The organism is Terrisporobacter mayombei (genome assembly GCF_020748465.1).
GTDB lineage: Bacteria > Bacillota > Clostridia > Peptostreptococcales > Peptostreptococcaceae > Terrisporobacter > Terrisporobacter mayombei.
Genome location: NZ_JAHZMP010000011.1, coordinates 1 through 46,619 on the forward strand (window position 1 = coordinate 1; position 46,619 = coordinate 46,619).

The following is a 46,619-nucleotide window of genomic DNA, read 5'->3' on the forward strand; positions in this document are numbered from 1 at the left end:
TTAAGGTATAATTAAGAAAAATACAATCCTGTCAATAACATAAACGAAGAATATCGTTGAAATTTCAATATGTTTAGATAATATGAATTTAGTTACTACACTGTAATTTTACTGACATTTTTAAGTTTTACTGACAAATTACTGACAAATTACAGTAATACTTTTTCTATATTTTCAACTGCTTTTCTATCCATTTCATTTAATACATGCGAGTACGTGTTCATTGTAATTTTTACATCACTATGACCCAATCTTCCACTTACCGTTTTCATATCTGTACCACCTAAAAGTAAAAGTGTAGCGTGAATGTGACGTAAAGCATGTGGTCTAACGTATCTTAAATGTATTATTTTCATAAAGTCTTTATATGTTTTAGCAAATACAGAAGCTCTCCAATAAGTGTTGCGAGAATTTAAACATATAATATTTTTCTCATTGATTAATTTTCCTTGAAGCTTTAATAAATTTTGTCTTTTTCTTTCTAATTTAATTAACTCAATGACATGATTTGATGATGCAATACTCCTAATACTACTGGTAGTTTTAGGCTTTTTAAATATAAACTCTTTATTATCATTAATTAATATTTTATTTACATTGATAATATTATTTTCATAGTCAATATCATCAAATGTAAGGCCTGCAATTTCTCCTATTCTCATACCGCAATAACAAAATAAATGGATAGGTATTTCTAGTGACTTGTTACCAGTAACTCGTTCTAAAAGATATTTAACTTCATCTAAACTGTATATATCTGTAGTTACATCTTTATCCTTTTTTGGATACACGATAAAATCCGATATTTTTTCATTTATCTCTTTTAATCTGTATGCTTCATTTAGAACAGCTATTGATATATTTCTTGCAAGTGTAATTGTTTTCAACTTTCTATCCTTACTGTATAATTCATTTATGAAGTCTTGAAACATTGAAATTGTAATATCTGATAGTTTTGTATCTTTAAAAAAAGGTGTTATGTGATTTTTTATCATATAGTTAGTTGTTTTTGTAGTGTTAGGACTTTGATAACTTTTTTTATCTTCATAATATTTGTAGCATCTATCAACAAAAGTTATATCGCTAGGTACAGAATATTTATTATTATTAATATCATTTTTTATTTTTACAAGAAGCTTATCTGCGTCTTTTTTAGATGTAAATGATCCGTGGTTCTTCTGTTTTTTCTTACCTGTAATATCATCTATATAATCAACATACACACAATACTTATTATTTCTTGTTCTAACGTAAGCACTTTTAATATTATTCATTAACATCTTCCTTTCATTATTTGTTATTTTGTCAGTACAAATAAGTTATACATAGATAATACAGGTGAGAAATTAAAGTTGTTGATAAACCCATAAATTAGGTATGAAGCAAATTGTATAATTATCCAACTCAACTGAAATTCCATACTTATCTCTATAGCAATCTATTGCCTCATTTAAAAATGATTCTGTTACTCCCAAAAATTCAGCCGTTTCACATCTATTAGTACATTTTGCTTCAAATGCTTTAATAATACCAGTGAGCCCAACTAGCTTATTATAACTATATAACCTAGCCTGGTATTCTTGTTTGGCATTTCTTATATCATTTAAATCGATTATATTTCCATAACTAGTATGATGATGTCCTAATTCTTCCGCTAAAATGCAGTATTTTTCATCATTAGTATTTAATCTATTTTTATTTAATGCTATTTTATTGCTTACATAAAGACCATCAGAATTTGATTTTAGTTTAACTTCCTTAACTGTTATTCCCTCAGAATATGCTTCATCAAGTAAAGATTCATATCTATTCATATAATATCCCCCTGATTCAAATATTTACCAGTTCTTCATATCTTCTATGTCTTCATTTATTTTACTTAATTCATCAGTATTATCTATGTAATCATTATGTGCAGCTATGGTATCAACAGCATTATTTTGATATTTGGGAACAAATGTAAGTTCTTTTACTCTTTTAAGAGCCTCTCTTTTACCTAGGTCATTTAGTGAATCAAAATCATTTAATAATATTGTATGAGAATTATTTTTATTTTTTTCTTTTGAATTTGATTTATCATTCCAACCTAATAACTCAGTAGTATCTAGATTTAAAGCTTGGGCAAATTCTTTCATTTTTTCAATATCTAAAGATTTAATTTGACCATCCTCATATCTTTTCACAGTGCTTTCGTGTAATCCAACTTTTTTACCAAGTTCAGATCTTGTCATTTTTAAATTTTTTCTGGCATTGAATATTTTCAAACCTATATCTTTATTTATGTTTTCATTCATTTATTTAACCTCCAACATAATTATTCATACTATGATAATATAGTATTCTTGTATATTATGCAAGAAAATATAAAAGAATATACAAAAAACTTGCATAAAATTATTGACAGACAAAACTTGCGTGTGATACATTTAAATCAACAATAACTTGCACAATATGCAAGAAGGGAAGTAGGGGGATTATGAAAATTAATAAATTAAAAGGCAAACTAAGGGAAAAAAATGTTACATACAAAAAATGTGCAGATTTTTTAGGACTTAGCAACACAACTGTAAATGATAAAATCAATGGAAAAACAAGATTTTATGTAGACGAAATAGAAAGATTATCATATATGCTAGAATTAACAGTTGATGAAAAAATTGATATTTTTTTAAATTAGAACTTGCATAGTGTGCAAGTGGAGAAGGGGGACAAAAATGGCAAATGAAGTTCAAAAAATAATAGTTCGAAGTATAGATCAAGAAAGTTTGCTCGAAGCAATGGTAGACAGAGTAGATATCGTTGAAATTATTGAAAAATTTAGATATCATGAAGATTTTGCACCTCGCGAATACTTGACGATTGAAGAATTTCAGAAATATCTAAAATGCTGTCGTAATTATGCACTCGAACTTGCTAAATTCGGATTTGAAAGTAAAAACTTTCATGTCAACAAAGTCGGTCGTAAATGGTTAATCGACCGATTATCTTATGAACGTTGGATTAGTAGAGGGGGGCATAAGTAAATGAAACTAATAATAACACCTGAGCAACTTGAAACATTGACAAAAGAAAATCCAAACATGACTGTTTTAGAGTACATAATGGAGGTGATGTCCAATGAATAATATAACACTTTATCCTCATCAACAAGATGTGCTAAAAGCTACAAATAGCAAGAATAGGGTTGCTTATTATTTAGACTGATATGGGATTAGGAAAAACTTTTATAGGTTCTGAAAAATTAAAAGAACTCGATACCAAAATTAACTTAGTCATCTGCCAAAAGTCCAAGTTAGTTGATTGGTACGAGCACTTTAAAACCTTTTATAACGGTTATAACATAATTATATACAATAAACCGGTTCCTATACTAGATAAAAAATCAATAATCATTATAAATTATGATTTGATTTGGAGACGTCCAGAACTAGCACTATTAGAAGATTTTACATTAATGTTGGATGAGTCAAGTTGTATTAAAAATACTACAGCTAATAGGACTAAATTCATACTTAAGTTGAAAGCTAAAAATGTAATTTTGTTATCTGGAACACCTGTTGGTGGAAAATATGAAGAACTATACAGTCAATGTAAACTTCTAGGTTGGAAGATATCTAAAAAAGCATTTTGGAATACATACATAGATTTTGTAACAATAGATTTAAATGGTTTTCCAATGAAAAAAGTAACTGGATATAAAAACATAGACAGGCTTAAATCTAAATTAAGAGACCATGGAGCAATATTTATGAAAACTGAGGAAGTATTGGAGTTACCAGATCAAAGTTCTATAAATATAAATGTTACAAATACAACAGATTATAAAAAGTTTAAGAAACACAGATTGATAACGGTTGAAAATAAGGAATTGGTTGGAGATACAAGTCTAAGCAAGATGTTGTACTTAAGACAACTTGCAAGTCAGTATAACAAACATAAATTATCAGCGCTTAAGGACCTACTAGAATCTACTAATGACCGAGTTATTATTTTCTACAACTTTAAAGATGAGTATGAGAAAATACGTAATCTATGTGAGAAGTTAGAACGACCTGTAAGTGCAGTAAACGGTAGTATAAGAGACTTAGAAGCTTATGAAAGTGATAATAGTAGTATTACACTTGTACAGTACCAAAGTGGTGCTATGGGCCTTAATTTACAAAAGAGTAACAAAATTGTTTATTTCAGTTTGCCTTTGAGTAGTGAGTTGTTTGAACAAAGTAAAAAAAGGATTCACCGTTTAAACCAGACTCGTCCATGTTTTTACTACTATATGTTAACTGAAAAATCAATAGAACATGATGTTTTAGAAGTTTTAAACACTAGACGAGATTTTACAGATAAGTTATTTGAAGAAATAGAGGGGAGTGGATTAATATGAGTATGATTCAAAAATCAGCACTAGACAGGAGAATATGTGATTATTATGTAGGTGCTACAAATACACAAACATTTAGAGAATTTATTCTCGAAGGTGATGAGTGTTTTGGAAGGCCTACTGATAAATTACTAGATGATATGACAGATGGAGAAATTACAGAATTAATAAATCATTATGATTATTTGTGGGAGAAATAATGGAGGATTAAAATGAAAATTTGTAAGCATTTTGAAAAATCCAATGCTGGTAAATGTAAAAATTATCAAGGGGATAAGAATGAAAGTTGTGCTTGTAACTGCTCTAAGATAAAAGCTAAAGGCACTAAACCGGTTAATAATTTAGAGGTAATAGTAGAGGGGGAGTAGATAAATAGATGTACAAATGTTGTAGATGGTGCAATAACTTTTCAGATGGCAAATGCTTTTCAAAATCAGTGTTAAGTAATACAGAAATAGAAATTACTAAACTCGATGAGGAAGGTTTAATATACGAAGCTTTAAGAGAAGCGTATACAGTTGATAGTTGTTTAAAATTAGAGAGTGTTTATGAATATGCAAAGGAATTAAAAATATCACAAATAAAAGCTAAAAAATTAATTGAGTATATCATTGAACAAATCAAAGATAATGAAATACTTTGGAGTTTAAATGATTCAATATGTAATACTTTAGAAAATGACATTGTACCAAGTGCTGTAATTGTAAGCAATGAACATGAATTTGTCTGCAGTGAGTTTAAATAGGTGGGAGAGAAAATGATTAAAAGGCACTCATGGACAATACAAGAGTTACTATATCTTAAAAATATGTGGGAAAATAGTGATTTATCAGCTAGTAAAATTGCTAGTAATCTTGGATTAACTGAAAGCCAAATTAAAAATATGGCTTGTGAGAAAAAATATAGAAGAAGTAAATGTTATAAAAACGTCAACAATGTGCCTGGTAAAAAATATTGTGCAAAGTGTCAGCAGTATTTATCTTTAGATAATTTTTATAATGACAAAACTAAAATATTTGGGAAGTCACAATATTGTAGAAAATGCCATCGCAAATTATATGAGGGGAGAAAAGTTAAATAAATGAATTTTAAAGAGTATACAAGGAATGAGTTCTTAGAAGAACACTTAGAAGATTGTCCAGAAGATGTAAATTTACCAATGTTACCAATATGTGAAAATGGTGATGATGAAGAACAATGTAAAAAATGCTGGGAAAATGCAATTAAAGGTATAGAGTTTAAAAATCCAGTTGAAGTATTTGCTCAAAATAATATTCAACTGTTGGACGAACTTAGAATAGCAGAAGAGCAATATAAGATGCTAAAAGAAGGAAGAGATAGTCTAAAGGAGCAGATACTTAAACAAATGGAGATTTATGGAGTAAATAAATTTGAAGATGATAAATTTAGTGTTTCATATGTTAAAGGTTCAACAGGATCTACCTTTGATAGTGCTAAATTTAAAAAGAATTACCCAGATATTTTTAAAGAATACAGTAAACCAAGTGTAAGAGCAGCAAGTATTAGATTTAAGGTGAAGTAAATGGCAGGTCCAGAGAAACAGTTTGAAAATGAAGTTAAGAAGTATTTAGATAATTTACCTAGATGTTGGTACATAAAAATTTGGGGAGGGGGATTTATGAAAGCTGGTATTCCAGATATATTAGGAGTAATTAATGGTAAATTTATAGCTCTAGAGTTAAAAGGTCCTAAAGGAGTACCTAGTGAGTTACAAAAGAGAAATATAAAACTCATTAATCAGTGTGGTGGCTGGGGAGTTATATTATATACAAAAGATTTTAAAGAATTTAAAGAGGGGGTTAAAAAATTATATGTGGATTAGAAGTCAAGATAAGAAAAGGTTAATAAATACATCGAATTTGTATGTGTTTGGTACATGTTTAAAATCAAGTGATGTAGATTTTGCTTTAGGTAATTATAAATCAGAGGAAAGAGCACTCGAGGTATTAGATATTATACAAAGTAGAATTATCAAAGGTGCAACATTTGATTATATAAATAATTCCAAAAGAACAACAAAAGAATTTGTTTTTCAAATGCCAGAGGAATAGGAGCGTGATTTAAATTCAAGCATCATACAGTCGTATAAGTTGTTTTAATCACTGTAAGCAACAGTATAAATACAGATACTTGGATAAATTAAAACTTATACCTAATGCAGAACCTAACAATGCTCTAATAATTGGGAATACACTTCATCTAGCACTAGAGACTAATTTAGATGACGCAAGGAAGTTTTATTATGCTCAATACAACATTATAAATGACAAACATATAGAAGAGTTTATGAAAATTGAAATAGTAGTACCAAAAGTAAAACAAATACTTGAACAATTAAGTATATATTCACATGAATTTTTAATAAGTACTAGTAGATTCAAAGGAATAGTAGATTTAATTGTAAAAAATGACGATGGTACAGTTGATGTATTTGACTTTAAATATAGTAACAATGTTAAAAACTATTTAGAATCAGCACAACTTCATATTTATAAATACTTCTTAGAGCAGTTAGGATTTAGAGTTAGAAAGTTAGGATTTATCTTTGTACCAAAATGGCAAGGTAGAATTAAAAATACAGAAGATATATATCATTTCAGAAAAAGATTAGTTGAGGAAGTAAATAAACTACAAATACAAATAGCAGAAGTAAAATATGATCCCGATAAGGTGATTGATTTTATGAACGACATAGTAAATGTGGTTGAATGTAACAAGTTTGAAAAAAATACAACTAAATTATGTGATTGGTGTGATTACCAAAATTATTGTTTATTGGAGGATGATTTAATGATATTACCAAGTAATACAAGAAGAGAAAGAAAAATAGATGAAAATCCAGACATGTGGATATATGCTGACAGTTATGTTGGAAAATCTACTTTTGTAGATAACTTAGGTGATTTGTTATTTTTAAATACCGATGGAAATACAGATAATACAACATCACCAGTATTAAGAATAGCCGATATAGTTACCACAGAAGGTAGAATAACTAAAAGGAAACTAGCATGGGAAGTATTCTTAGAAGTTATAGCTGAATTAGAGAAAAAAAATAATGACTTTAAAAGAGTGTGTATAGATTTAGTAGAGGATTTATATGAGCATTGTAGAGTTTATACGTACAATAAATTAGATATTCAACATGAGCAAGATGCAGGATTTGGAAAAGGTTGGGATATGGTTAAAATGGAGTTCTTAAAAAATATTAAAAGACTTAAGAACTTGGGTTACCAAATAATTTATATAAGTAAAGAAACTAGCACTGAAATAACTTTAAAAAATGGAAGTAAGTATAGTACTTACAAACCTAATATACAAGAAAAAGTTGCAAATGTATTAGCAGGAACAGTTGATTTAACGGTTAGAGCTTATGTTGAGAAGGATAAAAGATATATTCAGTTAGCTAAAGATGAAAATACATTTGGTGGAGGTAGATTTAATTTCTTAGTAAATAGATGTGAACTTAATATGGAAGAGTTTAAAAAGGCTTTAGTGGATGCTCAAAAGCAAGTAAATAAGGACAAGCCTAAAGAAGAACCTAAAAGAAGTAGAAAAGCTAAGGAAGAACCTAAGAAAGAAAATCAAGATACTGTAACGGATGAATCATCAGAAGAACCAACTCAAAAGGAAGTTACTAAAGAAGAACAACCCCAACAACAAGAAGAAGATCCTAAAGAAGTAACAGAAGATGCACCTAAAGAAGAGGACAAGCCTAAAACTAGACGTAGAAGAAAAAAGAAAACTGAAGAATCAGCCGAAGAAATAAATGAGGATGAAATACCATTTTAATGATATACCTAATATTAATTTGGATATTAATCTTTGGAATTAAAATTAAGTTTGGATATGACAGCTCTACTGAAGAGTTATTTATAAATATAAGAAGTGAAATTAATTATGAAATATAGGAGTTTATAATTGTGATTGAGATAAATAATTTAAATGAATTAATTGAAGCTATAGGAAAATATAGTGTACCACAACATGTAATGATTGATGTAGACAATAGAATTAAAGATTGGTTAATATCCGGTGGAAATGAAAGTGATAATTATATACTTAATCAATGTAAGTATGTTGAAAGAATAATAAATAAAAATCAAGGAGGAATACAATAATGGCAAATATATGGGAAGAGTTTGATAATGTTGTTGATGTAGAAGGTTTAAAAAAGGATGCTAAAGAAGCTGCTGAAAATGGTGGTGGAGGTTTTAAAGAAATACCAGAAGGAACTTATGAAGTTGAAGTTGATAAGTTAGAACTTAAAAAGACTAAAAAAGGAGATCCAATGTTAAGTTGTTGGATGAAAATAGGAGCTGGAGAGTTTAAAGGTTCAATAATCTTTTATAACCAAGTGCTTACAAATGGATTTGGATTACACAATGCTAATGAGTTTTTAAGAAGTTTAGACAGTGATGTAAAAGTAGATCTTATAAACTTTAAACAATATCATGAGATGCTACTTGATATATTTGAAGCAGTGAATGGAAACTTATCTTATCAATTAGAATATGGTAAAAACTCAAAAGGATTTAACACTTATAAAATAGAGGATGTATTTGAGAATTAGTAGATAATTAAATATAATACTAGGGAGTTTATAAACATAAACTTCCTAGTTGATTGTAAAAGGGGGATAAGTATGATTTATATTTATGATGCTAGATACAATATAAAAACACCCACAACTTACGAAAAGTTAGAAGGAATTACAGGAAGTAAAAAGTCTACTTTGGCAACATTTAAAAGTAAGAAACAGAAATTACCAAGATTAGACGACTGCTACCTAATAGATGATAAAGCTTCAAAGCAACAATTAAGAATTTGGTATGAGAGAGTTGAATTTGAAAATGAAACTTGGAAAGATATAGATGAAACTTATAAAATAAGTAACTATGGACGAGTTAAGAAGATTTATAAGAAGTACCCAAAAGGAAAATTTATGATGCCTTATCCTAAGAAATTTTATAGGGGAAAACTTGTTACAAAGATATATGGAAAGGAATTGTTAATTCATCAATTAGTGGCTAAATATTTCGTTGAAAACCTAAACAATTATGACCATGTATGTCATAAGAATGGAATATTACATGATAATTACCATGGCAATTTAGAGTATTGTAGTAAGTCTAAAGCATCAAGATATGGAATCAGTGCTCAAAATATAGATAAACCAAGTATAGTAGCAATTGATTATGAAACAGGAGAGATAATAGATTATTTTAAAAGTTGCAGGGAAGCTGCTAGTTCATTATATACAAATAGACAATCTGTATTAGATTCATTACATGGAAAAATTAAGAAGACTATGTGTGGATATGTTTTTAAATATGAAGAGGAAGTGATCTAAATGCTAGATAAATTAATAGTGGGTGAGATAAATGGAGCAACCAAAACAATATTTAAATAAAGAAGAACGAGACAATTTTTTAGGATTTTCTGGACTAAGTATTTATTTACGAAGAAGATTTGAAAAGTGGGGTAAAAACTTAACTTCTGACGAGCGTAGAAGATTAAAAACAGCATTGACTAATATTGAGAAAGCTCAATCAAGTATTATAAATAGATTACCAAAGCATGAAGCAATGAAAATTTTAAGAGCATCAAAAGAACATGATGTTAGGGTTTTGACATTAGAAGGAGCACAGGCTCTTGAAAAGCGTGCGAAACAAGATTACGAGAAAAACCTACATATAAAATTTGAGGAAATGGAAACTATAGCAGCACAAATATTAATGCACAATTGTTATAAGTGTAAAATGAGTTGCTATGAATGTATGTATCACAGTATGATGAGTAGGTTTTTAATTCCAGGACTTAACTCTGAGAATAATTGTCCTTACTCATATAATCATGAAAGTAAATTTACAGAAGTGGAGAGTCCAGAAGATATAGATATATACAAGCAGGCGTTGGAAATTCATAAGACAACTGTAAAGAAAAGTAATAGAAAAGCCAAGAAATTAAAAAATAGGTTTGATGATCCAGTAGAAGATTATGAATATAACTTTGAGCCGAAGGGGGTTAGAAGGTAAATGGAAAAAATGAAAGCAAAAGTTATTAAAAAGAAAGTTACAAAGTATTTTGTTGAGGTTGACACTGGCACAGAAAAATTATTAGTAGGAGAAGATATTGGTGGGTTTTGTAAATACTGCGAATGGGATAAAAGGCAAGATGCAGTTGATTATATAAAAAGTAAAGAACAGCTAGAGTTTGTAGTTAATCCAGATTTGGTTAAGTAAGGGGGAAACAATAAATGATTAAAGTGATTAAAATAAATGATAGTTTAAACATATCGTTCAATTATGATGCTGATATAGTATCAAAAATAAAATCAATTCCAGGAAGAAAATACAATCCAAGTAGTAAATCATGGGACATTCCTTTATATACAATCAAAATTTTACTAACTCTATTTGATGAAAGTGAGTTAGATATAGCTAAAGATGTAGAACTTGATTATGTAAAACCAAAATATGATTTTAAACATGAGTTAAGCACAATAACTAACAATGATTTGAAAGTATTTGCTAAATGGTCCTTAGATATGTTACCAGATTATTTCTATCAAGTTCCAGCATCAAGTACTGGTAAATATCATCCAAATTATGCTCAAGGTGAGGAAGGGTTAATTAGACATACTCAAGCAGCAGTAAGAATAGCTAATGAGTTGTTTAAATGTGAGACAATACAAACTTTTATAGATATAGAAAAAGACATAATTAGAGTTAGCTTATTACTACATGATGGAGTTAAACATGGTATAGATGGAAGTGCTCATACTGTAGCAACACATCCTTTAGAAGTAGTTAAATATTTAGAAGATAAATACTATGAAGTTGACGAAGATACTTTACCAGAAGAAGTAATAGAAGTTATGGAAGGTAACTTATGGGAAGGTATTTCTTATTGTATAAAATCTCATATGGGTCAATGGAATAAAGATTATGAGGAAGAAGATATATTGCCTAAACCTGAAACGCCTATGGAAAAGTTTATCCATATGTGTGATTATTTAGCAAGTAGAAAATTATTAGAAGTTAATTTTGAGGTGATGTAAATGAATAAATCAGATTTAAAAGATGGAATGATAGTAGAGTTGAAAAAAGGAACTAGGTTCATGTTAGTAAATGATTGTTTATATAACGAAAAAAATGACTATAATCTTAGCCATTACAACGATAAACTAATTTGTACTCACATTACAAAAATATTAGATATAGTCAAAGTTTATACAATAGATATTTCGAAATTTGTAAAGAATGAGTTTGATTCAATTAAATTAAAAGATATGCTTGAAGACAAGTATTTGAAACTAATTTGGAAACGTGAAGAAATAGATTGGAGTAAAGTACCAATTGGAACAAAAGTATTAGTATCAGATACAAAAATAAACTGGTTTAATGGCATATTTTTAAGAAAAATAGAACATAGCAAAAATGATAATTGTTTTAGAATTGTCAATTTAAGTGGAGATGTTGAAAGATGGAAATATTGCAAACTAGCAGAAGAAACGAAAGAGAAAGTTACTTTTAGTGATATAGATAAAGAAATGAACAAATATTGTGATGAACATAATGAAAGTGAAATATGTAGCAAAAGATGTGACTCTTGTGGAATGAAATACATATTAGATAATTACAACGTAACAAGAAAATAGGTGATAACGATGCTTTTCTATGACTTTGAAGTATTCAAACATGACTGGTTAGTAGTAATTAAAGATACTAATAGTAAAAAAACTACAACAATAGTTAATGATCCAGAACAACTTAAACAATTCTATGAAGAACATAAAACTGATATATGGGCGGGATATAACTCCCGTTCATATGACCAGTATATCCTTAAAGGAATATTGTGTGACTTTAATCCAGCAGATATAAACAATCACATCATAGTTAAAAAACTGGGTGGATGGCAATACAGTTGCTTATTTTGGAAAATGCAATTTTACAACTATGATGTTATGACTAATAAATTCTTTGGTTTAAAGCAGTTAGAAGGATTTATGGGAAATAACATTAAGGAATCAGATATATCATTCACAATTGACCGTAAATTAAGTGAGAATGAGCTAGAAGAAGTAATTAAGTATTGTAATCACGATGTAGAGCAAACAATGCAAGTGTTTGTAAATCAAATAGAAGAGTTCAACAGTCACATGGGATTAATAAAAATGTTTAAATTACCTCTTAAATATATAAATAAAACAAAAGCACAATTATCAGCAATAATTCTTGGAGCTGATAAGGTTGAGCGTGATGATGAATTTGAATATGAAATAGTTGATACTATAAAAATTCACAAATATAGACACATCTTAGAATGGTATAAAAATCCACTTAATAAAGATTATAAGAAAAAACTAGATATTGAAGTAGCAGGAGTTCCACATACATTTGCTTGGGGAGGGTTACATGGAGCTAGACAAAATTATATCGGAGAAGGAATATTAGTAAATAGTGATGTTGGGTCTTTTTATCCTTCATTAATGCTACAGTATGATTTTCAGTCTAGAAATATAGGAGATAAAACAAAGTTTCAAAATATTTATGATACCAGAATGAAACTTAAACATGAAGGCAAGAAGAAAGAACAACAACCTCTAAAAATCGTACTTAACTCAACTTATGGAGCAATGAAGGATAAGTATAACAATTTATATGACCCAAGACAGGCTAACAATGTATGTATTAATGGTCAATTAATGTTACTAGATTTAATTGAAAAGTTGGAAGATAAATGGCAATTAATACAGTCAAATACAGATGGTGTAATGTTTAAATTAAATTCAGAGAATGACTTAGAGGAATATAAAAGTATTTGTAATAAGTGGTGTAAAAGGACCAGAATGACCCTAGACCATGACATTATAAAAAAAGTAGTTCAAAAGGATGTAAATAACTACTTGATAGTTATGGATAATGGGAAAGTAAAATCCAAAGGTTCTTATGTAAAAGAATTAAATAAATTAGATAATGATTTACCAATTGTTAATAAAGCACTTAAAGATTACTTCGTAAAAAATATACCAGTGGAGACAACAATTAATAGCTGCAATGACTTGATAGAATTTCAAAAGATAGTGAAAGTAAGTGGTAAATATAAATATGCTCTTCATGGAGATAAAATCTTAAAAGAAAAAATACTAAGGGTATTTGCATCTAGATCTAAAGCTGATAAAGGAGTATATAAGGTCCATAACAATAAAGATACCCCGGATAAAATTGCAAATACTCCAGAAAGATGTTTTATTGAAAATGGAGATTTGAACGGTGTAAAAGTACCAAGAAAATTGGACAAGCAATATTATATTAACTTGGCTAAAAAGAGAATAAGTGATTTTATAGGGAGGAGTAATTGATAAATGATTATAGATAGTGGAGATAGAACAGAATACTCAACTGGAGCAAAAAGAGACTTGAAAGAAGGGAAAGGTCGTTGCGATTTAATGCCTTTGGATGTAGTAAGTGAATTTATGAATTATGATACAATAATTCATTGTATAAGTAATTTTAAAGAAAAAAATGATGTGGAATATTTATATGATGCATTAGAAAACTCTAAAAGAATAAGTTATGGAAATACAAAAGAAAGTATGATTTTAGACGTATCAATTCACTTTGAAGAAGGAGCAAAAAAATATGGTGAAAATAACTGGCAGAAGGGTATTCCCGTGCAAAGCTATATAGACAGTGCCGTAAGACATTATTTGAAACACCTAAGAGGTGATGATGATGAAAACCATTTAAGAGCTTTTGTGTGGAATATATTATGTCTTATATGGACAGTAAAGCATAAAGAAGAGTTGGGAGTTGATTAAAATGAGTTCTATTTTCAAGATATTTGAGGAAAGAGATAAGCTTAGACAAGAAAATCTTAGACTTAAAGTGAAAATAGACAACTTAGAAAAAATCATAGATAGAAAAGAAGAAACAATATGCGGATTAAATACTAAGTTAATAGCAGCGGAACACAAGTTAGCTAACATTAGAGAATGGTGTGAGAACAGGAACTCCTAGAAAAACCAAATAACCCTATCATTGCTGATAAGGTTAAATATTATAAATTCAAATCGGATAAGAAGTATTGGCATATTGATAGTATGTGTAGATTAAAATAAATTATTCCAGGAGGATTTATTTTACCTAGATCATAAGAGGGGGGGATTAGAGTAGTAAATGACAAAATCAAATTGCAAAAGGCAATGTAATAGAATTTGGTTCAGGTATTGAAAATTATAGATTTGTTATGAATAGTTAGGAAATATAAAAAAACAAAATAACCCTATCGTTTCCGATAAGGTTAAATATTATAAATTTAATATGAAATGCATCAACGAGTCTTTAATAATATGTGTAGATTAAAAAGAATTATTCAAGGAGGATATTATGAGGGAAATAAAATTTAGAGGGAAAATAATAGATGCTCATAAATGGGTATATGGAAATTTAATTCAAAATAATGATATGACTTTTATTGCTGAAAAGGAAGAGTATTCTAGCGTTGGATATTGTTATGACTGTAATAGACCTTACAGTGAGCAATATGAAATTGATACTAAAACAGTAGGGCAATGTACAGGATTAAAAGATAAGAACGGCAAGGAAATATATAAGGGTGACATTTTAAGTTATAAGCGCATTAAAGATACAAATTGCTTTAAAGAAGAAATTGAAGACATAGAAGAAGAAGTCTTGATAGGATTGATTACTTACAGACCGATTGCATCGATTGTAAAACCCTATAGTAAAAACGTTAAATGTCTTGGATATGATAGCGTCAATAAAGAATGCCTTATAATTGATTTACAAAGTAAAGAAGTAGAAGTTTTAGGTAACGTTTATGATAATCCAGAGTTATTAGAGGGTTAAATGAATAAAGAATAACCCAAGATAATAAAACTTCTTACATATAACGTAAGGGTTTTAAAATAATAAATACAAAACACTAGTACCTATTAATTTCCTAGTAGAAAATAAGTATAATTAAAGAAGGGAGGTGGTTTTTATCTTTAAAGGATATATACCTACAAATGGAAAAAGACCAACAGAAGAATATAAAAATAGAACTGAATTTTATTCATTATCAGATGTTGATAAATTAAAATCATATGGAGCAGTGTTGTTAAATGACATAATTCAAATAGATATAGATGATGAAGATCAATCAAATATAGTATTTAACATAGTAACTGATTTGAATATTCAATGTAACATTTTAAAAACTGATAGAGGTAAACACTTTTATTTTAAAAATACAAATCAAGATAAGAGAAAACAAGGTTACACAACGGCTCTAGGGATAAAAGTTGATACTGGCTTAGGTTCTCAAAATGCAGTAATACCTATAAAAATAAATGGCAAAAATCGTAAATGGATAAAAGAAGTTTATGAGTTAGACAATTTACCAGCATGGTTAGTACCTCTTGATAAAAAAGATATTAATTTTACTGAGATGGAAGAGGGGGACGGAAGAAACCAATCATTATTTAATTATATTTTAAGGTTACAATCTGCCGGGTTAGTAAAAGATGAAATTAAAAGTACGATTAAAATAATAAATAAATATATTTTGAAAGAGCCTATGACAGAATATGAAGTTGAGGTTATCACAAGAGACAAAGCATTTTTAAAAGAATCATTTTATATCAAGAATAAATTACAATATGAAAAATTAGCTAAATTTCTCATAGCTGAAGAAAATATAGTTAAAATAAATAATCAATTACATATTTACAAAGATGGACATTATTCAGATAACATATTAGATATTGAAAAAGTTATGTTAAAATACATACAAAATTCAACTAAAACACCTAGAGGTGAAATATTAAGATATTTAGAGTTATTATGCAGCAATAAACAAATTACTAACTCTAAGTACATCGTGTTCAATAATGGAGTATTTAATCTTGAGACTAAAGAACTTTTAGATTATTCACCAGAATACATAATTAAAAATAAAATACCTCATAATTATAATTCAGCTGTTTATCATGAGTTATTAGATAAGACTATAAACAAAATAGCTTGTAATAACCGAGACTTAAGAGCAACAATAGAGGAAATGATAGGTTATACATTATTAAGACGTAATGAATTAGGTAAGAGTTTTATTTTAACTGGTAACGGGTCCAATGGTAAATCAACTCTTTTAGATTTAATTATGGAACTATTAGGTGAGGAAAACATATCATCAGTATCTTTAAAGGAATTAAACGATAGATTTAAAACTTTCCAGTTAGATGGAAAACTAGCAAATATAGGTGATGATATTAGTAACGAATATATCCAGGACAATAGTACATTCAAAAAATTAGTAACAGGTGAAAAAGTAAACGTTGAACGTAAAGGTCGTGATCCATACGATTTTAAAAACTACTCCAAACTTATTTTTAGTGCCAATGAACTTCCAAGAATTAACGACCTCAGTGGTGGACTTAAGAGACGTATACTATTTATACCTTTTAATGCAGTATTTAGTAAGAAGGACCCAGATTATGATCCATTTATAAAAGATAAGATAACGACTCCAGAAGCACTTGAATATTTATTAAAAATAGCACTAGATGGACTATACCGAATATTAGAAAATAATAATATTACAGTATCTAAGGCATCACAAGAGGTATGGAATGAATATGAACAAATAAATAATCCAGTAGTATCATTTATCGAAGAAAATAAGATAGAAAATGAATCAATCAATGATGTATTTAGGAAATATCAACTGTGGTGTGTAGAATCTGGATTAAAACCTTTATCTAAAATAGTATTTGGAAAAGAAGTAAGAAAACAAGGCTACAATAGTAATAAATCAATAAGAGTAGAAGGTAAACAAGTTAAAATTTATAAACTAGACTAAAAATGTTACTAGAATTTGTACAATAAGTTAAGTAATATCAACAGTTGTAACTGTTTTATTACTAGAATGTTACTGAAATTTTAAATTCTAGTAACACGTTCAACAGTAGTAATAGCAACAGTTATAACTAGTTATGTTACTGAAATACTAAAATATAATTTCTTAGATTATAAAAATAAAAAATGAGTTAATATATATATATATAAAGAAATTATATATATTAGTAACGGGTTTCAGTAACACATTATATACTTAAAATATTGAAATATACACATTTATTAGTGTTACCAGAATATTTTAAAACTAGTAACATTTTAGTAACAAAAGAGGGTGAATATAAGAACATATGAGTGAATTAACTAATTATGAAAAAGTAGAAAAATTATTAGAGAAATATGCTGAGATTGATATAGATATAAAAGCACTTGAATATCAAATTAAAATTGAAGATATAAAAGGATTATCATACAATGATATGCCAGGAGCACCAATTCCTAGTAATGCATCACCTGTAGAAATTCAATTGAATAATATTGAAAAGCTTAAAATAGATAAAAGTATCTTAGAGTTTGAAAAAGATTCAATTGATAATATGTTAAGAGTTTTAGATGATACTGAAAAAACTTTAATCAAGTACAAATTCATTAATAAATTACAATATAAACAGATAGCACTAAAGATGAATATGAACCAAGATTATTTAGCAGAAAAGAAATCAAGAATAATTGATAAACTTATACCATATGCATTGCGATATAAATTAATATAAGTTAATACTAAGTTATAACTTATAATCAACTTAGACACAACCAATATAACATGTGTTATTATTATATTATAGGAATATTAGATAAACCGATATGTTGATTCGTATCGGTTATTTTTTATGTCTGAATATATGAACGAGGAGGTGTAAATATAATGAGTGAAGTTAATAAAGGGGGAAGACCTTTTAAGTTTACAGATCCAGAAAAATTAGATATTCAAATAGAAGATTTCTTCAAATGGTGTAATGAAAATAATAAGATACCTACTGTAACCGGATTAGCTGTGCATTTAGATACTGATAGATTAACATTGTTACATTATGAAAACAGTTTGGATAACACTGCATATGATAAGTTAGATTATGATGTGAAAGTAAGGTTGATAAACTCGATAAAAAGAGCTAAGCAAAGAGTAGAATCAGAGTATGAACAGGCCTTATTTAATAAGAATAGTGCTGTTGGAGCTATATTTACCCTTAAGAATAACTATAAGTGGGTAGACAAACAAGAGGTAGAGCAAACAAATAAGACTATTGAAGTTACATTGGAAGATTAATCATTGGAAGAAGTGATTTATATAATTAAATATTACTTTCATTAGAGTATACTCTAATGAAACTATAAAATAATATATAAAAAATGTTTCAAAAGAGTATTAAAATAAAAATTGAAACGTTTCAAAAATAAACTTGACTTTATTGAAACATAAGATTAAAATTAAAGTATAAAATATAAAATATAAAATATAAAATATAAAATATAAAATGATTTGTGAATGAGGTGGGGTACATTCTAAATATAACTCGATTGCCATCTTCACGGTTAGGAAAAATATTTTTTTAAAATAAAAGGCCGAATTCAATATGATTTTTTATAGAATGATTTAAGAGGCAGGGGGTATTACCAATGGGTAAAGTATTTAATTATATAAGGGTATCAAGTAAGGAACAAAATGAAGCAAGACAAGTTGAAGCAATGAACAAATTTAATAAGGAAAACGGAGTTATTAATCCAATAGAGCTTATTGATAAAGCAAGTGGAACTAATACAGATAGAGAACAACTACAATTATTATTAAAAGTAGTTGGTAAAGATGATTTAGTAGTAATAAAATCAATAGATAGATTATCAAGAAACTATAGAGAATGTAAGCGACTATGGGAGGAAATAACTTCTAAAGGTGCTGACATCGTAGTAATAGATATGCCAATGCTAGACACTAGACAATATAAAGACTTGTTAGGCAATTTCATAAGTGACTTAATATTATCAGTATTAGGATATGTAGCAGAACAAGAAACGGAATTTAGAAAGCAAAGACAGTCAGAAGGAATTGCAATAGCTAAAGAAAAAGGTGTCTACAAAGGACGTAAAAAAATAGAAACAAATGACAATTTCATAGAAGTTTATAATAGTTGGAAACAAGGCAATATAACTGCTGTAAAAGCTATGGAAGAATTAGGATTAAAGAAAAATACTTTTTACAGAAGAGCAAAAGAATATGAAGAGAACTGTAGTAAGTAGTGATATAATAGTCTTAGTAAAAAAGGGGGAATTGTGGTATGAAATTTGGAATGAGAAAACCTTCATTAAAGAAAAGTATTAAGGCTAGAACTACTGGAAAAGCTAAAAGAGCACTTAAAAAAGCTGTAATACCTGGTTATGGGAAGAAGGGTACTGGATGGTTAAAGGACCCAAAGAAAGCTGCTTATAATAAAGTATATAAAAAGACAACTTTTAGTATATTTGATTTATTTAAATAGAAATAAGAACTCTCAATGCTGAGGGTTCTTTTTATTTTACCTTAATAAGGAGGTGATTTACTACTGTGGCTAATACAAAATTCAAGATATCTAAGAAATGCTTTAATGATGTTTATTTACCACAACTAGAAAATCATAATTCTAGATTTAATGTATTTTATGGAGGTGCTGGTAGTGGCAAATCTCACTTTGTATTTTCTAAGATGGTGTTTAAATATTTAAAGTACTCTAATAGAAAATGTTTAGTTGTGAGAAAAGTAAGTAATACATTAAGAGATTCATGCTTTGCTTTGGTAAAAAGTATTCTTAGTGATTGGCAGCTATACGAACAATGCAAGGTTAATAAAACAGATTTAACTATTGAACTTCCTAATGGGAGCCATTTTATTTTTAAGGGTATGGATGACCCAGAGAAGATTAAATCTATTGCTAACATAGATGATATAGTAGTTGAGGAATGTACTGAAATCGATGAATTTGACTTTGACCAGTTAAGTCTTAGGTTGAGAAGTAGAAATCTATATAACCAAGTACATTGTATGTTTAACCCAGTGTCTAAAGAGAATTGGGTATATAAAAGATGGTTTAAAGAAGGTGCTGTTTATAATAAAGAAAATACAGTAATTTTACATACTACTTATAAAGATAATAAGTTCTTACCTAGAGAATACATAGATAATTTACTAGATATGGAGAGAACTAATCAAGCGTATTATAGAATTTATGCTCTGGGTGAATTCGCTACACTTGATAAACTAATATATACAAATTGGCAAGTTAAAGGCTTTGATTATAGAGAAATTTTAAAGACAGTTAAAGATAGTAAAGCTATATTTTCTTTGGATTTTGGTTTTACTAATGACCCTACTGCTTTCGTATGTAGTATCTTGGATGAAATTAATAAAAAAATATGGATTTTTGATGGCTTTGAAGAAAAGGGTCTTTTGAATGATGAAATAGCTAAGAAGATTATTTGGATGGGATATAGAAAAGAGGTCATAACTTGTGATAGTGCTGAACCTAAATCTATTGAAGAATTAAAACGTAATGGACTTGATAGAGTTCGAGGTGCTACGAAAGGTAAAGACAGTATATTAAATGGAATTAACCTATTGCAGCAATATGAAATCATTATTTTGCCGTCATTAACTTGGATAATTGAAGAATTTAAAAATTATACTTGGAAAAAAGGTAAAGATGGAGAATACATTAATGTTCCAATAGACAAATACAATCATAGTTTAGACTCTTTAAGGTATGGAGTTACAACAGAAATTGGAACTAAAAAAATAACCTTATCATTTTTTGATAGGTCATCATTATTTTAGAAAGGAGGGATTGCATGAGTTTTTTAGATGAAAACAAAGAACTTTTAAATAATATAAAGAGTGATTTTGAAGCTAGAAAAATAATCTATGATAAAATATATGATTACTGTGTTACTGGTAAAAGTGAAGCTTATATAGATTATAAAAATAATCCCAAAAGAAGTAATTTAAAAGTAAGAACGAATTTCATTAAGAAGTTTATAAAGGAAGAAGTATCATATCTGCTATCTAATAAACCAACATATATCAGTAAAAGTGATAATTCAGAGGAAGTTAAATTTGTTAATTTTAAGCTATCACATTGGAATAAAAATCATGACAAAATGTTACTTAGAGATATGTTGTCTTACGGAAGTGTATTTGAATTATACTATACTTCAGAAATCGGTGAGGAAGTGGTATTTAATTCTAAAATAGTGAGTCCAAGAGACGGTTATTTATTAACTGATGATTTTGGAAATAGTAAGATGTTTTTTAGGTTCTTTAAAAAGAAGTTTGATACTAAGCAATATATAGATATTTACACTCCTAATTTAATTTATCATGTAGATGATAGTTTCACTGAAGTTTCTAAGGCGACTGAGAACATATTTAGAGAAGTTCCTATTAAGGTTGGACATGTTAGTGCCTATAAGGAACATGATACATTATTTAATGAACTTAAAGACCTTCAAGATGCATATGAAACTAATTTATCGGATATAGTTAATGAAATATCTGACTATAGGTTAGCTTATTTAATTATGCTTGGTTGTAGCATAGATTATAAAACTAAAGACGAATGCGGGAAAACTCAACTGGATTACATGAAAGAAAAGGGCATTATTAATGCTGATGAAAAAGATGTAATAATTAAGTTTTTAACTAAAGATATAAACGATACATTTATTCAAAATACATTAGATACTCTTAAGAAAAACATATATGAAATTAGTAATCATATTGATACTAATGAAAAGCTACAAAGTAATACTTCTGGAAGTGCTTTAAGAAATAGGTTAATAGGATTAGAACAAAGAGTAAGAGATAGTGAAGGATCCATAAAAAATATAATTCAAGGTAGAATGTATTTTTTATTTAAACTATTTAATAAGCTTGAAAATGTTAATTATGATTATAGAGACATATCTGTTAAATTTACTTTGAATATTCCACAGGATGATTTATTGATGGCCCAAACACTAAGTCAGTTTGGAATAGGTGAGAATATATCGTTAAAAACTGCTTTAACTCAATTAAGTTTTGTGAATAATCCGGACCAGGAGATAAAATTAATTGAAGAGTATAAAAAAGACCATGAGGTTGATATAGATAAAGTCTTAGGTGATGGATATGAGCAAGAATAAGCATGATGAAGAATTAGAGTTTACTGAAAGCCTTTATGATGAAGCTGAAGAACAAATAAAAGATGTTTACAGAGAACAAAAAAAGAGTAGAGATAATCTTCTCAAAGAATTAGCATTAATAATGTTGACTTATACTGTTTTAGATGGCCTAATGAGCCTTACAAGTAAAGATAAAAATAAAGAGTATAATAGGCTATCAAATATTATAAAAGCTAACTATAAGGCAACTGGAGAGATACAAAATGGTGTTATAACAGATATTCTTACTAAGGCGGTTAATAATACATTCGATTTTTATTCTTATAATGCTGGATTGAAAGATGTAAAAGAAATAATTGATAAAAATTTTAAAGGAAAACATTTTTCTAATAGAGTATGGGATAATGAAAAAGATACAGCAGAACATCTTCATAAACAAGTTAATAATTTTCTTAACGGAAAGGTAAATGTTAATCAAATTAAGAGAGATATAGAGAAAACATATAATACGAGTGCCTATAATGCTAAAAGACTTGTAGAAACAGAAGTTAATAGATGCTCCAGCAATGCTTTTGATAGATTTTGTAAAGAAGTGGGAGTTAAAAAAGTAAGATACAATGCAACTTTAGATAGCAGATTATGCAGTGATTGTGCTCAGTATAATGATAAAGTATTTGACTTTAAAGATAAAATAGAAGTTCCTAGACATCCATTATGTAGATGTTTTTATACTATAGAAGAGGATGAGAGTGCTTTAGATAAAACTGACTATATGTCTAATAGATTCGTTCCGGAATTTGGAGAAGGAAGAGAATTTAAAATAGGTAACTTATCAATAAATGAAAAAAGAGTATCCAATAGTAAATTTAATATGTGGACTGATATTGATGCAACAAAGAAAAATAAAGCAGTAAGGTTGTATGAAAAGAAAATCAATAGTATTATAAAAACTCTACCAGAGGGGCTTGATTTACCTAAATTTTCCATTATAGACTTTGAAAAAGTGGGACTTAATAGAAAAGCTATTGGAGGTTATAGGAGAGAACTTGATACAATATTTATAAATAGTAAATATGATACAGATGTAAAAATATTAAAATATCTAAAAGCTAATGAAGGTTATTTTGCAAGTATAGAATCAAATTCACCATTGTTGCATGAATTAGGACATAAATATCATTATGATTTAGTTGAATCAATTGCTAATAAGAAAGGAATGAGTTATAATAACGCTAAAGAGATATTTGATGAAGGTATTAGTAAATATATATTAAATCAAAGTTCAGTTCCAAGAAGTTTTATTTCTGAACAATTAAGTAAATATGCTTCTGATGAATTTGATGGAGTGAATAGAATAAATGAAATAATGGCTGAATATTTTAGTATTAAGGATACTAGTACTAAAAGTGAATTGGTTCAATTTATAGAAATTTATATTAATGAGGTGATAAAAAAGTGATGCTCCACGACAAAAGAAATATCAGATGTAATGAGCTAGCGGATATATTCGAAGCTTATCTTGTTATGGAAGGTGCGAGGGATTATTGTGAAGCATCAATACGAGAGGATGCGCCCAAAAATGTAAAAGATGCTCATAAAGAATATATTAAAATAAAAAATGAAATATTGAAAGATAAAGCAAAATCACCATTCGTATAATTAGGCACTTACTTAGGTAAATAGTAGGTGCTTTTATTATGTTCAAAATTAAGTCTTAGGAAACTAAGGCTTTTTATTATGCCCTAAATACGGCATTAAACTGTTTAAATAATAGATTTTTAACTATATAGGGTTAGTAATAAAACTATGTAGGGAAGGAGTAAAGTAATGAAAAAGAGTGAATTAATGGAACTGATTAAAAGCATAGCTGATGATGCTGATATAGATGAAACTATAAAAGGCAGTAATTTAGCTGAGCTATTCAAAAAGGATTTAGTTTTGGATGAGGTTAAAAACTTTATTGAAACTAATCAAGATGGTAAACAGTACCTTAAATCATATGGAGATAAGCGTGTTACTGATGGGATTAAAAGCTGGAAAGAGAAGAATCTTCAAACTTTAATTAATGACGAAGTCCTTAAGTCTACTGGTAAAAAGAAAACTCCGGAGCAGCTTAAAATTGAGGAACTAGAGAAAAAGATGTTAGAAAGTGAAGCGAAAGCACAGAAAGCTGAAAAAGTAGCTAAATATAAAGATGTGCTTGCAGAAAAGAAAATCCCTATGGAAATGATTGATTATTTTCTAACTGATGATGAGGAAACTACAAACACTAGAATTGATAACTTTAGCACTTATGTAAATGACATGGTTAATTCTAATGTAAAAGAGAAAATTGCTAATGGTAGTTATACTCCTCCAGGTGAGAATGGAGCAGGAGATTTAACAGTAGATGATTTAGCAAAAATGATGATGTAAAAATAAAATTTAAATTTAAAGGAGAGTAATAATATGACAAATACAATTGCATACGCAACATTATTTCAACAAGCTTTAGACAAGGCAGCAGTAGCAAAATTAACATCTGGATGGATGGATGCTAATGCAGGACAAGTTATTTATAACGGTGGGAAAGAAGTTAAAATCCCTAAAATGAACATGGACGGCTTAGGTGATTATTCAAGATCTAATGGATTTACACAAGGTTCTATAACCCTAGAATATGAAACTAAGACTATGACACAAGATAGAGGAAGAACATTTATGTTAGACTCTATGGACGTAGATGAATCAAATTTTGTGGCTAATGCTACGAATGCTATGGGTCAATTCCAAGCTACTAAGGTAGTTCCTGAAATTGATGCTTACAGATATTCAAAAATAGCTAGTTTAGCTATAGCTGGGAAAGTGGCCAATGGTGGAAATACAATAGATGAAACAAATGTATTAAAACTTTTAAAAGCTGATATTACAGCTATAGAAGATATAGTTGGAGATATTCCATTGGTAATAACAATGTCAACTCCTATATCTGCTATACTAGATGACAATGAAAAAATAAGCAAAAGATTAGATGTTACTGAATTTACTAAAGGAGATATTATAACTAAAGTAAAATCATTTGATGGACATCCAATAGTTAAAGTTCCAAGTGCTAGAATGAAAACTACTTATACATTCTATGATGGTAAAACATCTGGACAAACTGCTGGTGGGTTTGTAGCTGCAGATGAAGCTAAAAATATTAACTGGATAATAACTCCAATGTATGCTCCAATAGCAGTTAATAAAACTGATAAGATTAGAATATTTGATCCAAACGTAAATCAAGATGCAGATGCTTGGAAATTAGACTATAGAAAATACCATGACCTTTGGATAATGGATGAAGCATTAAAAATATGTAGAGTTAATATAAAAGAAGCTTTAGTTTAGGACTGGGTAAAGTACCCAGTCCTTTCTTTGTGGGAGGAGATTAGAATATGGAATTTAAATATCAATTAATAAAAATGAATGTAGTTAAAGTTACAAATGATGACGATGTGAGAGATAAACTTATTGGACAAGGATTTAAATTAATAGAAAAGAAAAAGGCTGTTCCTGTAGAAGATGTTTATCAATTAACTGTAGAAAAGCTTAAAGAATTAGCTAAAGAAAAAGGCTTAGAAGGTTATAGTAAGTTATCGAAAGATGAATTGATAAAATTGCTTGAAGAAAATTAGGTGATATTATGGAAATGTCTACTGAAGAAAAAAAGGCTATAGCAGTTATTAGAAATTATTTAAATGTTGATTGGGAAGATAGTTACATTTTATCTGAATATGATTTTGTGGTAGATCAACTAATACAAAATAGTAAAGCTTCCAAAAGTGCTGACATAAAATCTATGTCAGAAGGCGATCAATCTGTTACCTATAAAGATAATTCTGGACCATGGACTATTACAGATGATATTAAGGCTATGTTACCAAAGCCTTATATTAAACTTTTTTATTAGAGGTGATGTAATGACAGTTTTATTTAAAAATTCTGATATAACTATTTATAATAGGTACTACGATAATTCTTTAGGATCTGATAAATATCAAAGAACAATTATCAAAGGTGTTAATTGGCAAGGTAAAAGGAATGGGACTGTAAGCGATAAAGGATTACTTTTAGCTGATAGCACACTTATTTTCATAGATAAACTAGATAACTATATAAGTCCAAAAAGATTTGCTAAGTTATCTGATGAAGATAGAAAAAAACATTTTACTTTGGGCGTTGGAGATAAAGTTGTTAAGGGTGAAGCTGATTTTGAGATAACAGGAGTTAAGCCATATCGAATCTCTGACTTAGAAAATGAGTTTGATAACGTCATCGATATTAAGTCTGTGAACGATCTATCAAGTCACTTTGAGGTAGAGGGGGTATAGCATGGCAACTAAAGTTAGAATAGAAATGGATGACACACAAAAAATAATGCTTAAAAGACATCTTAATAAGAACGGCGAAGCTCAAGTTAAATTTACACAAGAAGTATCAAAAGAATGTAATAATTATATACCATATAACGCCGGTAGACTTAAAGATATGATGGTTGAATTACAACCTAGTAAGATTATTTACAATGCTCCTTATGCAAAAAAAACTTACTATGCTAATAAGGGTTTAGGAAAGCAAGGAGAGGGTATTGGTGGATTACGTGGAAAGATGTGGGATAAAAGAATGTGGTCTGATAAGGGGAATACAATTGTGCAAAAGATAGCTGAATTTGCAGGAGGAAGAAGTAGATGATAATTAAAGCATTAAGAGATTACATTAGAACTTGTCCTCATTTAGATACATTTAATAATGCTATAAAGGTTAATGTAAATTACCTAGAACCTGAAACAGATACTTATTCAATAGAAGAAGTTCCTATAGAACCAATATTAAAGACGTATGTTAATGGTGACAGTATAAGGCAATATGCTTTTATATTTACATCTAGGGAGCCTTATGGAGTTGATGTATTACAAAATATCGATAACTCAGGATTTTATGAAAAATTTGCTGATTGGATAGAAAATCAAAATAACAATGAAATATTTCCATTACTCGATAATGGATTAGAGCCTCTAGCTATTGAGGTTACTAGTACAGGCTATGCATTTGCAGTAACAGAAGATACTGCTCAGTTTCAAATACAGTTAAGATTGAAATATTTTAAGAAAGGAATGAATTAGATGGGAATTAGAAAAAGAAAAGTACAAGCCAATTACTTGAAGGTGAATGATGCTTTCGAACTATTAGGAGCGGGTTTTACTGAACTTAATGAGAGTCCTAGTGCACAAACAACTAGTAAAAGATATATAAATCAATCTAGTGCTAGTCAAAGTATTACAGGATACGAATGGACGACTTCATTTAATGCTGACCAAATAGTAAGTGAAAAAGCTATAGAATATATTAGAAATATTGGGGAAATGCAATTAACAGGGCCCGATACAGAAACAGAATATTTAATCGTGGATTTAGATAAAGAAGGAACTACACAAGGAAGTTATAGAGCTAGAAAGTTTATAATAGCGATAGCAGTTGATAGTTTTAGTGATAATGATGGAGAGTTGGGTATTGAAGGTTCTTTCTTGGGTATAAGTGATCCAGTTGAAGGAACTTTTGATACCAGTACAAAAACATTCACTAAAGATTTTACAGCTAAAAGTGAGTAGGAGGGTTATATGAAAATTAATGGAGTAGAATTAGAAGATATAGATATCTATGATCTTGATGTGGCTGAAAGATATGAAAAGGCTATGTCAAGTTTTGCTGAGATTGGAGATAAGGCTAAGAGTCTAGATGGAGCTGAAGGTATTAGAGAGATATGTAATGGTGTATTTGATGTATTTAATAAAGTGTTCGGAGAAGGTGCTGATAAAAAGATTTTTGGGAATAGAGTTAATTTATTGACTTGTTTAAAAGCTTTAGAGGAATTTCAGTTGCAAATGAATGATCAAAAGAAAGAGATTGAAAAATTAGCTAATAAATATTCATCTAATAGAGCACAGAGACGTGTTAAAAAATAATGAATATTTTAGTTGATTTATTGCCTAAAAAAGTCACTATTGATAACAAAGAATATAAAATTAATAGTGACTTTAGGACTTCTATTTTATTTGAATTATTAATGCAAGATGGATCTATAGGGGAAAAAGATAAAATCCTTATGGCTTTGGAATTATATTATTCAAATATACCAGAAAACATCAATGAAGCGATAGAACAAATGCTATGGTTTTATAGATGTGGTAAAGATATAACAAAATCTAAAGGAAATGGTAAAGGCAAGAGTATAACTCAAATTTATTCATTTGAGTATGATGATGATTATATTTATGCTGCATTTATGGACCAGTACGGAATTGATTTACAAGATATAGAAGATCTCCACTGGTGGAAATTTAAAGCGCTATTTAAATCTTTAAAAGAAGATAATGAAATCGTTAAGATAATGAGCTATCGAAGTACAGATTTATCTAAAATTAAGGATAAAGAACAAAAAGCTAATTATAAATATATGAAAGAACTTTATAAAATTCCTATACCTCAAGATGAACAAGAAAAATTAGATGAGATAACAAATGCTTTATTAAGTGGTGGAGATGTTAGCAAGGTGTTGTAATATGTTTCTATATTTATTGGTTTAATTATGATATAATTACAATTATTGCATTATTAATGTAATTAATAATTCACATTGAAATTATATTTTAGGGGGATTAGTAATGAAAAAGAAAGTTCTATCTATTATTTTAACTGGAATATTGGTATTAAGTTTTGTAGGTTGTACTAAAACAGAATCTAAAGCAGATGGGAAAAATCAAAAGTTAGCTTCTGAAAATAAGTCAGAAAGTGATTCTAAAGAGAAACAAGATGATATTTGGACTTACTATGAAGGTAGTAAATGGGCAGAAGATTATAAAGGTTTAAATCAAGAAATTTTAAAAGTTGTTATAACTGATAAAGGTCCATCTAAGGATAAGGATAATAAAGACACAAAAGATGGTTCATATGTAGGCATTAAATTTAAGTTAGACAATACAACTAAGGATAAATTTACTACATACCCAGACCAAGCTGTTTTAGTTACTTCTACCGGAGAACAAATAGAAATGCCATCTATGTTTTTAAGCGACCATATAGGTGGAGAAATAGATGAAGGAGTTAAAAAAGAAGGAAATATTATTTGGGAATTAAAGAATAAAGGAACTGCTAAAGATATAACTTGGATTAAATTAAAATGGAGTACAAGAGAAGGTACTGAAAATAAATTTGATTCTGAGACACAGGACTATGAAATAAAATTAGATTTAATAAAATAATTATATTAAGATAGCACTTACATTGTTAGGTGCTATTTTTTATACCTTAAACGAGGTGATTATTATAAAAGATATGAAATGTACAAATTGCAATCAGCTGTTACTAAAGGCTGATTATGTTAAAGGGGAGATAAAATGTCCTCGTTGTAAAAAAATTAATAAGTTAGAATTTAAACCAAAAGACAGAGCTTAGAGCCACACCGTAGAGTAGTGAGCCAATGCCTGCTTTTTTTTATTTTTGTGAAAGAAAGTAGGTGGATAGATGGCTGATGGAAGAATTATAATTGATACGGAAATTGATAGTTCTGGTGTGAAAAAAGGAATAAGTAATATTGGAAGTTTAGCTAGTAATGCATTGGGAATCGCTGCAAAAACCACAGCTGCAATGGTAACTGTAGCTACAGGAGCAGTTGCAGCATTAACAAAACTATCTATTGATCAGTATGCTGAATATGAACAGTTAACTGGTGGAGTTGAAACATTATTTAAAAAGAGTAGCGATAAAGTAATGGAATATGCAAATAATGCATATAAGACAGCTGGGATGTCTGCAAACGAGTACATGAATACCATTACAGGATTCTCTGCTTCACTATTACAAGGACTTGGTGGAGATACTAAAAAAGCTGCTCAAATAGGAAATTTAGCTGTTACTGATATGGCTGATAATGCAAATAAAATGGGTACAGCAATTGAAAATATACAAAATGCATATCAGGGATTTGCAAAGCAAAATTATACTATGCTAGACAACTTGAAGCTTGGTTATGGTGGTACAAAAACAGAAATGCAAAGGCTTCTTGCGGATGCACAAAAACTTACTGGTGTTAAATATAATATCAACAATTTCAATGATGTAATAGAAGCTATCCATGCAATTCAAAACAAAATGGGGATAACTGGAACTACAGCAAAAGAAGCTGCTTCTACTATTGAAGGCAGTTTGAACATGACTAAAGCCGCATGGACTAATTTATTAACTGGTATGGCTGATGATAATGCTGATTTTGATACACTAGTAGATAATTTAGTTAATAGTGTAGGTGCTTTTGGTGTAAATTTATTACCAAGAATAGAAATTGCTATAAATGGTATTGGACAGTTAATTGATAAACTACTTCCGCCTATTATTGATAAACTGCCTGAATTAATAAATTCTATATTACCTGGTATGGTAAGTGCGGGAGTCAATGTAATATCTTCACTTGGAAACGGAATTCTTGAATCATTACCAACGATTATAAGTTTAGGCATACAAGTAATTCAAACTCTTATCACAGGTATACAGAGCAATTTACCTGCAATTGCAACAGGAGCAATAAATATAATAATGTCATTAGTAAATGGAATAGTAGAAGTTCTTCCTATGCTTTTGGAAGTTGGGTTACAGGCTTTAATAGCTTTAGGTCAAGGAATCGCAGAAAATTTACCTGCATTAATCCCAACTATCGTAAATTTAATAATATCAATGTGTGATACTATAATTGAAAATTTACCATTATTAATAAGTGTTGCTATAGATATTATGTTAGCTTTAGTACAAGGGTTAATAGCTGCTCTACCAACTTTAATTGCAGAAGTTCCTAGAATAATAAATAGTTTTGCTGATGCAATTAACGGTGCTTTTCCACAAATACTCATGGCAGGTATTCAAATTATAGGAATGCTCATTAAAGGATTGATACAAAGTATACCTACTTTAATAGCTAATATACCAGCTATTATAATGGCTATAGTTAATGCAGTTACATTATATAACTGGTGGAATTTAGGTAGTTCAGTGGTGACTGGAATAGGTGAGGGGATTATAGCACTTGGCCCTAAAATAGGTAATATAGCTAAAGGTGTTGCTGATTGGGTTGGAAAATCAATCACTAATGTTTTCAAAGGTGGATTATCTTGGGGTAAAAACCTAATTTCAAGTATTGGCCAAGGATTTTCTTCTATGATTAGTTTTTTAGGTAGTTCGGCACGTTCAGTAGCAACTGATGCATTAAATGCAATTAAAACTAAATTCTTAGATGGTGTTAATATAGGTAAAAATCTTATGGAAGGTATCTGGAATGGTATAAAAGACACGAAACAATGGATATTAGATAAAATAGGAGGCTTCGCAGGCACTATTATTAGTGGAATTAAAGGTGCCTTTGATATAAACTCTCCATCAAGAATAATGAGAGATTTAATAGGTGTAAATATTGTTAGAGGTATTGGAGTAGGAATAGATGTAGAAACTCCTAATTTACAAAAAGATATTGACTCTAATATGAGTGATTTGGCATATAAGATGCAGTCTACAGTTAATGCTGAAATGTCTAAGGCATATGTAAATGCTAATGCGAGTTCAACTAATAATATTAAGAGCCAAACTACAGCTATAGCTAGACTTAATAACGATGACATAGAAAGACTGGGTGAAGCTATGAGTAAGAGCCCTATCGTTTCTAAAGTTAACATAGGTGAAAAGGAAATAATAGATATTGTCGCTGAACCAGTAAGAAAGCACATCGCAAAAGATGATATGAGAAATAAGAGAAAGCAAGGAGGTAGTTAGATGTTAAATTTTAATGACATTGATCTAGAGCAAATATTAAACGTTATTAGTGTAGAAAAAACATTAATATCCCCAAGGACTAACTACTCCAAAGATATATCTTCTAGGCATGGGGAAATATATAACGGCTTTAAGTATGGTCCTAAAGGAATAAAAATTAAAGCAGATATTAAAAGAGAGAATGAAGAGGAATATTTATATGCATTAGATGAATTGTCAAGTGCGTTAGATGTTCAAGTAGAGTGCCCGTTGTACATAGATGATAGTGGGCGTTTTTTCTTTGCCGTTCCAGATGGAGATTATGCAGAAGAAAAAATTTGTTCTGGCTTTGGAACAATAACAATCGAATTTGTGTGCTATGTTCCTTTTGCTTACAATGAAGAAGCCAAACAATATGATGGTAGTTATCTTGTTGAATGTACAAATGAGGGTAATACTAATTGTCACCCAGTTATTGGTATTGGATTAAGTCAAGACTGCCATTTTGTACAAGTAGAAAATACTCTTAATAAGAAAAAAATATTAGTAGGTGCTTATCCAGTACTAGCTAATCCTACTATAAAAGAAAAAGAGAGAGTGTTATGGGATAATTGCGAGCAGACAACAGATTGGGTTACTGGAAGTCCAAGCGTTGACAGTGATAGGGCAACGAATGGAACCCTGGCGGTAACAGAAAGTGGTTTAGGTATTATGGCTGGCGATTTCGGAAGTAAGTCGCCAGGAGCTAATTGGTATGGCACAAGTGCTAGAAAGAGTTTAGGTACAGAAATAAAAGATTTTTATGTTGAATGTAATATGTCTCATAATTCAACTGGTGTAAATGGCGACCCGTTCCAAGGTAGTAACGATACAGAAACTCCTTCAAGTGGAAGCAAGAAAACTTATTATAAAGTTACTTCTACGTCAGTAAATGTAAGAAGTGGACCAGGAACTTCTTACAAGAAAGTAGGCTCACTTAAAAAAAATACGAAAATATATCCAACGTCTGTTACTAAAAAATGGGCCAAAATAACTTATAACGGGAAGACTGCTTATGTGACAACTCTATATATTAAAAAATGTGTAAGCGATAATACTGTTACTGCTACCAAAAGAAACTATGTAGTAAATACGTCTGTTGCAATAAGAAGTACTTACAAGAAGAGCGCTAAGAATAAGTGTACCATTTCAAAAGGTAAAGTTATTAGATGTATTACGAGTAAAAAATACCTTGACCCTACGGACAAAAAGAAAGAAAGGTATTACTATAAACTTGCTGAAAAATATAAAGGGTATATGGGGTATGTGCTTATAGGTTGCTTAACAGAAGCATCTGATACTTATTATGAATATGAAATCGAGCCAGAAACAGCCGATGATAAAGTTGGCATGATTGAAGTCTACGGATATACAGCTAATAATGAAAAGTTATTTAGAATGGGTCTTTACGATGATAATGAGTACTATGAATTTACTTATCCTCTAATACAAGTAGGCTCTCAAGACTTCCTAAAAGACAAAACAGTTGCGCCAGCACCTAAGACAGTTACAAAATATGAAGGCGGAGAGGATAAGTTGACTGTTAAGAAGGAAGCCTTATTGAGCGGTCGTTACGGCTCATGGAACGAGTTTTGGGGGAAATTAGGCATACAAAGGAAAGACGGTAAATGGAAAGCATGGGTATATAAAATAGATAATGGTACAACAGTAAAGCAATTACCTGCTAAAAAAGAAGTTGCAATAAGTGGAAGCCCTACGGGCAACCTTGCTTACATCGTTGCTTATTTTGGCACATTCGCTGAAAGTTCTGAAAAGGCTAGTTGTATGGCGCTTACTCATGTTGCTGTAAAAAACCTTAATCCAGTTGACCCAGCAAAACAGAATATCAAAAAGTTTAAAGCGGGCGATATTCTGAATATTGATTGTTACAATAACAGCGTTTATTTAAACGATAAACCTTATCCCGATGCTGTCGATATCGGTTCTCAATTTTTCGAGTTGAAACCTGGCGAAACCCCTATAAAAGTAAATAGTGATGATGCTGACCTTTCAACATCGGTTATTTTCAATGAAAGGTGGTTATAGATAATATGCGTAATCAGATATGCGATACTATATTTGTCATGGACCCACAATTCAATGTAATAGGTATATTAAGTAATAACGGAGCGTTTCCTAACGCTCCTTTTTTTGATGATATTTACGTTCAAGAATTGGCCACTGGTGCTGAAACTTATGAATTTTCTACATTCTCAAATGCTATTACGAGTGAAATATTGCAACTAGGCAACTATATAGTATTTAAATACGGCGATAAATATAAATTGTTCCAAATTATGGATAATGACGATGAACACAAAGAGAATCAAACTATAACTTGTTATTGCGAAATGGCTGGACTAGAATTACTTACTGACTATTGCGAACCGTTTTTCATTGAGGGTAATGTTCAATTGTTCTTCAATACAGTTCTACAAGATACTAACTGGAAACTTGGGAAATATAGTCAATCACTTACCACCAATATTCAGCAAGTTAGAGTTGAAAAATATACAAATGTATACAAGGTAATACAAGAAAACATAGAAACTTACGGAAATATAGAAATTGAATTTAGGGTTGAATTTAACGGGAATACCATAACTGGATTCTATATAGATGTTTACGAAAATGAAGGCCGAGGTAATAAAACCTATAAGCGTTTTGAATATGGTGAAAACGTAGAAGGAATAAAAAGAAATAGAAATATGTATGACTTTGCTAGTGCCATGATAGGAACTGGGCAAAACGGTATAACATTTAAAGACATAGAGTGGAAAAAATCAGAAGGTAAACCAGCTAATAAACCTAAAGGTCAAGACTTTATCGTTGATTTAGGGGCTAATGAGAGATTTAATAAGCGTGGCAAATATATTAAAGGCTTGTATGGAAGCGACGATACTAACCCACAAGATTTATTATTGCATTCATGGGAAAAGTTACAGGAAGTAAAAGAGCCTAAATTTGACTATGAGGTTGATTTGGCTCTCACTGACACTGAATTTGAAGAAATATCCATAGGCGACACTAACTATGTTATAGACTATGACTATAATCCTCCTATTCTTCTTGAGTGTAGAGTTGGAAAACTTGAAATATCATTGACTAATGTAAATGAAAGCAAATGCACATTATCAAATTATAAAGAAATTAAAAGTAAAATAAAAACTCTTTCAAAAGATGATATTATGAAAGATGTTTTAGCTTATGTAAATAGCCTAAAACCTGGGCTATTGACAAGCATTCAAATAAATACTCTTAAGTCTTATCTACGACAACTAGACATAGAAGAATCTGAAATTGATGCTATCATAGAAGAGCTTAAAAAGATAGCCTATGATAAGTTCCAGAAAGAGGAAAGGCATAAGGTATATGGTGAAAACGTAGATATAAAATTAAATGAAGGTAGAAATTATTATTGCGATGATGTTGTGAGCTACATTAAGTTTACTGCGCCTGCTCAATGCAAAACTAATTACAGTACTACTCTTGTTTTTACAACAGATGAAGGAGTTCCAACAAAGGTTAATCAAGATAATAATATATGGCTTACTGGTAGTGATTGTATCAATGGTGGACTACTTATCAAATGTGATAGTACTTATACGATTAAAATATCCCTAGACAATAATGTAACTACTCCAAGAAAATTTAAAGGTACTGTAAGTAAGGTTTCTCACGGTGGTACATATAGAGCATATGAGAATAAAACTAAATATCGTGATAACGTCCTTGAGTTACTTGAAACATACTATGAAAAAAGAGATTTATTTATTTATAGTACAACTACTCCATACAGCTTTAAAAACCCGTGTACTTCTGCGAATATAGCTAAGTGGGCAAGTGGGGGATTTCATATAGATTGTTCTACATTAACACAGTTTGCGGCAAGAGGAATTACTTATATAAACTCTACCTATAACCATAATGATAAAAGCCCTTATTATCTTTCTACAAAATATAAGTATTCGTATGAAGTTCCTAGATTTGCGGCGGACCAGGCAAAATACTGTATCGAGCAGGGATGGCAACTTGAATTAGATGTTACTAATCGAAATGATTGGAAAAAGTTGAAACCAGGAGATTTAGTATTCTGGAAGCAACGATTTGGTGAGGAAGGAAGTAATGCGACAGTAGATGCTCGTTTCATGCAAGTTGGTCATGTTGCTATTGTAAGAGCAATTAATGAACAGGGCATTCCACACACTTATGAAGCTACAAGCGGAACTCCATGCATAAGAAATAGGCTGTTAACAAGTAATTATCCAGAAAAGATGTTATTTTTCGCTAGGCCAAGAAAGTAGGTGATTAATTGACTACATTAGAAGATAAACAAACCGAATACAAAAGTTCTAAGGCACAACTTGTAAGTATAATAGGAAGTATTGTCGCAACAGGAGAATTAACAGAAGAACAAAAAGAACAGATAGATTCATTAACTAATATATACAACACAAAGAAAAGCGAAGTACAAAAAGACATAGAAGAAACGAAAGAATCCTATAACGGAAGCAAGTTTGATTACTTGCAAAATCAGATATACAATTTAAAATCAAGCATAATAAACAATGATGATAATATACAATTTTCAGTAAGTGGTACGGTGGATAACGAGGAATCCATAACGCAAATAACGCTTAATTTAGACGGAATAACGCAACGAGTTGGGGGGCTTGAAAAAACAAATAATGTAGTGGATATGAAAAATCAATATTATTTGTCGACTTCCAAATTTGAACTAGTTGGAGGAACATGGAAAGATACTCTTCCAACACCTCAAGAGCAGGAAGGTAAGTTCCTATGGATTAAAACAATTTCGATACGTACAGACGAAACTACAACTGAAACATCCCCAATTTGTATTAGTGCTCAAGATGGGCTGAATGGAGTTAATGGTGTAACTTACTATACATGGATTAAGTATGCCAATGATGCAAGTGGAACTGGATTAAGTGATTCCCCAACTGGAAAAACTTATATAGGATTTGCCTATAATAAAACAACTGCTACAGAAAGTACAATAGCAAGTGATTATACATGGTCATTAATACAAGGAGCGAAGGGCGACACAGGAGTTGCAGGAGCTAAGGGAACTGATGGAATAACCTATTATACTTGGATAAAATACAGTGATAATGCAAATGGTAACCCTTGTTATGATATACCAACTAGTACAACTAAATATATAGGTATATCACCTAACCAAACAACTGCTACTGAGTCGTCTGACTATACTAAATATACATGGTCAAAATTCCAAGGTGACCAAGGGGTGAAAGGTGATACTGGAGCAACAGGTCAACAAGGTGTTAGTGTTACCTCAGTAATACTTCAATATGCTAAAAATACAAATACGACAACAGCACCAACAACAGGTTGGGATACAGTAATGCCTACATATGCAGAGGGATATTATTTATGGATTAGAACGGGTGTAAAATATTCAAATGCAACTGATTACGTGTATTCCGTGCCTGTTTGTGACCAGTCATGGAAGGCTAATGCAGAAGTATATTCGCAGTACAAACAACTTAAAAATCAATTTAACTGGATAGTTAAAGAAGGTACAAATGCATCGGATATGAAATTGACAGCGGAAATGTTGAAGTTGGTAACTGACAACGTTATTATTGAAGCAAAAAAAATTGAGTTAAACGGTTCAATTAATATCAATGACGGAACATTCAGAGTTGCCACTAATGGCAATACTAAAATAGGTGGATTGTGCGACCATAACAATTCAGACGGAACCAGCAGAGGTGTGTTTGAGGTAACTAGTAACGGTAATGCCTATTTCAGAAATAAGACAAATGGAGAGATATACACTTATATAGAAGATGGCAGGATAAAGGTAAAAAATAAAAATGACATCATAACCTTTGATGACGGTATCACTAGTTCTAATGTTTTATGCCTGCGTGCAGCCAAAAACGAGGGTTCATCCCCTGGTACTGGTGGAAAAATAATACTGTCATGCAACGGTGGCGATGATACAACTTTAGACTTAAGAAGTTTAATATATTATAAAGATTCAAATGGGAATTATATATTATCACATCGTTCGTCTGGTTCGAATACTGGTGTATGGCTAGGCTCACCTTCATATATGATGAATGTTGTATATGCTATAAATGGCGTAAAAACTTCATCGGATAGAACTTTTAAGGAGAATATAGTTTATGTAAGCAATGAATTTAAGAATAAATGTTTAGAGTTTATATCAAATGATTATGCTCTGACAGAATACAATTATTTAGAAGATAATAAGACAAAATTATCGGCTGTAGCTCAAGACCTAATTGCAAATGAAGACGGCTCCAATAACGAAATTGGTCAACTAATAGTTGATTGCGAGGAAGCATTTGAAAACCAAGCAAGTTTAACTATGAATCAAACACAATTGTTAAATATTGTAATAGGAGCATTTCAAGAGCATGTAAGAGTTACGAATGATGAAATCAATGAATTAAAAGCAAGGCTAGATAAATACGAAAGTATTGCTTAATTAGGAGGGTAAAAAATGAAATTAACAAATAGAAAAATGGTAGAAAATATGCAAAGTTTAATAACTGTATCTCAAAAACAATTACCAGTGAAAGTCAGCTATGCAATTGCTAAAAATATAAGAAAAATAGAAAATGAATTTGCTGAATATAATATCGAAAGGGAAAAACTTTTAGGTAAATATTCGCTAAAGAATGAAGAAGGAAAAGTAGTCGTAGATGAAAATAATCTCGTTAAGATAAAAGAAGAATGCATAGAGGCTTGTAATAAAGACTTAAAAGAGTTACTAGACATAGAAGTTGATATAAACATACATAAATTCAAGTTTGAAGATTTAGGTAATATTACAAGCATATCAGCAGGAGAATTATTAGCAATCGATTATATGATACAAGAGGAAGAGTAGGACTATATTATAGTTCTTTTTTTATTATTAATAGATAAATAATGCGAAATGAAAGTGTTTTTGATATCATGTAGATAAATAGGAATTTACTATAATAGTTTTGAATTAGTGATACAGTTATATAATGATAAGAAAATACAAGGAGAAAGTTAATGAAAAAAGAGATAGATAAAGATGATATTATAAAAATAATGCAAAGACAAATGATTGCATTTTTAATCTTACTTATTGCAGTAGCTGGGGGATTTATGTATTTGAGTAATCAAATAATTGAATTAGAACATCAAGTGAGAACCATAACTCATGAATTAGATTATACAAAACATAGGGTTGAAGAATTAGAGAAAAAGTAATAGACTGATATTACACTTAAGAAGTAAAATTCAATATATTGAGCAGGCTTAAAAATAGTAATTTTGTGGAGGAATTGATATGGACAAATTTCAAAGTGGACTCCTAGCAATTAGTTTAGCAAACTTATTAATTTTTATTATTTATATACTAGTAAATGAAAACAAGTCATCTAAGTGGTTTAAGTGGTACAATCAAATGGATAGTGAAGAACAGAAAAAATATAATCCAATAATTGCTGTTCATAAATTGAAAAGAGTGCTTTTTTTAATAGTATTAGTTGGAATTTCTGGACTCTTAATATCATTTTATATTCCATTAATTTCTATAGTTGCATTAGCTTTAATTTTTATAATCCTTCTTGTTTCTATAGGACATTTGGGATCAAGAGGGTGTAAAATTGAGAAGTGAATTAAATTTGTAAATTTCAATTTATCGAATAGTTACAGTGAACAATATTAATCAATTTCGCAATAAGTTTATTAGTTATAAAAAATGTTAATACTTTTAAAAAAGGAGTGTTGGCATGATTTTACTATTAGCATGATTAATAATATGTGTAATATGGATAATTAATAAAACAAAAGGATCTAATTAATTTTAGATTCTTTTTTAGTGCAAAGAAAGTGAGGTATTTATGTCAGATGACGCATTACAAGAGGTAAGAGAAAGACTCATTAAAATAGAAGTACTTTTAGAAAATATGTCACAAAATAATGACTTAAAATTAGAAACAGTTGAAGAAAAAATAAAAGTGGCAAACAATAGAATATCAGATTTGGAAAATTCAAATACATGGTTATGGAGAGCAATAGCTGGAGCTTTAATAAGTTCGGTTATTGCTTTTTTAATTAAATAAATAAAATTTGGAGGTATGGTTATGGATTTAACTTTTTTAAATGATTATGTGGTGTTAGTTATAGTTGGTATATGTTTATGTATTGGGTATGTATTAAAGAATAGTTTTCCTTCATTAGATAATAAGTACATACCACTTATAATGGCAGTACTTGGTGTTGTTCTTAATGTTTGGATAGTTAAGGATATTAGTCCAGATGTATTACTAGCTGGAATGTTTAGTGGTCTTGCGAGTACAGGATTCCATCAATTATTTGTTAGTTTAATTAATAAGGAGGATAAATAATTATGGCTAAATATTTAGTAGGAATAGATGCCGGTCATGGAATGAATACAGAAGGTAAGAGAACACCTGTATTAACAGAAGATTTGTACATAGACGGAAAATTAGTTAAGAAAAAAGGGCAATGTATACATGAGTTTGAATGGAACATAGGAGTTAGTGAGTATCTAGCAAAAGCCCTAGAAAGATGTGGAATAGATTATATATATTTGATGGATAAAGACAGTTCTACTGATACTCCACTCTCAACTAGGGCAAGCAAGGCTAATAAAACTAAATGCGATATAGTTGTTTCAGACCATTATAATGCTTTTGGTGGTTGTTCATCATTTCTAGATAGAAAAGGTGGATTGTTAGTACTAAGAACTCAAAACTGTTCATCTAAGAGTATTAAGTTAGGAGAATTGGTTGCTAATCAATTAGAAGAAGATATTGATTATGGTTATTCTTATGGACTTAGAAAAGATGTTGATATAAGTGGTTTTACCCTTGGTATACTTAGACAAACAAATATGCCTGCTATACTTATAGAATATGGATTTATGGATGTATTAAAAGAGGCTAAGTTAATGCTAGATGCTAAGTATCAAAAAAAATGTGCTGAATCAGTTTGTAAAGCTATATGCAAGTATTTTGGAGTTGCTTACAAGAAAGAAAGTACACCTACCACATCTAATAAAACTAAATTTAAAATAAAAGTATTGTCTAATACTCTAAATGTAAGAAAAATAGCTGACTGGAATACAGATCCTGTGACTAAAGTAAAAAAAGGACAATGGCTAGAAGTAGTTGCAGAGGTTGATGCTAAAAATGGGAAAACAAATATGTATAAACTTGAAAGTGGATTGTACATAACAACTAGCCCTAAGTATGTTGAAATTGTAAAATAAATAAAAAGTGCTAGGGAAAATTAATCCTCTAGCACTTTTTATTTTTTATTTCGTTATTTTTTAAAATTAATAAAACCTCTCTATCATCTTCTGTTATACCTAAATCTTTAATCCAAGTAGTTGGTATAGTAATTCTATTTGTAATTGCATTTCATCTAGCAGTACCACCACTTTTAGAATAAATAATCTTCGCTTTTCTCTCTTTTATTGTTTTTGTTCTCGCTTTCACTATATATTTGTTTTTAAACACTCAACGCAATAATATCAACTAAAACATGAGTTATCCATGATCCCCACACACTTTTTCCTGTGATCAAATAAATATAGTTAAAAATCAAACGAGCTACACCTTGTAATAACAAAACATGAACTAAAGTAGAAAATACTGATCCATCCCAATATACAAAAACATGCATCAATCCAAAAATAAGTGCACTTAATAAGGTGCTATAAAATAGAGATAGTCCTTTGTTTTTAGCAGTTTCTAAAATACCTATTCCAAGTAATTCCTCTCCCATCAGCATAAAAGGAATTTTAAAAATTAAACTTCCCAATTTCCCTGAAGCTGGGTTAGCAGACCAAGAGAAACCTAATTGTTTTGATAATAGTCCTATAACTATGCCTAAAACAAAATAGCTAATAACACCTAATGGAATCGCCCAAATTTTTTTAGGTAAAGAAAATGCACTTAATGCGTCTTGTTTAAAAACAAGCAACCAAGAAATCACACCACCTAAAAACAATCCCCACCATGACCAAGTAAAAGTAGATAATAACCAGAAGCCAGTTACTAAAAAAAATCCTCCTATCACTATATTTCGTTTACTAATAGATATACTCTCTAATGTATTCATGTCAATTTCTCCTCTATATTGTTTTAGTAATTATATTATAATGCGATTCGTATCGAATTAAGTATGTTTTTATAAAATTTATTTAAAAAATTTTCTACAAAAAAATAAGGTGGCTTTCCGAGGACCACCTTGAATAAAAATAAGCGAAAGATACTATGGGATATTAGAATGTATGCATAAAACTGCTAGAGTATGTCTACAATATTAATAGCCATTAACTAATATGATTTTAAATTTTAAACTTTAAAATGCTGGTAGGGAAATAGATCCTTACCAGCTTTTTTTAACCAATTATGTGATTTTCAAATAATTCTTTGAAAGTGTCGCATTCAATATCTTGTTTATATAGAGAATAGATATATTTAACATTAGATATGTTTTTAATCGTATTTTTATAATTTTCAATATTTTCATTAAGCTTAGAGTATGATTTTTGTAATTCATTTAGATCATCACAATTGTTGAATGTATCCTCATAGTTTTCTTTATACACATGATTTCCATTCAATGCAATGTTATATTTCCAATACAACATTGAATCGTATTCTGAAGAGTGTCTAATTTGTACAGTATCAAATATCTGATTTGGTTGTACTTCTATAGGGAACATAATCATTTCATCTTCTCCATCATAGAAATATTTTATAATAGTATTAAATAATGTAAATACATATTTATTATCATTTGATAAAGTTGTAAAACCAGACTCCTCGAAAAAATTAATGGCATCATTTACACCTTTTTCTCTTAACTTAATCCAGTCATTTTCTTCAAGTTTATGTAGCTCTTCACCTATATTTAATAATTCGGTATATGCATTGATGCATTTTTCTTTATACTCCACTAGAGTTTTATTTTTTCTAACTAGTTCTTTTACATCCATAATAAGTTATCTCTCCCATCTGACTTTTTTGAAAAAATACTTTCCAATATAAATGTAATCGAGATTAAAAGATAATACAATATAAAAATGTTTATAAAGGACAGGCAATTATGTGTGTAGCACTACATATAAATAAATTTAATGACTTTCTATTTAGATAAATGGATTACACAAATACTAGTAGTAAGTATATAAAATTAATGTAAATATTTAAAAGAGCTAGCAGGAGGGTAATTTCCAGCTAGCTCTTTTTTTATTGTTCTTTTACTTCATATTCACAAGTTTTATAAGTTACCATACCTTTGGATGTATCATCATCTTCATATTGTACAACTTCTACTTTATAAATTCCTGGTTCAGTAAAATCACCCTCTATATTTATTGTACCTTGGCAATCTTCAGTCAATTGTTCTTTAGTATTTAATATTCCATTAATATAAATATAAGATAATTTACTACCATCAAAATTAGAAGCATCATAACCTATTTGAGACAATGAATCTGGTGCAAGGTATTCAACTGGTACATTACCGTTTTCAGTAGATCCACCAGCACATACAATCATGAAACTACCCTTTCCTTTTTCTTTGTAGTCTCCTTCTTTTAAATCTCTAGTAACTTTGTTAGTTTCTTTTTTAGTACTATCAGTATCGCTATCGCTATTATTAGTTGGAGAATTATTGCAAGCAACAAGGCCAATAGAAAGTAATGACACTAAAAGTAAGCTTAATATTCTTTTCATTGTACAACCCCCTTTTATATTTACATAGTAACACATTTTAATACCCTCCTAGAGAATTTATATGCACGATAAATTAAAAAGTTCAAAAAATAAATATTTTATTATAAAAAAGAGTAAACAAATTATAATATAGGAATATAATATCTTAAAAAAAGATATTCGCTTTAGGTATTCGCTAGGGTATTCGTTTGATACGTATATGTATAAAAATTATAAATTATTAAAATAGCTTTATCCAATACTATCTGTGCGAATAGGTGCTTTAAGTTAATATCTATATTTATTAATATAAAAAGGGGGTATTTTACTATGAGCAATAACATGTTGCAACCTATGTTTGATTTAGTATGGGACAGTGGAGTTATATTTTTAAAATGGTTGTTTGATGGATGGATAGTAGAAAAAAAAGATTTAAATAAATTTTTTAAAAGTGCAGGATTAAAAAACAGAAATGAAGAGTATCCAGAGGTAAGGAAACAGATGGGAGATAAATATTTAGTAAATATTCCTGTATCATTAAATTTAGATGATTTTAAAAGGTATCAAAATGCATTAGAAATATATTTACAAAATAAAATAAACATGAGTTTAAGTGGAAATTTCATTATGATAGAGCCTAGATATGAATTAAAGGAATTGATAAAATATAAGATTCCTAAAAAAACATCTGATAGTATAAAATTCCCTATAGGTGAGAGTGAAAATAAAACGATGGTTCTAGATTTAAAAGAAAATCCACATTCATACATCGTTGGAACTACTGGTAGTGGTAAAAGTGTTATGACAAAAGTCATATTAACAAGTATAGTGAGTTTATATAAAGTTGCAGAGTTAGAGTTATATTTATGTGATTTAAAAATGGTAGAATTAAATCTATTTAGAAATATAGAACATACGAAAAAATTTGTTTATACAGTTGAAGATACTACACAAGTAATAGCAGATTTATTAGAAGAAACAAAGAAAAGATACGATCTATTTATGCAAAACGAAGTTACTAATATATTTGAATATAATAAATTACCTGGGGTTAGAAGATTAAAATATCAGGTACTATATGTAGAAGAGATAGTACTATTGCTGGAAGATAAAAAGAAAAGTGCTATGAAGCTTTTAAAACAATTAATTGCAATCAGTAGGGCAAGTGGATTATATGTTTTCCTTACAACTCAAAGACCAGATAATACAGTTATAGATAACGTTGTTAAAGCAAATATAAATAATAGAATTGTACTAAAATGTGAAGACAGTAAAAATAGTGTAGTTGCATTGGACCAAGAAGGAGCAGAGAATCTAAAAGGTAATGGTCATGGTTTTTTAAAAAATGGAAGCAATATAGAAGAATTTCAAGGATATTTTATAGAAGATGAAAAAGTGAAGGAATATACAAATAAATTTAAGAAAGTAGAAAATGCAGAAATAAAAGTTAAGTCTATAGGAATGAAAAATAAAGCTACTAAAACTAACGAAGAAATAAAGGAAGATTTAAGCAACAATATAGAAGATTTATCTTTTTTAGATAATTTGTAGGGGGTTATGACTATGTTAATAACTAAAAGGGATGAAGAAATAAAAGACTTTTTAAAGGAAGTTGAAGTAGCAGATACAGAAACAATAAGTATATTATTTTTTAATAATAGTATTAGGAGATGTCAACAAAGGTTAAAGATATTAGTAGATAACAATTATATAAAGTGCTTTAGAGATAATGTTAAGAATAGTAATATTTTCTATATAAGGAGAAAACCAAAGTCATGGATGCATAAGATAGTATTTAGTAGATTATTAGGAAAATTAAGTTTACAAGATATTGAAATATTGAAGTATAGAACACCTTTGAAGGTTGGAAAGATAATAGCAGATGGATTTATAGCTATAAATATGAAAGGGGTAAATAAAATATATTTAGTGGAAGTTGAAAGGACTAAAAACTTTGATTTAGAAAAATATATAGATTTCTATTATAGTAGAGGATATAAAAATTTATTTCCGGTCATGCCATCCATATTATGTATTACAGATAAGAAAATAAAATATCATGAAAAATTAGATATAAAGAAATGCAATTTAGATCTTAGAAATTTAAATTTGTAAAGAGTAAGTATAAACTTACTCTTTTTTTATTTCAACAATATCTTCTATATCACAGTCGAGAAGAAAACAAATTTTTTCTAATGTTGATACAGTAACAGATTCATTTTTACTTAATTTAGCAAGAGTAGTTGAACTAAGATTTGCTTGAATTCTTAATTGAGTTTTATTCATGTTTTTATCAATTAAGAGTTTCCAAAGTTTATTATAAGAAATCATACTATAGCAATATCTCCTTTTTTATTTAATTGTAGCATATAAAGTTATATTCTGATTTATACTAAAAAAAGACTAGGAAGTATATCCTAGTCCGTGAATTTTGTTGATTAAACTGTGTATAACTTATTTGTACTGACAAAAAACTGACATTATATAAAATATAAAGTTTAGAAATGTTGCAAATACTAGTTTTATTTTTTTGTATTAGTTAAGGTATAATTAAGAAAA

General features: G+C 29.3%; 62 protein-coding genes. 55 read left to right on the forward strand and 7 right to left on the reverse strand.

Going from position 1 to position 46,619, the window contains the following annotated elements; translation table 11 throughout:
• Positions 1–149 precede the first annotated feature (149 nt).
• From K0039_RS18880 to K0039_RS18890, 3 genes are all read right to left on the reverse strand, one after another.
• Positions 150–1,274 (reverse strand): site-specific integrase, encoded by a 1,125-nt coding sequence (locus K0039_RS18880; RefSeq protein WP_228106596.1) that lies wholly within the window; start codon positions 1,272–1,274, stop codon positions 150–152.
• A 72-nt stretch (positions 1,275–1,346) separates the two neighbouring features.
• Positions 1,347–1,814: an ImmA/IrrE family metallo-endopeptidase gene (locus K0039_RS18885; RefSeq protein ID WP_228106597.1), complete on the reverse strand. Its 468-nt coding sequence runs from the start codon at positions 1,812–1,814 to the stop codon at positions 1,347–1,349.
• 24 nt (positions 1,815–1,838) lie between these two features.
• Entirely contained in the window at positions 1,839–2,294 is a 456-nt protein-coding gene (locus tag K0039_RS18890) for a helix-turn-helix domain-containing protein (protein ID WP_228106598.1), read from the reverse strand.
• 182 nt (positions 2,295–2,476) lie between these two features.
• On the opposite strand from K0039_RS18890, the gene K0039_RS18895 reads away from it, so the two are divergent.
• The 53 genes from K0039_RS18895 to K0039_RS19155 all read left to right on the forward strand — a co-directional run bounded on the left by K0039_RS18895 (position 2,477) and on the right by K0039_RS19155 (position 41,602).
• Positions 2,477–2,677: a helix-turn-helix domain-containing protein gene (locus K0039_RS18895; RefSeq protein WP_228106599.1), complete on the forward strand. Its 201-nt coding sequence runs from the start codon at positions 2,477–2,479 to the stop codon at positions 2,675–2,677.
• A gap of 37 nt (positions 2,678–2,714) precedes the next feature.
• Positions 2,715–3,023: a helix-turn-helix domain-containing protein gene (locus K0039_RS18900; RefSeq protein ID WP_228106600.1), complete on the forward strand. Its 309-nt coding sequence runs from the start codon at positions 2,715–2,717 to the stop codon at positions 3,021–3,023.
• 182 nt (positions 3,024–3,205) lie between these two features.
• The gene (locus tag K0039_RS18905; protein ID WP_228106601.1) at positions 3,206–4,381 is read left to right on the forward strand and encodes an SNF2-related protein; all 1,176 of its coding nucleotides are present in this window, start codon (positions 3,206–3,208) and stop codon (positions 4,379–4,381) included.
• On the forward strand, positions 4,378–4,578 hold the full coding sequence (locus K0039_RS18910) for a hypothetical protein (RefSeq protein ID WP_228106602.1): 201 nt from the start codon (positions 4,378–4,380) through the stop codon (positions 4,576–4,578). Before K0039_RS18905 ends, K0039_RS18910 begins: the two co-directional genes overlap by 4 nt.
• 12 nt (positions 4,579–4,590) lie before the next feature.
• On the forward strand, positions 4,591–4,746 hold the full coding sequence (locus K0039_RS18915) for a hypothetical protein (RefSeq protein WP_228106603.1): 156 nt from the start codon (positions 4,591–4,593) through the stop codon (positions 4,744–4,746).
• An 8-nt stretch (positions 4,747–4,754) separates the two neighbouring features.
• Complete coding sequence (locus K0039_RS18920; protein WP_228106604.1) at positions 4,755–5,123, forward strand: hypothetical protein; 369 nt, start codon at positions 4,755–4,757, stop codon at positions 5,121–5,123.
• A gap of 12 nt (positions 5,124–5,135) precedes the next feature.
• Complete coding sequence (locus K0039_RS18925; protein WP_228106605.1) at positions 5,136–5,459, forward strand: hypothetical protein; 324 nt, start codon at positions 5,136–5,138, stop codon at positions 5,457–5,459.
• Positions 5,460–5,921, forward strand: a complete 462-nt coding sequence (locus tag K0039_RS18930) for a hypothetical protein (RefSeq protein WP_228106606.1) — start codon at positions 5,460–5,462, stop codon at positions 5,919–5,921. It begins immediately after the preceding gene.
• On the forward strand, positions 5,922–6,221 hold the full coding sequence (locus K0039_RS18935; RefSeq protein WP_228106607.1) for a VRR-NUC domain-containing protein: 300 nt from the start codon (positions 5,922–5,924) through the stop codon (positions 6,219–6,221).
• Positions 6,211–6,450, forward strand: coding sequence for a hypothetical protein (locus K0039_RS18940; protein WP_228106608.1), 240 nt, complete (start codon positions 6,211–6,213; stop codon positions 6,448–6,450). The genes K0039_RS18935 and K0039_RS18940 overlap by 11 nt, the downstream gene beginning before the upstream one ends.
• Before the next feature lie 13 nt (positions 6,451–6,463).
• Positions 6,464–8,191 (forward strand): AAA family ATPase, encoded by a 1,728-nt coding sequence (locus tag K0039_RS22260; protein ID WP_322789402.1) that lies wholly within the window; start codon positions 6,464–6,466, stop codon positions 8,189–8,191.
• Positions 8,192–8,322: 131 nt separating this feature from the next.
• Positions 8,323–8,520: a DUF6877 family protein gene (locus tag K0039_RS18950; protein ID WP_228106609.1), complete on the forward strand. Its 198-nt coding sequence runs from the start codon at positions 8,323–8,325 to the stop codon at positions 8,518–8,520.
• On the forward strand, positions 8,520–8,972 hold the full coding sequence (locus K0039_RS18955; RefSeq protein WP_228106610.1) for a DUF669 domain-containing protein: 453 nt from the start codon (positions 8,520–8,522) through the stop codon (positions 8,970–8,972). The genes K0039_RS18950 and K0039_RS18955 overlap by 1 nt, the downstream gene beginning before the upstream one ends.
• A 72-nt stretch (positions 8,973–9,044) precedes the next feature.
• Positions 9,045–9,752 carry an NUMOD4 domain-containing protein gene (locus K0039_RS18960; RefSeq protein WP_228106611.1) on the forward strand — a complete coding sequence of 236 codons (708 nt, stop codon included), beginning with the start codon at positions 9,045–9,047 and terminating at the stop codon, positions 9,750–9,752.
• 31 nt (positions 9,753–9,783) lie between these two features.
• Entirely contained in the window at positions 9,784–10,437 is a 654-nt protein-coding gene (locus K0039_RS18965; protein WP_228106612.1) for a hypothetical protein, read from the forward strand.
• Complete coding sequence (locus K0039_RS18970) at positions 10,438–10,644, forward strand: hypothetical protein (RefSeq protein ID WP_228106613.1); 207 nt, start codon at positions 10,438–10,440, stop codon at positions 10,642–10,644.
• Positions 10,645–10,658: 14 nt separating this feature from the next.
• Complete coding sequence (locus K0039_RS18975) at positions 10,659–11,462, forward strand: hypothetical protein (protein ID WP_228106614.1); 804 nt, start codon at positions 10,659–10,661, stop codon at positions 11,460–11,462.
• Entirely contained in the window at positions 11,463–12,062 is a 600-nt protein-coding gene (locus tag K0039_RS18980; RefSeq protein WP_228106615.1) for a hypothetical protein, read from the forward strand. It abuts the gene before it with no gap.
• Between the two features lie 9 nt (positions 12,063–12,071).
• The gene (locus K0039_RS18985) at positions 12,072–13,769 is read left to right on the forward strand and encodes a DNA polymerase domain-containing protein (RefSeq protein WP_228106616.1); all 1,698 of its coding nucleotides are present in this window, start codon (positions 12,072–12,074) and stop codon (positions 13,767–13,769) included.
• A 3-nt stretch (positions 13,770–13,772) separates the two neighbouring features.
• On the forward strand, positions 13,773–14,228 hold the full coding sequence (locus K0039_RS18990) for a dATP/dGTP diphosphohydrolase domain-containing protein (RefSeq protein WP_228106617.1): 456 nt from the start codon (positions 13,773–13,775) through the stop codon (positions 14,226–14,228).
• Position 14,229: 1 nt separating this feature from the next.
• A complete protein-coding gene (locus K0039_RS18995; protein WP_228106618.1) occupies positions 14,230–14,427 on the forward strand; it encodes a hypothetical protein in 198 nt (65 codons plus the stop codon).
• 369 nt (positions 14,428–14,796) lie between these two features.
• Positions 14,797–15,279, forward strand: a complete 483-nt coding sequence (locus K0039_RS19000; protein ID WP_228106619.1) for a YopX family protein — start codon at positions 14,797–14,799, stop codon at positions 15,277–15,279.
• Positions 15,280–15,406: 127 nt separating this feature from the next.
• Positions 15,407–17,272, forward strand: coding sequence for a DNA primase family protein (locus K0039_RS22265; RefSeq protein WP_309164864.1), 1,866 nt, complete (start codon positions 15,407–15,409; stop codon positions 17,270–17,272).
• 346 nt (positions 17,273–17,618) lie between these two features.
• Positions 17,619–18,041 (forward strand): DUF722 domain-containing protein, encoded by a 423-nt coding sequence (locus K0039_RS19010; RefSeq protein ID WP_228106620.1) that lies wholly within the window; start codon positions 17,619–17,621, stop codon positions 18,039–18,041.
• A 152-nt stretch (positions 18,042–18,193) separates the two neighbouring features.
• Positions 18,194–18,595 (forward strand): terminase small subunit, encoded by a 402-nt coding sequence (locus K0039_RS19015; RefSeq protein WP_228106621.1) that lies wholly within the window; start codon positions 18,194–18,196, stop codon positions 18,593–18,595.
• A gap of 350 nt (positions 18,596–18,945) precedes the next feature.
• Positions 18,946–19,563 carry a recombinase family protein gene (locus K0039_RS19020; RefSeq protein ID WP_228106622.1) on the forward strand — a complete coding sequence of 206 codons (618 nt, stop codon included), beginning with the start codon at positions 18,946–18,948 and terminating at the stop codon, positions 19,561–19,563.
• Between the two features lie 38 nt (positions 19,564–19,601).
• Positions 19,602–19,802, forward strand: coding sequence for a hypothetical protein (locus K0039_RS19025; protein WP_228106623.1), 201 nt, complete (start codon positions 19,602–19,604; stop codon positions 19,800–19,802).
• A 65-nt stretch (positions 19,803–19,867) separates the two neighbouring features.
• Entirely contained in the window at positions 19,868–21,130 is a 1,263-nt protein-coding gene (locus K0039_RS19030) for a PBSX family phage terminase large subunit (protein WP_228106624.1), read from the forward strand.
• Positions 21,131–21,144: 14 nt separating this feature from the next.
• Complete coding sequence (locus tag K0039_RS19035) at positions 21,145–22,476, forward strand: phage portal protein (protein WP_228106625.1); 1,332 nt, start codon at positions 21,145–21,147, stop codon at positions 22,474–22,476.
• Positions 22,463–23,914 (forward strand): minor capsid protein, encoded by a 1,452-nt coding sequence (locus K0039_RS19040; RefSeq protein WP_228106626.1) that lies wholly within the window; start codon positions 22,463–22,465, stop codon positions 23,912–23,914. Before K0039_RS19035 ends, K0039_RS19040 begins: the two co-directional genes overlap by 14 nt.
• Positions 23,914–24,114 carry a hypothetical protein gene (locus tag K0039_RS19045; protein WP_228106627.1) on the forward strand — a complete coding sequence of 67 codons (201 nt, stop codon included), beginning with the start codon at positions 23,914–23,916 and terminating at the stop codon, positions 24,112–24,114. The genes K0039_RS19040 and K0039_RS19045 overlap by 1 nt, the downstream gene beginning before the upstream one ends.
• Before the next feature lie 186 nt (positions 24,115–24,300).
• Positions 24,301–24,870, forward strand: coding sequence for a DUF4355 domain-containing protein (locus K0039_RS19050; RefSeq protein ID WP_228106628.1), 570 nt, complete (start codon positions 24,301–24,303; stop codon positions 24,868–24,870).
• 33 nt (positions 24,871–24,903) lie between these two features.
• Complete coding sequence (locus K0039_RS19055) at positions 24,904–25,827, forward strand: hypothetical protein (RefSeq protein ID WP_228106629.1); 924 nt, start codon at positions 24,904–24,906, stop codon at positions 25,825–25,827.
• 47 nt (positions 25,828–25,874) lie between these two features.
• Complete coding sequence (locus K0039_RS19060; protein ID WP_228106630.1) at positions 25,875–26,114, forward strand: Rho termination factor N-terminal domain-containing protein; 240 nt, start codon at positions 25,875–25,877, stop codon at positions 26,112–26,114.
• A gap of 8 nt (positions 26,115–26,122) precedes the next feature.
• Complete coding sequence (locus K0039_RS19065; protein ID WP_306665654.1) at positions 26,123–26,389, forward strand: hypothetical protein; 267 nt, start codon at positions 26,123–26,125, stop codon at positions 26,387–26,389.
• A 10-nt stretch (positions 26,390–26,399) separates the two neighbouring features.
• On the forward strand, positions 26,400–26,810 hold the full coding sequence (locus K0039_RS19070) for a DUF6751 family protein (protein ID WP_228106631.1): 411 nt from the start codon (positions 26,400–26,402) through the stop codon (positions 26,808–26,810).
• A gap of 1 nt (position 26,811) precedes the next feature.
• Positions 26,812–27,171 carry a minor capsid protein gene (locus K0039_RS19075; protein ID WP_228106632.1) on the forward strand — a complete coding sequence of 120 codons (360 nt, stop codon included), beginning with the start codon at positions 26,812–26,814 and terminating at the stop codon, positions 27,169–27,171.
• Positions 27,168–27,602 (forward strand): chloramphenicol resistance protein, encoded by a 435-nt coding sequence (locus K0039_RS19080; protein ID WP_228106633.1) that lies wholly within the window; start codon positions 27,168–27,170, stop codon positions 27,600–27,602. The genes K0039_RS19075 and K0039_RS19080 overlap by 4 nt, the downstream gene beginning before the upstream one ends.
• On the forward strand, positions 27,603–28,088 hold the full coding sequence (locus tag K0039_RS19085) for a hypothetical protein (protein WP_228106634.1): 486 nt from the start codon (positions 27,603–27,605) through the stop codon (positions 28,086–28,088).
• A gap of 9 nt (positions 28,089–28,097) precedes the next feature.
• A complete protein-coding gene (locus tag K0039_RS19090; RefSeq protein ID WP_228106635.1) occupies positions 28,098–28,442 on the forward strand; it encodes a DUF6673 family protein in 345 nt (114 codons plus the stop codon).
• A complete protein-coding gene (locus tag K0039_RS19095) occupies positions 28,442–29,038 on the forward strand; it encodes a bacteriophage Gp15 family protein (protein WP_228106636.1) in 597 nt (198 codons plus the stop codon). Before K0039_RS19090 ends, K0039_RS19095 begins: the two co-directional genes overlap by 1 nt.
• Before the next feature lie 103 nt (positions 29,039–29,141).
• Complete coding sequence (locus K0039_RS19100; protein ID WP_228106637.1) at positions 29,142–29,738, forward strand: hypothetical protein; 597 nt, start codon at positions 29,142–29,144, stop codon at positions 29,736–29,738.
• Positions 29,739–29,811: 73 nt separating this feature from the next.
• Positions 29,812–29,931, forward strand: coding sequence for a Com family DNA-binding transcriptional regulator (locus K0039_RS23925; protein WP_228106638.1), 120 nt, complete (start codon positions 29,812–29,814; stop codon positions 29,929–29,931).
• A 69-nt stretch (positions 29,932–30,000) separates the two neighbouring features.
• The gene (locus tag K0039_RS19110; protein ID WP_228106639.1) at positions 30,001–32,292 is read left to right on the forward strand and encodes a phage tail protein; all 2,292 of its coding nucleotides are present in this window, start codon (positions 30,001–30,003) and stop codon (positions 32,290–32,292) included.
• Entirely contained in the window at positions 32,293–34,356 is a 2,064-nt protein-coding gene (locus K0039_RS19115; RefSeq protein ID WP_228106640.1) for a distal tail protein Dit, read from the forward strand. It begins immediately after the preceding gene.
• A 5-nt stretch (positions 34,357–34,361) separates the two neighbouring features.
• The gene (locus tag K0039_RS19120) at positions 34,362–36,614 is read left to right on the forward strand and encodes a phage tail spike protein (RefSeq protein WP_228106641.1); all 2,253 of its coding nucleotides are present in this window, start codon (positions 34,362–34,364) and stop codon (positions 36,612–36,614) included.
• A gap of 8 nt (positions 36,615–36,622) precedes the next feature.
• A complete protein-coding gene (locus K0039_RS19125; RefSeq protein WP_228106642.1) occupies positions 36,623–38,815 on the forward strand; it encodes a hypothetical protein in 2,193 nt (730 codons plus the stop codon).
• A gap of 15 nt (positions 38,816–38,830) precedes the next feature.
• On the forward strand, positions 38,831–39,220 hold the full coding sequence (locus tag K0039_RS19130) for a hypothetical protein (RefSeq protein ID WP_228106643.1): 390 nt from the start codon (positions 38,831–38,833) through the stop codon (positions 39,218–39,220).
• Positions 39,221–39,372: 152 nt separating this feature from the next.
• The gene (locus K0039_RS19135; protein WP_228106644.1) at positions 39,373–39,573 is read left to right on the forward strand and encodes a hypothetical protein; all 201 of its coding nucleotides are present in this window, start codon (positions 39,373–39,375) and stop codon (positions 39,571–39,573) included.
• Between the two features lie 79 nt (positions 39,574–39,652).
• Positions 39,653–39,982 (forward strand): hypothetical protein, encoded by a 330-nt coding sequence (locus K0039_RS19140; RefSeq protein ID WP_228106645.1) that lies wholly within the window; start codon positions 39,653–39,655, stop codon positions 39,980–39,982.
• Positions 39,983–40,208: 226 nt separating this feature from the next.
• Positions 40,209–40,430, forward strand: a complete 222-nt coding sequence (locus K0039_RS19145) for a hemolysin XhlA family protein (RefSeq protein WP_228106646.1) — start codon at positions 40,209–40,211, stop codon at positions 40,428–40,430.
• A 21-nt stretch (positions 40,431–40,451) separates the two neighbouring features.
• Positions 40,452–40,715 (forward strand): phage holin family protein, encoded by a 264-nt coding sequence (locus K0039_RS19150; RefSeq protein WP_228106647.1) that lies wholly within the window; start codon positions 40,452–40,454, stop codon positions 40,713–40,715.
• A gap of 2 nt (positions 40,716–40,717) precedes the next feature.
• The gene (locus K0039_RS19155; RefSeq protein WP_228106648.1) at positions 40,718–41,602 is read left to right on the forward strand and encodes an N-acetylmuramoyl-L-alanine amidase; all 885 of its coding nucleotides are present in this window, start codon (positions 40,718–40,720) and stop codon (positions 41,600–41,602) included.
• A gap of 242 nt (positions 41,603–41,844) precedes the next feature.
• Here the strand turns inward: K0039_RS19155 and K0039_RS19160 are convergent, their stop codons facing one another.
• The 3 genes from K0039_RS19160 to K0039_RS19170 form a co-directional block, all read right to left on the reverse strand.
• Complete coding sequence (locus tag K0039_RS19160) at positions 41,845–42,456, reverse strand: CPBP family glutamic-type intramembrane protease (RefSeq protein ID WP_228106649.1); 612 nt, start codon at positions 42,454–42,456, stop codon at positions 41,845–41,847.
• A 283-nt stretch (positions 42,457–42,739) separates the two neighbouring features.
• Positions 42,740–43,339 (reverse strand): hypothetical protein, encoded by a 600-nt coding sequence (locus K0039_RS19165; protein ID WP_228106650.1) that lies wholly within the window; start codon positions 43,337–43,339, stop codon positions 42,740–42,742.
• Between the two features lie 253 nt (positions 43,340–43,592).
• Positions 43,593–44,081, reverse strand: a complete 489-nt coding sequence (locus tag K0039_RS19170) for a hypothetical protein (protein WP_228106651.1) — start codon at positions 44,079–44,081, stop codon at positions 43,593–43,595.
• Between the two features lie 309 nt (positions 44,082–44,390).
• Here K0039_RS19170 and K0039_RS19175 point away from each other — a divergent pair, with 309 nt between their 5' ends.
• The gene (locus K0039_RS19175; RefSeq protein ID WP_228106652.1) at positions 44,391–45,611 is read left to right on the forward strand and encodes an FtsK/SpoIIIE domain-containing protein; all 1,221 of its coding nucleotides are present in this window, start codon (positions 44,391–44,393) and stop codon (positions 45,609–45,611) included.
• A gap of 12 nt (positions 45,612–45,623) precedes the next feature.
• Complete coding sequence (locus K0039_RS19180) at positions 45,624–46,175, forward strand: hypothetical protein (protein ID WP_228106653.1); 552 nt, start codon at positions 45,624–45,626, stop codon at positions 46,173–46,175.
• Positions 46,176–46,190: 15 nt separating this feature from the next.
• Here K0039_RS19180 and K0039_RS19185 read toward each other — a convergent pair whose 3' ends face one another.
• Positions 46,191–46,391, reverse strand: a complete 201-nt coding sequence (locus K0039_RS19185; RefSeq protein WP_228106654.1) for a helix-turn-helix domain-containing protein — start codon at positions 46,389–46,391, stop codon at positions 46,191–46,193.
• Positions 46,392–46,619 lie beyond the last annotated feature (228 nt).

Coding starts and splice junctions, on each gene's coding strand:
- K0039_RS18900 (WP_228106600.1), top strand. CDS start 2,715: ATGGCAAATGAAGTTCAAAAAATAATAGTTCGAAGTATAGATCAAGAA.
- K0039_RS19060 (WP_228106630.1), top strand. CDS start 25,875: ATGGAATTTAAATATCAATTAATAAAAATGAATGTAGTTAAAGTTACA.
- K0039_RS19180 (WP_228106653.1), top strand. CDS start 45,624: ATGTTAATAACTAAAAGGGATGAAGAAATAAAAGACTTTTTAAAGGAA.
- K0039_RS19150 (WP_228106647.1), top strand. CDS start 40,452: ATGGATTTAACTTTTTTAAATGATTATGTGGTGTTAGTTATAGTTGGT.
- K0039_RS18895 (WP_228106599.1), top strand. CDS start 2,477: ATGAAAATTAATAAATTAAAAGGCAAACTAAGGGAAAAAAATGTTACA.
- K0039_RS19130 (WP_228106643.1), top strand. CDS start 38,831: ATGAAATTAACAAATAGAAAAATGGTAGAAAATATGCAAAGTTTAATA.
- K0039_RS18920 (WP_228106604.1), top strand. CDS start 4,755: ATGTACAAATGTTGTAGATGGTGCAATAACTTTTCAGATGGCAAATGC.
- K0039_RS18910 (WP_228106602.1), top strand. CDS start 4,378: ATGAGTATGATTCAAAAATCAGCACTAGACAGGAGAATATGTGATTAT.
- K0039_RS19090 (WP_228106635.1), top strand. CDS start 28,098: ATGAAAATTAATGGAGTAGAATTAGAAGATATAGATATCTATGATCTT.
- K0039_RS19070 (WP_228106631.1), top strand. CDS start 26,400: ATGACAGTTTTATTTAAAAATTCTGATATAACTATTTATAATAGGTAC.
- K0039_RS19175 (WP_228106652.1), top strand. CDS start 44,391: ATGAGCAATAACATGTTGCAACCTATGTTTGATTTAGTATGGGACAGT.
- K0039_RS19020 (WP_228106622.1), top strand. CDS start 18,946: ATGGGTAAAGTATTTAATTATATAAGGGTATCAAGTAAGGAACAAAAT.
- K0039_RS18965 (WP_228106612.1), top strand. CDS start 9,784: ATGGAGCAACCAAAACAATATTTAAATAAAGAAGAACGAGACAATTTT.
- K0039_RS19170 (WP_228106651.1), bottom strand. CDS start 44,081: ATGAAAAGAATATTAAGCTTACTTTTAGTGTCATTACTTTCTATTGGC.
- K0039_RS18915 (WP_228106603.1), top strand. CDS start 4,591: ATGAAAATTTGTAAGCATTTTGAAAAATCCAATGCTGGTAAATGTAAA.
- K0039_RS19025 (WP_228106623.1), top strand. CDS start 19,602: ATGAAATTTGGAATGAGAAAACCTTCATTAAAGAAAAGTATTAAGGCT.
- K0039_RS19010 (WP_228106620.1), top strand. CDS start 17,619: ATGAGTGAATTAACTAATTATGAAAAAGTAGAAAAATTATTAGAGAAA.
- K0039_RS18990 (WP_228106617.1), top strand. CDS start 13,773: ATGATTATAGATAGTGGAGATAGAACAGAATACTCAACTGGAGCAAAA.
- K0039_RS19145 (WP_228106646.1), top strand. CDS start 40,209: ATGTCAGATGACGCATTACAAGAGGTAAGAGAAAGACTCATTAAAATA.
- K0039_RS19055 (WP_228106629.1), top strand. CDS start 24,904: ATGACAAATACAATTGCATACGCAACATTATTTCAACAAGCTTTAGAC.
- K0039_RS18930 (WP_228106606.1), top strand. CDS start 5,460: ATGAATTTTAAAGAGTATACAAGGAATGAGTTCTTAGAAGAACACTTA.
- K0039_RS19115 (WP_228106640.1), top strand. CDS start 32,293: ATGTTAAATTTTAATGACATTGATCTAGAGCAAATATTAAACGTTATT.
- K0039_RS19050 (WP_228106628.1), top strand. CDS start 24,301: ATGGAACTGATTAAAAGCATAGCTGATGATGCTGATATAGATGAAACT.
- K0039_RS19085 (WP_228106634.1), top strand. CDS start 27,603: ATGGGAATTAGAAAAAGAAAAGTACAAGCCAATTACTTGAAGGTGAAT.
- K0039_RS19140 (WP_228106645.1), top strand. CDS start 39,653: ATGGACAAATTTCAAAGTGGACTCCTAGCAATTAGTTTAGCAAACTTA.
- K0039_RS19075 (WP_228106632.1), top strand. CDS start 26,812: ATGGCAACTAAAGTTAGAATAGAAATGGATGACACACAAAAAATAATG.
- K0039_RS18885 (WP_228106597.1), bottom strand. CDS start 1,814: ATGAATAGATATGAATCTTTACTTGATGAAGCATATTCTGAGGGAATA.
- K0039_RS19100 (WP_228106637.1), top strand. CDS start 29,142: ATGAAAAAGAAAGTTCTATCTATTATTTTAACTGGAATATTGGTATTA.
- K0039_RS18905 (WP_228106601.1), top strand. CDS start 3,206: ATGGGATTAGGAAAAACTTTTATAGGTTCTGAAAAATTAAAAGAACTC.
- K0039_RS19155 (WP_228106648.1), top strand. CDS start 40,718: ATGGCTAAATATTTAGTAGGAATAGATGCCGGTCATGGAATGAATACA.
- K0039_RS19135 (WP_228106644.1), top strand. CDS start 39,373: ATGAAAAAAGAGATAGATAAAGATGATATTATAAAAATAATGCAAAGA.
- K0039_RS18985 (WP_228106616.1), top strand. CDS start 12,072: ATGCTTTTCTATGACTTTGAAGTATTCAAACATGACTGGTTAGTAGTA.
- K0039_RS18970 (WP_228106613.1), top strand. CDS start 10,438: ATGGAAAAAATGAAAGCAAAAGTTATTAAAAAGAAAGTTACAAAGTAT.
- K0039_RS19160 (WP_228106649.1), bottom strand. CDS start 42,456: ATGAATACATTAGAGAGTATATCTATTAGTAAACGAAATATAGTGATA.
- K0039_RS18980 (WP_228106615.1), top strand. CDS start 11,463: ATGAATAAATCAGATTTAAAAGATGGAATGATAGTAGAGTTGAAAAAA.
- K0039_RS19110 (WP_228106639.1), top strand. CDS start 30,001: ATGGCTGATGGAAGAATTATAATTGATACGGAAATTGATAGTTCTGGT.
- K0039_RS19120 (WP_228106641.1), top strand. CDS start 34,362: ATGCGTAATCAGATATGCGATACTATATTTGTCATGGACCCACAATTC.
- K0039_RS19000 (WP_228106619.1), top strand. CDS start 14,797: ATGAGGGAAATAAAATTTAGAGGGAAAATAATAGATGCTCATAAATGG.
- K0039_RS18955 (WP_228106610.1), top strand. CDS start 8,520: ATGGCAAATATATGGGAAGAGTTTGATAATGTTGTTGATGTAGAAGGT.
- K0039_RS19015 (WP_228106621.1), top strand. CDS start 18,194: ATGAGTGAAGTTAATAAAGGGGGAAGACCTTTTAAGTTTACAGATCCA.
- K0039_RS18880 (WP_228106596.1), bottom strand. CDS start 1,274: ATGAATAATATTAAAAGTGCTTACGTTAGAACAAGAAATAATAAGTAT.
- K0039_RS23925 (WP_228106638.1), top strand. CDS start 29,812: ATGAAATGTACAAATTGCAATCAGCTGTTACTAAAGGCTGATTATGTT.
- K0039_RS18890 (WP_228106598.1), bottom strand. CDS start 2,294: ATGAATGAAAACATAAATAAAGATATAGGTTTGAAAATATTCAATGCC.
- K0039_RS19185 (WP_228106654.1), bottom strand. CDS start 46,391: ATGATTTCTTATAATAAACTTTGGAAACTCTTAATTGATAAAAACATG.
- K0039_RS19035 (WP_228106625.1), top strand. CDS start 21,145: ATGAGTTTTTTAGATGAAAACAAAGAACTTTTAAATAATATAAAGAGT.
- K0039_RS18995 (WP_228106618.1), top strand. CDS start 14,230: ATGAGTTCTATTTTCAAGATATTTGAGGAAAGAGATAAGCTTAGACAA.
- K0039_RS18940 (WP_228106608.1), top strand. CDS start 6,211: ATGTGGATTAGAAGTCAAGATAAGAAAAGGTTAATAAATACATCGAAT.
- K0039_RS19045 (WP_228106627.1), top strand. CDS start 23,914: ATGCTCCACGACAAAAGAAATATCAGATGTAATGAGCTAGCGGATATA.
- K0039_RS18960 (WP_228106611.1), top strand. CDS start 9,045: ATGATTTATATTTATGATGCTAGATACAATATAAAAACACCCACAACT.
- K0039_RS19095 (WP_228106636.1), top strand. CDS start 28,442: ATGAATATTTTAGTTGATTTATTGCCTAAAAAAGTCACTATTGATAAC.
- K0039_RS18925 (WP_228106605.1), top strand. CDS start 5,136: ATGATTAAAAGGCACTCATGGACAATACAAGAGTTACTATATCTTAAA.
- K0039_RS19040 (WP_228106626.1), top strand. CDS start 22,463: ATGAGCAAGAATAAGCATGATGAAGAATTAGAGTTTACTGAAAGCCTT.
- K0039_RS19165 (WP_228106650.1), bottom strand. CDS start 43,339: ATGGATGTAAAAGAACTAGTTAGAAAAAATAAAACTCTAGTGGAGTAT.
- K0039_RS19080 (WP_228106633.1), top strand. CDS start 27,168: ATGATAATTAAAGCATTAAGAGATTACATTAGAACTTGTCCTCATTTA.
- K0039_RS18975 (WP_228106614.1), top strand. CDS start 10,659: ATGATTAAAGTGATTAAAATAAATGATAGTTTAAACATATCGTTCAAT.
- K0039_RS18935 (WP_228106607.1), top strand. CDS start 5,922: ATGGCAGGTCCAGAGAAACAGTTTGAAAATGAAGTTAAGAAGTATTTA.
- K0039_RS19065 (WP_306665654.1), top strand. CDS start 26,123: ATGGAAATGTCTACTGAAGAAAAAAAGGCTATAGCAGTTATTAGAAAT.